The sequence below is a fragment of the Burkholderia sp. IO2 genome (assembly GCF_029522185.1).
GTDB classification, from domain to species: Bacteria; Pseudomonadota; Gammaproteobacteria; order Burkholderiales; family Burkholderiaceae; genus Burkholderia; species Burkholderia cenocepacia.
This window is the reverse complement of record NZ_JAKWFH010000012.1, coordinates 55,834-110,310: the sequence shown is the minus strand read 5'-3', so window position 1 is coordinate 110,310 and position 54,477 is coordinate 55,834. Positions and strand designations below refer to the sequence as shown.

59 protein-coding genes and 1 tRNA gene (2 of these 60 cut by a window edge) are annotated in these 54,477 nt (G+C 67.7%); 22 read left to right on the top strand and 38 right to left on the bottom strand.

Translation table 11 applies throughout. The features are described from left to right. The 15 genes from ureC to hemN all read right to left on the bottom strand — a co-directional run. Positions 1 to 662 carry the start of an urease subunit alpha gene (gene ureC, locus MMB92_RS10390; RefSeq protein ID WP_006491061.1) on the bottom strand. The gene continues 1,045 nt to the left of window position 1, outside the view, so only the first 662 of its 1,707 coding nucleotides appear in the window; its start codon is at positions 660 to 662; the stop codon falls past the left edge of the window. Positions 663 to 691: 29 nt separating this feature from the next. Further along, positions 692 to 997 (bottom strand): urease subunit beta, encoded by a 306-nt coding sequence (locus MMB92_RS10385; RefSeq protein ID WP_006491066.1) that lies wholly within the window; start codon positions 995 to 997, stop codon positions 692 to 694. An 8-nt stretch (positions 998 to 1,005) separates the two neighbouring features. After that, positions 1,006 to 1,308: an urease subunit gamma gene (locus MMB92_RS10380; RefSeq protein ID WP_006491064.1), complete on the bottom strand. Its 303-nt coding sequence runs from the start codon at positions 1,306 to 1,308 to the stop codon at positions 1,006 to 1,008. A gap of 232 nt (positions 1,309 to 1,540) precedes the next feature. Beyond that, positions 1,541 to 2,416, bottom strand: coding sequence for an urease accessory protein UreD (locus MMB92_RS10375; protein WP_059721580.1), 876 nt, complete (start codon positions 2,414 to 2,416; stop codon positions 1,541 to 1,543). A 119-nt stretch (positions 2,417 to 2,535) separates the two neighbouring features. Continuing rightward, positions 2,536 to 3,405 carry a nucleotidyl transferase AbiEii/AbiGii toxin family protein gene (locus tag MMB92_RS10370; RefSeq protein ID WP_048986247.1) on the bottom strand — a complete coding sequence of 290 codons (870 nt, stop codon included), beginning with the start codon at positions 3,403 to 3,405 and terminating at the stop codon, positions 2,536 to 2,538. Then, the gene (locus MMB92_RS10365; protein WP_277562685.1) at positions 3,393 to 4,460 is read right to left on the bottom strand and encodes a hypothetical protein; all 1,068 of its coding nucleotides are present in this window, start codon (positions 4,458 to 4,460) and stop codon (positions 3,393 to 3,395) included. The genes MMB92_RS10370 and MMB92_RS10365 overlap by 13 nt, the downstream gene beginning before the upstream one ends. A gap of 147 nt (positions 4,461 to 4,607) precedes the next feature. Then, entirely contained in the window at positions 4,608 to 5,300 is a 693-nt protein-coding gene (gene urtE, locus MMB92_RS10360; protein WP_277562684.1) for an urea ABC transporter ATP-binding subunit UrtE, read from the bottom strand. A gap of 4 nt (positions 5,301 to 5,304) precedes the next feature. After that, on the bottom strand, positions 5,305 to 6,159 hold the full coding sequence (urtD, locus tag MMB92_RS10355; RefSeq protein ID WP_059721578.1) for an urea ABC transporter ATP-binding protein UrtD: 855 nt from the start codon (positions 6,157 to 6,159) through the stop codon (positions 5,305 to 5,307). After that, positions 6,156 to 7,343 (bottom strand): urea ABC transporter permease subunit UrtC, encoded by a 1,188-nt coding sequence (gene urtC, locus MMB92_RS10350; protein WP_277562683.1) that lies wholly within the window; start codon positions 7,341 to 7,343, stop codon positions 6,156 to 6,158. Before urtC ends, urtD begins: the two co-directional genes overlap by 4 nt. 1 nt (position 7,344) lies before the next feature. Then, positions 7,345 to 8,964, bottom strand: a complete 1,620-nt coding sequence (gene urtB, locus MMB92_RS10345) for an urea ABC transporter permease subunit UrtB (RefSeq protein WP_124633873.1) — start codon at positions 8,962 to 8,964, stop codon at positions 7,345 to 7,347. Positions 8,965 to 9,103: 139 nt separating this feature from the next. After that, positions 9,104 to 10,411 (bottom strand): urea ABC transporter substrate-binding protein, encoded by a 1,308-nt coding sequence (gene urtA / locus MMB92_RS10340; protein WP_277562682.1) that lies wholly within the window; start codon positions 10,409 to 10,411, stop codon positions 9,104 to 9,106. A gap of 345 nt (positions 10,412 to 10,756) precedes the next feature. Then, positions 10,757 to 11,080 carry a rhodanese-like domain-containing protein gene (locus MMB92_RS10335; RefSeq protein WP_006488544.1) on the bottom strand — a complete coding sequence of 108 codons (324 nt, stop codon included), beginning with the start codon at positions 11,078 to 11,080 and terminating at the stop codon, positions 10,757 to 10,759. 14 nt (positions 11,081 to 11,094) lie between these two features. Then, positions 11,095 to 11,751 (bottom strand): protein-L-isoaspartate O-methyltransferase, encoded by a 657-nt coding sequence (locus tag MMB92_RS10330; RefSeq protein ID WP_277562681.1) that lies wholly within the window; start codon positions 11,749 to 11,751, stop codon positions 11,095 to 11,097. A gap of 104 nt (positions 11,752 to 11,855) precedes the next feature. After that, positions 11,856 to 12,113: a hypothetical protein gene (locus MMB92_RS10325; protein ID WP_006488573.1), complete on the bottom strand. Its 258-nt coding sequence runs from the start codon at positions 12,111 to 12,113 to the stop codon at positions 11,856 to 11,858. A gap of 96 nt (positions 12,114 to 12,209) precedes the next feature. After that, positions 12,210 to 13,601 carry an oxygen-independent coproporphyrinogen III oxidase gene (hemN, locus tag MMB92_RS10320; protein WP_277562680.1) on the bottom strand — a complete coding sequence of 464 codons (1,392 nt, stop codon included), beginning with the start codon at positions 13,599 to 13,601 and terminating at the stop codon, positions 12,210 to 12,212. A 173-nt stretch (positions 13,602 to 13,774) separates the two neighbouring features. Between hemN and MMB92_RS10315 the strand changes: the two genes are divergently transcribed. The 3 genes from MMB92_RS10315 to MMB92_RS10305 all read left to right on the top strand — a co-directional run bounded on the left by MMB92_RS10315 (position 13,775) and on the right by MMB92_RS10305 (position 15,580). Further along, on the top strand, positions 13,775 to 14,092 hold the full coding sequence (locus tag MMB92_RS10315) for a YkgJ family cysteine cluster protein (protein ID WP_012492897.1): 318 nt from the start codon (positions 13,775 to 13,777) through the stop codon (positions 14,090 to 14,092). After that, entirely contained in the window at positions 14,089 to 14,670 is a 582-nt protein-coding gene (locus MMB92_RS10310) for a DUF1439 domain-containing protein (RefSeq protein ID WP_006496624.1), read from the top strand. Before MMB92_RS10315 ends, MMB92_RS10310 begins: the two co-directional genes overlap by 4 nt. 79 nt (positions 14,671 to 14,749) lie before the next feature. Beyond that, complete coding sequence (locus tag MMB92_RS10305; protein WP_006488560.1) at positions 14,750 to 15,580, top strand: undecaprenyl-diphosphate phosphatase; 831 nt, start codon at positions 14,750 to 14,752, stop codon at positions 15,578 to 15,580. Between the two features lie 93 nt (positions 15,581 to 15,673). On the opposite strand, the gene trmB is transcribed toward MMB92_RS10305, so the two are convergent. The 3 genes from trmB to MMB92_RS10290 all read right to left on the bottom strand — a co-directional run bounded on the left by trmB (position 15,674) and on the right by MMB92_RS10290 (position 18,409). Then, on the bottom strand, positions 15,674 to 16,450 hold the full coding sequence (gene trmB / locus MMB92_RS10300; RefSeq protein ID WP_062884720.1) for a tRNA (guanosine(46)-N7)-methyltransferase TrmB: 777 nt from the start codon (positions 16,448 to 16,450) through the stop codon (positions 15,674 to 15,676). Between the two features lie 343 nt (positions 16,451 to 16,793). Continuing rightward, on the bottom strand, positions 16,794 to 17,321 hold the full coding sequence (uraD, locus tag MMB92_RS10295; protein ID WP_006488536.1) for a 2-oxo-4-hydroxy-4-carboxy-5-ureidoimidazoline decarboxylase: 528 nt from the start codon (positions 17,319 to 17,321) through the stop codon (positions 16,794 to 16,796). 149 nt (positions 17,322 to 17,470) lie between these two features. Continuing rightward, a complete protein-coding gene (locus tag MMB92_RS10290; RefSeq protein ID WP_062884785.1) occupies positions 17,471 to 18,409 on the bottom strand; it encodes a LysR substrate-binding domain-containing protein in 939 nt (312 codons plus the stop codon). Positions 18,410 to 18,767: 358 nt separating this feature from the next. Between MMB92_RS10290 and MMB92_RS10285 the strand changes: the two genes are divergently transcribed. From MMB92_RS10285 to MMB92_RS10265, 5 genes are all read left to right on the top strand, one after another. Continuing rightward, positions 18,768 to 20,108 carry an MFS transporter gene (locus tag MMB92_RS10285; RefSeq protein ID WP_264832366.1) on the top strand — a complete coding sequence of 447 codons (1,341 nt, stop codon included), beginning with the start codon at positions 18,768 to 18,770 and terminating at the stop codon, positions 20,106 to 20,108. 2 nt (positions 20,109 to 20,110) lie between these two features. Beyond that, positions 20,111 to 20,632: a hydroxyisourate hydrolase gene (uraH, locus tag MMB92_RS10280; protein WP_006496621.1), complete on the top strand. Its 522-nt coding sequence runs from the start codon at positions 20,111 to 20,113 to the stop codon at positions 20,630 to 20,632. 47 nt (positions 20,633 to 20,679) lie between these two features. Then, positions 20,680 to 21,015, top strand: coding sequence for a hydroxyisourate hydrolase (uraH, locus tag MMB92_RS10275; protein WP_006488577.1), 336 nt, complete (start codon positions 20,680 to 20,682; stop codon positions 21,013 to 21,015). A 22-nt stretch (positions 21,016 to 21,037) separates the two neighbouring features. Then, a complete protein-coding gene (locus MMB92_RS10270; RefSeq protein WP_006488558.1) occupies positions 21,038 to 21,505 on the top strand; it encodes a nucleoside deaminase in 468 nt (155 codons plus the stop codon). Between the two features lie 375 nt (positions 21,506 to 21,880). Further along, entirely contained in the window at positions 21,881 to 22,213 is a 333-nt protein-coding gene (locus MMB92_RS10265; protein WP_277562679.1) for a hypothetical protein, read from the top strand. A 194-nt stretch (positions 22,214 to 22,407) separates the two neighbouring features. Here MMB92_RS10265 and MMB92_RS10260 read toward each other — a convergent pair. Then, positions 22,408 to 22,482, bottom strand: a tRNA-Gly gene (locus MMB92_RS10260). A gap of 315 nt (positions 22,483 to 22,797) precedes the next feature. On the opposite strand from MMB92_RS10260, the gene MMB92_RS10255 reads away from it, so the two are divergent. From MMB92_RS10255 to MMB92_RS10245, 3 genes are all read left to right on the top strand, one after another. Beyond that, positions 22,798 to 23,715, top strand: coding sequence for an Imm72 family immunity protein (locus tag MMB92_RS10255; protein ID WP_264832368.1), 918 nt, complete (start codon positions 22,798 to 22,800; stop codon positions 23,713 to 23,715). Between the two features lie 89 nt (positions 23,716 to 23,804). Continuing rightward, complete coding sequence (locus tag MMB92_RS10250; protein WP_006496617.1) at positions 23,805 to 24,149, top strand: cupin domain-containing protein; 345 nt, start codon at positions 23,805 to 23,807, stop codon at positions 24,147 to 24,149. Between the two features lie 327 nt (positions 24,150 to 24,476). After that, positions 24,477 to 25,658, top strand: coding sequence for an enolase C-terminal domain-like protein (locus MMB92_RS10245; RefSeq protein ID WP_212066608.1), 1,182 nt, complete (start codon positions 24,477 to 24,479; stop codon positions 25,656 to 25,658). Here the strand turns inward: MMB92_RS10245 and MMB92_RS10240 are convergent. Continuing rightward, the gene (locus MMB92_RS10240) at positions 25,655 to 26,281 is read right to left on the bottom strand and encodes a LysE family transporter (RefSeq protein ID WP_084750724.1); all 627 of its coding nucleotides are present in this window, start codon (positions 26,279 to 26,281) and stop codon (positions 25,655 to 25,657) included. The two genes, MMB92_RS10245 and MMB92_RS10240, sit on opposite strands and share 4 nt — an antisense overlap. 54 nt (positions 26,282 to 26,335) lie before the next feature. Continuing rightward, entirely contained in the window at positions 26,336 to 27,280 is a 945-nt protein-coding gene (locus MMB92_RS10235) for a LysR substrate-binding domain-containing protein (RefSeq protein ID WP_264832369.1), read from the bottom strand. A 182-nt stretch (positions 27,281 to 27,462) separates the two neighbouring features. Here MMB92_RS10235 and MMB92_RS10230 point away from each other — a divergent pair, with 182 nt between their 5' ends. From MMB92_RS10230 to scpB, 3 genes are read left to right on the top strand one after another with little or no spacing between them, the layout of a single operon-like run. Further along, a complete protein-coding gene (locus MMB92_RS10230; RefSeq protein ID WP_212111120.1) occupies positions 27,463 to 28,785 on the top strand; it encodes an MFS transporter in 1,323 nt (440 codons plus the stop codon). Positions 28,786 to 28,844: 59 nt separating this feature from the next. Continuing rightward, positions 28,845 to 30,068, top strand: coding sequence for a CaiB/BaiF CoA-transferase family protein (locus MMB92_RS10225; protein WP_084750718.1), 1,224 nt, complete (start codon positions 28,845 to 28,847; stop codon positions 30,066 to 30,068). Beyond that, the gene (gene scpB, locus MMB92_RS10220; RefSeq protein WP_006496612.1) at positions 30,065 to 30,874 is read left to right on the top strand and encodes a methylmalonyl-CoA decarboxylase; all 810 of its coding nucleotides are present in this window, start codon (positions 30,065 to 30,067) and stop codon (positions 30,872 to 30,874) included. Before MMB92_RS10225 ends, scpB begins: the two co-directional genes overlap by 4 nt. 168 nt (positions 30,875 to 31,042) lie before the next feature. Here scpB and MMB92_RS10215 read toward each other — a convergent pair whose 3' ends face one another. Beyond that, entirely contained in the window at positions 31,043 to 31,798 is a 756-nt protein-coding gene (locus MMB92_RS10215) for a DeoR/GlpR family DNA-binding transcription regulator (RefSeq protein ID WP_084750715.1), read from the bottom strand. 81 nt (positions 31,799 to 31,879) lie between these two features. Between MMB92_RS10215 and MMB92_RS10210 the strand changes: the two genes are divergently transcribed. The 5 genes from MMB92_RS10210 to MMB92_RS10190 all read left to right on the top strand — a co-directional run bounded on the left by MMB92_RS10210 (position 31,880) and on the right by MMB92_RS10190 (position 34,849). After that, the gene (locus MMB92_RS10210) at positions 31,880 to 32,479 is read left to right on the top strand and encodes an NUDIX domain-containing protein (RefSeq protein WP_006496610.1); all 600 of its coding nucleotides are present in this window, start codon (positions 31,880 to 31,882) and stop codon (positions 32,477 to 32,479) included. Further along, positions 32,476 to 32,856, top strand: coding sequence for an NUDIX hydrolase (locus tag MMB92_RS10205; RefSeq protein ID WP_006496609.1), 381 nt, complete (start codon positions 32,476 to 32,478; stop codon positions 32,854 to 32,856). Before MMB92_RS10210 ends, MMB92_RS10205 begins: the two co-directional genes overlap by 4 nt. Positions 32,857 to 33,039: 183 nt before the next feature. Further along, positions 33,040 to 33,906, top strand: a complete 867-nt coding sequence (locus tag MMB92_RS10200; protein WP_277562678.1) for a Sir2 family NAD-dependent protein deacetylase — start codon at positions 33,040 to 33,042, stop codon at positions 33,904 to 33,906. A 181-nt stretch (positions 33,907 to 34,087) separates the two neighbouring features. Then, a complete protein-coding gene (crcB, locus tag MMB92_RS10195; RefSeq protein WP_006488542.1) occupies positions 34,088 to 34,474 on the top strand; it encodes a fluoride efflux transporter CrcB in 387 nt (128 codons plus the stop codon). A gap of 24 nt (positions 34,475 to 34,498) precedes the next feature. After that, entirely contained in the window at positions 34,499 to 34,849 is a 351-nt protein-coding gene (locus tag MMB92_RS10190; protein ID WP_062910922.1) for a DUF190 domain-containing protein, read from the top strand. A gap of 13 nt (positions 34,850 to 34,862) precedes the next feature. Here MMB92_RS10190 and MMB92_RS10185 read toward each other — a convergent pair whose 3' ends face one another. Further along, complete coding sequence (locus tag MMB92_RS10185) at positions 34,863 to 35,426, bottom strand: YggT family protein (RefSeq protein ID WP_006488584.1); 564 nt, start codon at positions 35,424 to 35,426, stop codon at positions 34,863 to 34,865. A gap of 75 nt (positions 35,427 to 35,501) precedes the next feature. Further along, the gene (locus MMB92_RS10180) at positions 35,502 to 36,431 is read right to left on the bottom strand and encodes a DUF2520 domain-containing protein (protein WP_264832371.1); all 930 of its coding nucleotides are present in this window, start codon (positions 36,429 to 36,431) and stop codon (positions 35,502 to 35,504) included. 515 nt (positions 36,432 to 36,946) lie between these two features. Between MMB92_RS10180 and MMB92_RS10175 the strand changes: the two genes are divergently transcribed. Then, positions 36,947 to 37,243 (top strand): hypothetical protein, encoded by a 297-nt coding sequence (locus tag MMB92_RS10175; RefSeq protein WP_006488565.1) that lies wholly within the window; start codon positions 36,947 to 36,949, stop codon positions 37,241 to 37,243. 118 nt (positions 37,244 to 37,361) lie between these two features. Here the strand turns inward: MMB92_RS10175 and MMB92_RS10170 are convergent, their stop codons facing one another. Together MMB92_RS10170 and MMB92_RS10165 are read right to left on the bottom strand one after the other, a co-directional pair. After that, the gene (locus tag MMB92_RS10170) at positions 37,362 to 38,030 is read right to left on the bottom strand and encodes a LysE family transporter (protein WP_048985380.1); all 669 of its coding nucleotides are present in this window, start codon (positions 38,028 to 38,030) and stop codon (positions 37,362 to 37,364) included. A gap of 58 nt (positions 38,031 to 38,088) precedes the next feature. Next, complete coding sequence (locus MMB92_RS10165) at positions 38,089 to 39,645, bottom strand: UbiD family decarboxylase (RefSeq protein ID WP_058901927.1); 1,557 nt, start codon at positions 39,643 to 39,645, stop codon at positions 38,089 to 38,091. A gap of 597 nt (positions 39,646 to 40,242) precedes the next feature. Between MMB92_RS10165 and MMB92_RS10160 the strand changes: the two genes are divergently transcribed. Then, positions 40,243 to 41,370 (top strand): lytic transglycosylase domain-containing protein, encoded by a 1,128-nt coding sequence (locus tag MMB92_RS10160; RefSeq protein ID WP_277562677.1) that lies wholly within the window; start codon positions 40,243 to 40,245, stop codon positions 41,368 to 41,370. 118 nt (positions 41,371 to 41,488) lie between these two features. Here MMB92_RS10160 and MMB92_RS10155 read toward each other — a convergent pair whose 3' ends face one another. From MMB92_RS10155 to MMB92_RS10115, 9 genes are all read right to left on the bottom strand, one after another. Then, positions 41,489 to 42,685 carry a pyridoxal phosphate-dependent aminotransferase gene (locus MMB92_RS10155; protein WP_258254837.1) on the bottom strand — a complete coding sequence of 399 codons (1,197 nt, stop codon included), beginning with the start codon at positions 42,683 to 42,685 and terminating at the stop codon, positions 41,489 to 41,491. A gap of 70 nt (positions 42,686 to 42,755) precedes the next feature. Beyond that, on the bottom strand, positions 42,756 to 43,193 hold the full coding sequence (gene nusB / locus MMB92_RS10150; RefSeq protein WP_006476662.1) for a transcription antitermination factor NusB: 438 nt from the start codon (positions 43,191 to 43,193) through the stop codon (positions 42,756 to 42,758). Beyond that, positions 43,190 to 43,705, bottom strand: coding sequence for a 6,7-dimethyl-8-ribityllumazine synthase (ribH, locus tag MMB92_RS10145; protein ID WP_006476661.1), 516 nt, complete (start codon positions 43,703 to 43,705; stop codon positions 43,190 to 43,192). Before ribH ends, nusB begins: the two co-directional genes overlap by 4 nt. Before the next feature lie 53 nt (positions 43,706 to 43,758). Further along, positions 43,759 to 44,901 (bottom strand): bifunctional 3,4-dihydroxy-2-butanone-4-phosphate synthase/GTP cyclohydrolase II, encoded by a 1,143-nt coding sequence (gene ribBA / locus MMB92_RS10140; protein ID WP_006496602.1) that lies wholly within the window; start codon positions 44,899 to 44,901, stop codon positions 43,759 to 43,761. 157 nt (positions 44,902 to 45,058) lie between these two features. Beyond that, positions 45,059 to 45,577 carry a DUF1993 domain-containing protein gene (locus tag MMB92_RS10135; RefSeq protein WP_006484244.1) on the bottom strand — a complete coding sequence of 173 codons (519 nt, stop codon included), beginning with the start codon at positions 45,575 to 45,577 and terminating at the stop codon, positions 45,059 to 45,061. Between the two features lie 329 nt (positions 45,578 to 45,906). Next, positions 45,907 to 46,536, bottom strand: a complete 630-nt coding sequence (locus MMB92_RS10130) for a riboflavin synthase (protein ID WP_006484245.1) — start codon at positions 46,534 to 46,536, stop codon at positions 45,907 to 45,909. Between the two features lie 14 nt (positions 46,537 to 46,550). Further along, positions 46,551 to 47,672 (bottom strand): bifunctional diaminohydroxyphosphoribosylaminopyrimidine deaminase/5-amino-6-(5-phosphoribosylamino)uracil reductase RibD, encoded by a 1,122-nt coding sequence (gene ribD, locus MMB92_RS10125; protein WP_006484247.1) that lies wholly within the window; start codon positions 47,670 to 47,672, stop codon positions 46,551 to 46,553. A 15-nt stretch (positions 47,673 to 47,687) separates the two neighbouring features. Further along, positions 47,688 to 48,971: a glutamate-1-semialdehyde 2,1-aminomutase gene (gene hemL / locus MMB92_RS10120; protein WP_034200884.1), complete on the bottom strand. Its 1,284-nt coding sequence runs from the start codon at positions 48,969 to 48,971 to the stop codon at positions 47,688 to 47,690. 182 nt (positions 48,972 to 49,153) lie between these two features. Then, positions 49,154 to 49,606, bottom strand: a complete 453-nt coding sequence (locus MMB92_RS10115) for a hypothetical protein (protein WP_006484248.1) — start codon at positions 49,604 to 49,606, stop codon at positions 49,154 to 49,156. Between the two features lie 249 nt (positions 49,607 to 49,855). Here MMB92_RS10115 and MMB92_RS10110 point away from each other — a divergent pair, with 249 nt between their 5' ends. Continuing rightward, on the top strand, positions 49,856 to 51,073 hold the full coding sequence (locus MMB92_RS10110) for a Bcr/CflA family multidrug efflux MFS transporter (protein ID WP_006484253.1): 1,218 nt from the start codon (positions 49,856 to 49,858) through the stop codon (positions 51,071 to 51,073). A 104-nt stretch (positions 51,074 to 51,177) separates the two neighbouring features. Here the strand turns inward: MMB92_RS10110 and MMB92_RS10105 are convergent, their stop codons facing one another. The 3 genes from MMB92_RS10105 to zwf all read right to left on the bottom strand — a co-directional run. Further along, entirely contained in the window at positions 51,178 to 53,106 is a 1,929-nt protein-coding gene (locus MMB92_RS10105) for a bifunctional transcriptional regulator/glucokinase (protein WP_006484254.1), read from the bottom strand. After that, positions 53,084 to 53,764: a 6-phosphogluconolactonase gene (gene pgl, locus MMB92_RS10100; RefSeq protein ID WP_077190919.1), complete on the bottom strand. Its 681-nt coding sequence runs from the start codon at positions 53,762 to 53,764 to the stop codon at positions 53,084 to 53,086. The genes MMB92_RS10105 and pgl overlap by 23 nt, the downstream gene beginning before the upstream one ends. Positions 53,765 to 53,852: 88 nt before the next feature. Further along, positions 53,853 to 54,477, bottom strand: the final stretch of a protein-coding gene (zwf, locus tag MMB92_RS10095) for a glucose-6-phosphate dehydrogenase (RefSeq protein WP_006491174.1). 845 nt of this gene lie beyond the right edge of the window; 625 of the gene's 1,470 nt are visible here — the last part of the coding sequence; the start codon falls outside the window, past its right edge; its stop codon occupies positions 53,853 to 53,855.

The following is a 54,477-nucleotide window of genomic DNA, read 5'->3' as shown; positions in this document are numbered from 1 at the left end:
TCGTGCAGTTTCAAACCGATCGCGCCGGCCGCGATCTGCTCGACGAGCGGCTGCGGCAGGCTCGCGTTGCCCTTGCCCAGAAAGCCGAGATTGATCGGCCAGCCGTCGGCGGCCTGCAGCATCCGCTCCATGTGCCACGGGCCCGGCGTGCAGGTCGTCGCGTTGGTGCCGGTGGCCGGCCCCGTGCCGCCGCCGAGCATCGTCGTGACGCCCGACGCGAGCGCCTCGTCGATCTGCTGCGGGCTGATGAAGTGGATGTGCGTGTCGATGCCGCCCGCGGTCACGATCAGCCCTTCGCCGGCGATGACTTCGGTCGCGGCGCCGATCGCGATCGTCACGCCCGGCTGGATGTCGGGGTTGCCGGCCTTGCCGATCGCGGCGATGCGGCCGTGCTTGATCGCGATGTCGGCCTTCACGATGCCCCAGTGATCGAGGATCACCGCGTTCGTGATGACGGTGTCGGGCACGTCGGCGGCCACGCGCTGCGACTGGCCCATCCCGTCGCGGATCACTTTTCCGCCGCCGAATTTCACTTCCTCGCCGTACGTGGTGAAGTCGCGTTCGATCTCGATCAGCAGTTCGGTATCGGCGAGCCGGACGCGGTCGCCCGTCGTCGGCCCGAACATTTCCGCGTACGCGCGGCGGCTCAAGCGTAGTGTCATGTTGCTGTTCCTGAAGAGCGGGGCGCGGCTTACAGCGGCCCCATCACCTTGCCCTGAAAACCGTAGACGGCGCGCTCGCCCGCGAGCGCGACGAGCTCGACGGTGCGCGTCTGGCCGGGCTCGAAGCGCACGGCCGTGCCGGCCGCGATGTTGAGCCGGAAGCCGCGCGCGGCCGCGCGGTCGAACGACAGCGCGTCGTTGACTTCGAAGAAGTGATAGTGCGAGCCGACCTGCACCGGGCGATCGCCGGTGTTCGCGACGACGAGCGAGCGCGTCGCACGGCCCGCATTCAGTTCGTGTTCGCCGTCGTCGGTGAGGATTTCGCCGGGGATCATGCGGGGCCTCACGGAATCGGGTGGTGGACGGTCACGAGCTTCGTGCCGTCGGGGAAGGTCGCTTCGACCTGAATGTCGGGAATCATTTCCGGCACGCCGTCCATCACGTCGTCGCGCGTGAGCAGCGTCGTGCCGTAGTGCATCACCTCGGCCACCGTCCTGCCGTCGCGCGCGGCTTCCATCAGCGCCGCGGTGATGAAGGCGACCGCCTCCGGATAGTTGAGCTTCAGGCCGCGCGCACGGCGGCGTTCGGCGAGCAGCGCCGCCGTGAAGATCAGCAGCTTGTCCTTTTCGCGGGGAGTCAGTTTCATGAAGGCAGACGTTCAGGAAAACGTAATTTTTATCGGTGCGCACGCAACGGGCGGGCGCGCGGTTCATCGTAGCACCGCGCTGTTTTGCGTGCGTCGTGTATCGCTTATGTAAGGAGCAAGGTGCGTGCCATGTGCATCGCATGCAGTGCGATGCGCGTTCGTGGTGCGCGATGCATGGAGAGGGTGCGGCGCGTGTCGCGCGCTGCGCCGAAACGGTGCGTGATGCGCGCGTTCAGGTTTGCCAGAGACGCAGCGGCCGCGCATCGACGCCGTGAACGATCGGCCGCAACTGCAGCCAGCAGTCGGCGAAGTGGCGCTGCAGCGCTTCCATCGACGTCGCGAGCGCACGCACGAGCACGACGCCGGGCGTCACGCAGGTGGCGCCCGCGCGCAGTGTGTCGTCGAACGGCATGCGCGCGGCAAGCGCTTCGGCGAGCGTGGCGTCGCACGCGGCGCCGGCGGCCCACAGCGTGCCGTAGACGGGAAAACCGGCGAGGCCCTGCAGCGCGCCGCGCAGCGGGTCGCGCGCGTCGAGCAGCGCGCGCTCGGTCCACAGCGGCCGGCCGTCGGCATCGACGAGCGCCGAGGTCGACGCGATGCGTCCCGCCGACCAGGTTTCGCCGGCCGCCTGCCGGCCGAGCTGCGTCGCGTCCCAGCCGATCGCGCTCGCGCCTGCGCCGAGCGTCACCGTGAAGTCGAGCGCCGCGTGCGCCGCGTCGAAGAACAGGTTGTTCTGCGGTAGCCAGTCGAGCTTCGCATGCGCGCCGACCGCGATGCCGATACGCTGCGTCGCGTCGAGACCGTTCGACTTGTACCACTTGGTCGCACCGGGCGTCGTCAGCACCGCGTGCGTGCCGTCGCCGAGCGCGATGTCGATGTCGAGCTGGTCGCCGCCCGCGACGCCGCCCGGCGGATGCACGATCACCGCGTGGCAGATCGCGTCGCCTTCCGGGTACAGTGGCCGCTGCACGCGCAGCGGGCCGTCGTGTAGCCGGTGCGCGAGCGTCGTGCGCGCACCGTGCCGCTCGAAGCCGAGTTCGAGGCGGCCGCGCCACGACTTGGCGACGGCGGGGCGGGACAGCGGGGCGTGGGAGTCAGGGGCGGACATCTTTGAACGTGGGGGGCTCGAGCAGGGATGCTACAAGAACATTAACCAAGGCGCGCGCTACTGCTGCGCATTCGAATAGCGTTGAGATGGGTCCGTGAGCGGTTGCATGTTGTCTCCGGTTACCGTCGCAACCCGAGCTCATGCAGCAGTGCGTCGACTTGTCCGAACGCATCCTGCTGCCATTGGTCCGGCGTTCGATCTCCGAGTATGCGTGTGTCCTCGACGAAGCGTCGCACTGAAGTAGGGCCGAAGCCATCTGGCGTGTCGAACTTTTCCGCAATGTAGCGGAATCCGGTGGCGCCGCTGTCGAAATCGAGCAACGGACGGCAGGCCTGCGCAAGGCCGTCGATGCCGTTGGTGTAGTTTCGAATGCAGAAATATACGTCGTACGCGTCCTTCTGCTTGAGTCGACCATTCAGTGCATAGCCTTTCATCGCAAGCAGCGCCGGAATCGAGCAAACGGCAACTTCGACCGTATTCATGCCGCCGTTCGGCATTGGCCCCGAGATTGCCGTCATCTGGTAGAAACGAGTCGCGAGATCTGCACCGTCTGCGCGTTGGACCGCGAAGTTGCCGAGCAGCGGTGGAATGCGCTTTTCGATTTCGGCATGTCGAGGCATCAGAAAATCGACGATGACGTCGATCGACGGACCACCGTCAGTTGTTGTCACGTTCCGTACAAGCTGAAAGCGCCGCAGCGTTTCGCGTTGCTCGTAGCCGTTGCCCATCAGCGCGTCGATTAGGGCGACATACGCGGTGTCCGCGAGTGCTTCCGCATCCAGACTCAGATCAATGTCGATCGTGCCCACGTGATGCATTTCATCGTTATCGAGCAGCAGCCAGGGCACGGCTCCGCCAATCACCGCAAATTTCCCTTTGAAACTGCCAAGAATCTGACCGATTTCGATCAGCACGGATTTGACCGCGGCAGTCGTTCGATCATCATAATGCGCCGCAGATTGCGGCTCCTGCGGGGTCATTGCGGCCATGTCATCGTCGCTTCACGTAAATGGTGGGCGGCTTCTTCGCCACGCTCGCCAGTGAGGGTAAGGTCGAGATAGGTCTGAACGGGGCTTGTGCAAATGGCGCCGGTAGCCGGCTCGATCGTGTCAGCAAGCAGCCCTTCATCCTTGACGAGCGTGATGACGACGTTTTCGCCGCGCGGCACGGGCTTTAGTTTCAGCGCGGCCGTCAGCCGGCCGAGGCCGGCCTGCGTTGCATAGAAGTACTGGATGGACGAGCGAGCGTAGGGCGCGATCCAGTTTGCGGCTGAGAACGATGCAAACGCTGCTGCACCAGGTATTTCCTTGTTGACCATACCGAGCGTTTCGCGCGCGTCATTTTCGAGTGCGGCACCATGCAGTGTCGTGTAGAGTGCGTGACGCTCGCCTGCCGGCGCTTCGTAGCTGTCGCGCCATGCATCGATCACGGCATCAGGTCGCGACAGATAGATTCCATCACGCGTCGTCGCAGCCCATTCTCGATTGATCAGGGCCGTGCGCACGTTGCTGACTTGCCCGATGCTCACACCGGTGACATCGGCCAGTTCCACGACTTTCCAGGCACGGTGCGGGTCGCGCAGCATCGCCCGAAGTATCTGTGCCGCCTTTGGCTTGAAAAGGGATTTGAGTTCACGACGTTCGATGACGGGGCGTTCGGTCATCTGACGCTCGATGAACACGCCGCCAAAGGCGATCTGCGCGTTTCCTTCCATGTCCAGGTACCCGACCTGATATTGCTGGCACAGCGCACGCGTACCTGGTGAAAAATAAGGGGCGATGAGGATCGGCACTGCGTCTGGTGCGCCGTATGCCGCATGTTCACGGATTTGCAGCAGTGCGTTGTTGACGTAGCGGGGTTGTCCGTTCGGTAATATTTCACAGAGCAGCTGATAGGGCGTACCGTCCGCCCGGACGTGGGCGACGAGATCGACCGGGCGACTGCTCGTCGGCAGGTCCGAGCGGATGTTGTCGATGACGACGATCGGCACACGCGACAGCACCTGTTCCAGCACGCTGCGCGCCTGGATTTCGATCCTGTTCATTGATTGGATGGATTTCAACATTCGCTGAAGAATAGCATTTCAGTGAAATCGGTCAAGTTTTCACTGGAATCCGAAGCTTCAGCGGTTGTTGAAATGGCCTATTTTAATGAAATCGTTATCGTCTCTCGACATTCGTCTAAGCCTTCACTACACCGCGATCAGCTCCCGCACGCCGTTCGTCTCCATGTCCTGTGCCTCCCCGCCCGCGACGATCTCGCCACGGCTCATCACCCAGTAGCGATCGGCGATCGATTGCGCGAAATCGTAATACTGTTCGACGAGCAGCACGGTCATCCGCGATTCGTCGACGAGCTGGCGCAGCGTGCGGCCGATGTCCTGGATGATCGACGGCTGGATGCCTTCGGTCGGCTCGTCGAGGATCAGCAACTGCGGCTCGCTCATCAGCGCGCGGCCGATCGCGAGCTGCTGCTGCTGACCGCCCGACAGGTCGCCGCCGCGCCGTGCGCGCATGTCCTTGAGCACCGGGAACAGGTCGTAGATGCGATCGGGCACTTTCGACGGCGCCTTGCGGCTCGCCGCGCCGACGAGCAGGTTTTCCTCGACGGTGAGCCGCGGAAAGATGTCGCGGCCCTGCGGCACGTACGCGAGCCCCGCCGCGACGCGCGCATACGGCGGCAGTGCGCCGAGCGCGGTGCCGCACCACGACACGCTGCCGCTTTTCGCGGCGACGACGCCCATCAGGCAGCGCAGCAGCGTGCTCTTGCCGACGCCGTTGCGGCCGAGCAGCACGGTGAGCTTGCCGTCGTCGGCGACGAGGTTCACGTTGCGCAGGATATGGCTGCCGCCGTAGTACTGGTTCAGCGCTTCGATTTTCAGCATCGCATCATCGTCCGAGGTAAGACTCGATCACCGCGTCGTCGCGCTTGACTTGGTCGAGCGTGCCGTGCGCGAGCACCGCGCCTTCGGCCATCACCGTCACGCGTCCCGTGTCGCCCGCGAGCGCCGCGACGAATTCCATGTCGTGCTCGACGACCATCATCGAGCAGGTGCCGTGCAGCGTGTTCAGCAGCTCGGCGAGTTCCATCGTCTCGTGGTCGGTCATCCCGGCCGCCGGTTCGTCGAGCAGCAGCAGCGCGGGGCGCTGCATCAGCAGCATGCCGATTTCGAGCCGCTGCTTCTGGCCGTGCGACAGTTCGCCGGCCGCGCGATACGCATGGCTTTCGAGGCCGATCAGTGCGAGCGTCTCCTCGATCTTCGCCTGCGCGGTGCGGTCGAGCCGCGCGCGCAGCGACGCGAGCCAGCCCTTGTCGGTCTGCATTGCGAGTTCGAGGTTTTCCCATACCGGATGCTGTTCGAACACGGTCGGCTTCTGGAACTTGCGGCCGATGCCCGCCCGCGCGATCTCGGGTTCGTTCATCCGCGCGAGGTCGATCGTCTGGCCCAGAAACACCTTGCCCGCATCGGGCCGCGTCTTGCCGGTGATGACGTCCATCATCGTCGTCTTGCCCGCGCCGTTCGGGCCGATCACGCAGCGCAGCTCGCCCGCGTCGATCGACAGCGACAGCTTCTTCAGCGCGCGAAACCCGTCGAAGCTCACCTCGATGTCCTCGAGATAGAGAATCGTGCCGTGCGACGTATCGATGCCGGGCGGCACGACGCGCCCCATCGACGCGCTGCCGCTGACGGTCAGCTCGTCCTCGGGGGGCGGCGTGAACTGGTAGAGCGCCGTTCCATTCATGCGCGTTTCCCCTTCGCGAGCACGGTTTCGACGAGGCCCATGATCCCGCGCGGCAGCAAGAGCGGCACGAGCACGAAGATCAGACCGAGGAAGAACAGCCAGTATTCGGCGAAGTACGCGGTGAAGACGCTCTTCGCGCCGTTTACCGCGAACGCGCCGACGATCGGCCCGATCAGCGTGCCGCGTCCGCCCACCGCGACCCAGATCGCCATTTCGATCGAGTTGCTGGGCGACATCTCGCCGGGATTGATGATGCCGACCTGCGGCACGTACAGCGCGCCGGCGATGCCGCACAGCACGGCCGACACGGTCCACACGAACAGCTTGTACGCGAGCGGGCTGTAGCCGAGGAACATCAGCCGCGTCTCGCCGTCGCGCACCGCGGTCACCACGCGCCCGAGCTTGCTCGTGACGATCGCGCGCGCGGCGATGAACGCGAGCACGAGGGTCGCGAACGTCAGCAGCAACAGCACCGTGCGCGTGCCCGGCGACGTGATCGCGAAGCCGGCGATGCGCTTGAAGTCGGTGAAGCCGTTGTTGCCGCCGAAGCCCGTCTCGTTGCGATAGAACAGCAGCATCGCGGCGAACGTCAGCGCCTGCGTGATGATCGACAGGTACACGCCCTTCACGCGCGAGCGGAACGTGAAGAAGCCGAACACCCACGCGAGCACGGCCGGCACGAGCACGACCAGCGCGAGCGCCCACGCGAGATGCTGCGTGCCGCTCCAGTACCACGGCAACTGGTGCCAGTCGAGGAACACCATGAAGTCGGGGAGGTCGCTGCCGTACTTGCCGTCGCGGCCGATCTCGCGCATCAGGTACATGCCGATCGCATAGCCGCCGAGCGCGAAGAACAGGCCGTGGCCGAGGCTCAGGATGCCGCAGTAGCCCCACACGAGGTCGAGCGCGAGCGCGGCGATCGCGTAGCACATCAGCTTGCCCGCGAGCGTCATCGCGTACGCGGACAGGTGGAACGCGCTGGCTTCGGGCGCGACGAGTGCGGCGAGCGGCACGCCGATGCCGATCGCCACGCACAGCGCGACGAGCGCGAGCCATGCGCGGCGCGACAGCAGCGCGGGGCGGGGCGGCAGGCCGAGCGCGAAGTCGTCCGCCGCGCGTCCGGCGGCAGCGGGCTTCGACGTGCCGGCGACCGGGTTCGATATCGAATCGGTGAATGAAGTCACGTCAAGCCTCCGCGCTGCGGCCCTTCGGGGCGAACATGCCCTGCGGGCGTTTCTGGATGAACAGCACGATCATCACGAGCACCGCGATCTTCGCGAGCACGGCACCCCAGAACGGTTCGATCGCCTTGCTCGCGAGGCCGAGCCCGAAGCCGCCGAGCACGGTGCCGGCGATCTGCCCGACACCGCCGAGCACGACGGCCATGAACGAGTCGATGATGTAGTTCTGGCCGAGATCGGGGCCCACGTTGCCGATCTGCGACAGCGCGCAGCCGCCGAGGCCGGCGATGCCCGCGCCGAACGCGAACGCATACGCGTCGACCCGCGCGGTCTTCACGCCGACGCAGGCGGCCATCCGGCGGTTCTGCGTGACCGCGCGCACGAACAGGCCGAGCCGCGTCTTCGTCAGCACGGCCCACGCGACGACCACCACCGCGAGCGCGAACGCGAGGATCGCGAGCCGGTTGTACGGCAGGATCAGGTTCTGCATCACCGTCACGCCGCCACTCATCCACGACGGGTTCACGACCTGCACGTTCTGCGCGCCGAACAGCATGCGCGTCGCCTGGATCAGGATCAGGCTCACGCCGAAGGTCGCGAGCAGCGTTTCGAGCGGGCGGCCGTACAGGTGCCGCAGCACGAGCCGTTCGAGCACGATGCCGACGAGCGCGGCCACAGCGAACGACACCGGCACGGCGACGAGCGGATACCAGTCGAATGCGCCGGGCGCGTAGCGCTGGACCAGCGTCTGCACGACATAGGTTGCGTACGCACCGATCATCAGGAATTCGCCGTGCGCCATGTTGATCACGCCGATCAGCCCGTACGTGATCGCGAGGCCGAGCGCGGCGAGCAGCAGCACGCTGCCGAGCGACAGGCCGGCGAACACCGTGCCGACGATTTCACCGCGGCGCTGCAGCGCGTGCAACGTATCGAGCCCGTGTTGCGCGGCGTCGCGCACGCGCGCGTCGGGCTCCGCGTAGCTGCCGTCCGCGTTTTTCGCGACGAGCGGGCGCAGTTGTTCGATCATGTCGAGATCGCTGCGCGCGGCCACCACCTGCACGGCTTCGAGGCGCTTCGCCGGATCGGGATCGTGCAGCGCGGCGATCGCCCACAGCGCATCGAGGCGGCGTTTCAGCGCCGGATCGGTTTCCTTTGCGCGGGCGCGATCGATCATCGGCTTGAGCGCCGGGTCGGGCGACTTCAGCAGCGCGTCGATCGCGTCGCGGCGCGCGGCCACGTCCGGCGACGCGAGCGCGAGACCCGACAGCGCGCCGGCGATCTTCGTGCGCAGCAGGTTGTTCAGCATCACCGGCTGCGCGTCGCCGGACGGCGTCGCGGCCTGCGTGAGCGCGTCGTGCGCGGAGTCACCGGCCTGGATCAGCAGGCGGCCGTCGCCGGTCGCGAGCGCATCGCCGCTCGACAGCGCATTGAGCACCGCAACGGCGCGCGGATCGGGGTCGGCGGCGAGCCGTTCGATCGCGGCCGTCTTCGCGTCGAAGTCGTCGCCGGCGAGCGCGGCGGTATCGGCCGCCGTCAGCGCGAACGCGGCGTGCGGCAGCAGGCCCGCGAGGGCGGCGCATGCCGCGATCGCGCGGGCGGCTCGGCGAAAGCGTGTTGGCATCGGGAAATCCTGTCGGGCGTGGGAAGCGGAGTGGGGCGGCGCTGCGCCGTTGCCGACGGTCCGTCACGGCAAGCGTGGCCGGCGCATCGGCAGCGGGCGGGCGGCACGTCGCACACGAAGCGCGACGCGCCGCTCGACGTCAGGCCAGCGCGGCGCGCTGCCGGCGCAGGAACGCCGGAATCGAGCTGACGACGTCCGGCTTGCCCTGGTTGCCCGCGATGAACGGGCTCCACGGTTGCGCGCGCACGGCCGTCTTCGTCTTCCACACGACGTTGAACTGCCCGTCGCCACGGATCTCGCCAATCATCACCGGCTTGTGCAGGTGATGGTTGCCGTCCATCGCGAGCGTGAAGCCCGACGGCGCGGCGACCGTCTGGCCGATCATCGCGACGCGCACCTTGTCGACGTTGGTGCTCTTCGCCTTCTCGACGGCCTGCTTCCACATGTGGATGCCGACGTAGGTCGCTTCCATCGGATCGTTGGTCACGCGCTTCGCGCCGCCCGGCAGGTTGTTTGCCTTGACCCACGCGGCGAACTGGTCCTTGAATTTCGTGTTGGTCGGGTTCTTCACCGACATGAAGTAGTTCCACGCGGCGAGGTGGCCGACCAGCGGCTTCGTATCGATCCCGCGCAGCTCTTCCTCGCCGACCGAGAACGCGACCACCGGCACGTCGGTCGCCTTGATCCCCTGGTTGCCGAGTTCCTTGTAGAACGGCACGTTCGAGTCGCCGTTGATCGTCGAGACCACGGTCGTCTTGCCGCCCTGCGCGAAGGTCTTGATGTTCGCGACGATGGTCTGGTAATCGCTGTGGCCGAACGGCGTGTAGACCTCCTGAATGTCGGCGTCCTTCACGCCCTTCGATTTCAGGAACGCACGCAGGATCTTGTTGGTCGTGCGCGGATACACGTAGTCGGTGCCGAGCAGGAAGAAGCGCTTCGCGCCGCCGCCTTCCGCGCTCATCAGGTACTCGACGGCGGGAATCGCCTGCTGGTTCGGCGCGGCGCCCGTGTAGAACACGTTGCGCGACATTTCCTCGCCTTCATACTGCACCGGGTAGTAGAGCAGCCCGTTCAGCTCCTCGAATACCGGCAGCACCGACTTGCGCGACACCGACGTCCAGCAGCCGAACACGCACGCGACCTTGTCCTGCGTGAGCAGCTGGCGCGCCTTTTCGGCGAACAGCGGCCAGTTCGACGCCGGGTCGACCACCACCGGTTCGAGCTTGCGGCCCATCACGCCGCCGCTCTTGTTGATGTCGGCGATCGTCATCAGCGCGGTGTCCTTCAGCGACGTCTCCGAGATCGCCATCGTGCCCGACAGCGAATGCAGGATGCCGACCTTGATCGGGCCGGTGCCCGCATCGGCCGCGTGCGCGAACGGGCTCTTGCCCGCCAGCGCGAGCGCGCCGGCCATCGAACCGAACTTCAACAGACTGCGACGTTTCATCGGGATCCCCTTGTCGTGTTGGATGTGCGTGCGCCGTGGCGGCGCTGGCCATCGTGTAACGCAAGGCATGTGCCAGTCGCGCGGATGCACGTCCGGCGTGCCTGCGCGGGGCATCGGCGGGCATCGGGGCGGTGCGGATGACGCGTGGTGCAGCATGCGCGGTCCGTTGCGGTGCAGACGCGCGGGCGCAAATGGTGCACGGCGGTGCCGCGGCGCGGGAAACGACGGAACGGCGCGCGGAAAAGAGAAACGGGCGCGCAATGCGCGCCCGTTCGGCGGATCGGTGCGGCCGGCGGCGGGGGCCGGGCGGCGCGGCGGCGCGTGATGCGCGGCCGGAAGGATCGGTCAGTAGCGCGGCACGGACGGATCGACGTCGCGCGACCACGCGTCGATCCCGCCTTGCAGGTTGTACAGCTTGGTGAAGCCGCGCGATTCGAGGAACATCGCGACTTGCGCGCTGCGCATCCCGTGATGGCACACGCAGACGATTTCCGCTTCGTCGTCGAGCTCTTCGCTGCGCGCGGGAATCTGCTGCATCGGAATCGACACGCTGCCGGCGATCTGCGCGGTCGCGATTTCCCACGGCTCGCGCACGTCGAGCACGACCGGCGCGGGGCGCGCCGTGTCGCCGAGCCATTCCGCGAGCATCGCGGGCGTCAGGATCTGCATGGAGGCTCCGCCGCTCAGAACTTGAAGCGCGACGGCTCGATCGCGTTGACGAGATGGTCGATGTACGTTTCGAACACGTCGGCCACGCGGTACTGCTTGTCGTCGATGCGCGTGATGATCTGCGCCTTCATCACCGGACGGCCGCCGACGAACGCCGACAGGCGGCCGCCGACCTTGAGCTGTTCGAGCATTTCCTGCGGCACGACGGGCAGGCCGCCCGCGACGCAGATCACGTCGTACGGCGCCTTCGCGGCCCAGCCGCGCGAACCGTCGCCGAGCACGACTTCGGCGTTGGTCACGCCGTCGTTGCGCAGGTTGTCTTCCGCGAATTTCGCGATCGCCGGATCGATCTCGACGGCCGTCACGTGCTGCGCGCGATGCGCGAACAGCGCGACGAGGTAACCCGAGCCCGCGCCGATCACCAGCACGTTCTCGTGCTTCTTGACGCCCAGCTCCTGCAGCACGCGCGCTTCGACGCGCGGGAACAGCATCTTGCTGGCGCCGCCGGGCAGCGGCAGTTCGAGATCGGCGAATGCGAGATCGCGGTATTGGGCCGGAACGTAGTTTTCACGCTTGACGATCGACAGCAGGCCCAGGACATCCAGATCCAGCACGTCCCACGGACGGATCTGCTGTTCGATCATGTTGAAACGCGCGTTTTCGATATTCATGGTGTGGTCACGCAGCCAGGTCGGCCATCAGCGGGGATAGAGAAACTTCGTGATTGTACCAAAGGGCACGGCCGCGAAGCCTTCAGGCGGCCTGCAACAGACCTTTACCCCTTGCTCTTCTTGATCTGCGCCTCGAACGCGAGGTCGAGCTTGCTCGCCTTGCGCGGTTTTTTGGGGCCGAATTCGTCGACGAACTTGACGAATTCGTCGAGCGGCAGCGGCTCGCAGCGCTTCTCGGCGGTGCCGCCCGAGCGGTCGACGAGATAGAACAGGCCGCCCGCCATCGCGACGGCCGCGAATTGCGGGTTGCCGGAGCGGGTCTTCAGGCGTTCGACCGCGTGGGTCGCTTTGGTGGTGCGCATCTTGGGGGCTGGCGAAGCGGGTGTAAGCCTCACACTGTATCAAACCGGCCGCCTGCTTGCGGCCGGCGGCCCGCCCGTGGCCGGCGCGAACCGGCCCTAAACCGTGCGCGAGTAGCGCTGCCGCGGCGTCTGGCCGAGGTATGCATCGAACGCCATCGCGATGTTGCGTACGACCATCCGGCCGGCCGGGTGGATCGTCAGGCGGTCGCACGCGATCGTCAGCAGCCCGTCGCGCTCGAACGGGCGCAGCGCGTCGAGCTCGCGTGCGAAATGATCGGCGAAGCGGATACCGTGCGCGGCTTCCACATGCGAGAACGGCAGTTCCAGGTTGCACATCAGTTGCGTGATCACGTCGCGGCGCAGCCGGTCGTCCGGCGTGAGCCGCACGCCGCGCGCGATCGGCAGCCGGCCCGCGTCGAGCGCGGCGCCGTACGCGGGCAGGTCCTTCGCGTTCTGCGCGTAGACGTCGCCGACCTTGCCGATCGACGACACGCCGAAGCCGATCAGGTCGGTATCCGCACGCGTGCTGTAGCCCTGAAAATTGCGCTGCAGCGTGCCGTTGCGCTGCGCGCGCACCAGCTCGTCGGACGGCCGCGCGAAGTGGTCCATCCCGATGTATACGTAGCCGGCCGACGTCAGCATGTCGATCGCGAGGCCGAGCAGCGCGATGCGTGTTTCGGGCGGCGGCAGCGTCGCATCGTCGATCTGCCGCTGCATCTTGAACAGGTGCGGCATGTGCGCGTAGCCGAACACCGACAGGCGATCGGGCGCGCGTTCGATGATCGTCTCGAGCGTGCGCGCGAACACCGCGACCGTCTGGTGCGGCAGCCCGTAGATCAGGTCGACGCTGACCGAATGAAAGCCCGTCGCGCGCGCGGCGCCGAGCAGGTCGGCGGTCATCGCGAGCGGCTGGATGCGGTTGATCGCCTGCTGCACGACCGGGTCGAAATCCTGCACGCCGAGGCTCAACCGGTTGAAGCCGATCGTGCGCAGGTGCACGAGCGTGGCCGGCGTGACCGTGCGCGGGTCGATCTCGATCGAGAACTCGGCGTCGGTATCCGGCGCGAGCGAGAAATGCTCGCGCGTGGCCGCCATCAGCTCGGCCGTTTCGTCGTCGGACAGGAAGGTCGGCGTGCCGCCGCCCCAGTGCAGTTGCGTGACGGGGCGGGACGGATCGAACAGCGCGGCCTGCAGCGCCATTTCGCGCTTGAGCTGGTCGAGATACGGGCGCGCGCGGCGGCGGTTGTTGGTCGCGATCTTGTTGCAGCCGCAGTAGAAGCACGCGGTGTTGCAGAACGGGATGTGGAAGTACAGCGACAGGTCGCTCGACGATGCGCCGGGGTCGCGCGCCGCGCGACCGTAGTCGGCCGGGTCGAAATCGTCGCGGAACTGCAGCGCGGTGGGGTACGACGTATAGCGCGGCCCGTTCGCGCCGTATTTCGCGAGTAAATCGGGACGGAACATCGTGTCGGCAGAACCAGAACGCATGGCGGTCTCGCGCTTTTTGGGATGCTTCCGAGTATATGAACGCGCGATCGGGCTGCATTGTGTAATAACGTCGCAGCGGGCGATGGCACAATGCGGGGTGGGGCTGCCGGACGCCGCGTCCGGTTGCCGCACCGTTTTTCGTTGTTCGTCGAGAGAGCCGAGTGTCCGTCGAAATGCCTGTCCGTCCGGCACCCGCCGAAGTTCCGCCGCCGCATGCGTGCCGCGAGGGCTGCGGCGCGTGCTGCATCGCGCCGTCGATTTCCAGCCCGATTCCGGGCATGCCCGACGGCAAGCCGGCCGGCGTGCGCTGCGTGCAGCTCGGCGACGACCTGCGCTGCATGATCTTCGGCCGGCCCGAGCGCCCCGCGTGCTGTTCCGGGCTGCAGCCGTCCGCCGACATGTGCGGCGCGTCGCGCGACGACGCGCTCGCGTGGCTCACGCGCCTCGAGGCCGCGACGCGGCCGGCGCATCCAGGAGAGGGTTCAGCATGACCGTTGCTCGCGCGCCCGGCCGGCGCCGTTTTCTCGCTGCCGCCATCGGCGCCGTCGGCGTGTGCGTATCGCTTGCCGCCTGCGCGTCGACGTTCCCGTTCATTCCCGATCACTACACGTTCTCGCGCGGCGACGTGCAGAAGGCCGTCGCGCGCAAGTTTCCTTACCAGAAGACGGTCGCGCAGGTGGTCGACGTGTCGCTCGCGAACCCGGCCGTCAACCTGCTGCCCGACCAGAACCGCGTCGCCGTGCAGCTCGACGCCCATTTCGCGAGCCCGTTCCTGCGCGGGCCCGTGAGCGGCAAGTTCACCGTGTCGGGCCAGCTCGCGTACGACGCGCCGAGCCGCTCGGTCGTGCTGAAGGCGCCGGCCGTCGACAGCCTCGTGCTCGACGGCGATGCGCAGATGTACGCGCAGCAGGTCGGCGCGGCCGCCGGCCTGCTGGCGACGCAGCTGCTGACCAACTATCCGATCTACACGTTCAAGCCCGAACAGCTGCAATTTGCCGGGGTGAACTACGAACCCGGTACAATTACGATTCTTACAAACGGCATACGCGTGGCGATCGTCGAAAAGTGACGACGGCGCGCGCACGGCCGGGCGGGCCGCGCGCGCAAGAGTGGCCTTTTCTTTCGACCATTTCGGAGTTGGGCCACGGATGGACTGGATCCTGATCTGCAAGGCATTGATCCTCGGCGTCGTCGAGGGGCTGACGGAATTCCTGCCGGTGTCGAGCACCGGTCACCTGATCGTCGCGGGCAGCTTCCTGAATTTCAACGATTCGCACGCGAAGACGTTCGACGTCGTGATCCAGTTCGGCGCGATCCTCGCGGTCTGCTGGGAATACCGGCAGCGGATCGTATCCGTCGTGTCGGGGCTGCCGAGCCGGCCGGATGCGCAGCGCTTCACGCTGAACGTCGTGATCGCGACGATTCCCGCGATCGCCCTCGGCCTCCTGTTCGAGAAGAAGATCAAGGCCGTGCTGTTCTCGCCGGTGCCCGTCGCGTTCGCGCTCGTCGTGGGCGGTGCGATCATCCTGTGGGCCGAGGCGCGGCAGCGCGAACGCAGCGAGCCACCGCGCGTGCTGTCGGTCGATGCGCTGACGCCGCTCGACGCGTTCAAGGTCGGGATCGCGCAGTGCTTCGCGCTGGTGCCCGGCATGTCGCGCTCGGGCTCGACGATCATCGGCGGGATGCTGTTCGGTCTCGACCGCCGGGTGGCCACCGAATTCTCGTTCTTCCTCGCGATCCCGATCATCTTCGGGGCGACGCTGTACGAAACCGTCAAGGACTGGCAGGCGTTCACCGTCGATTCGCTCGGGCTGTTCGCGCTCGGGCTCGTCGCCGCGTTCGTCAGCGCGTTCGTGTGCGTGCGCTGGCTGCTGCGCTACGTCGCGACGCACGACTTCACGGTATTTGCGTGGTACCGGATCGCGTTCGGGCTGTTCGTGCTGCTGGTGGGTTACAGCGGGTGGTTGAACTGGGCGTGATGCCGAGCATGGGCCGATGCGCGGGCCCATGAAAAAGCCCGACCGGCGAGAGATGCCGGTCGGGCTTTTTCATTTTGCGTGGGGCGAACCCGCTCAGCCTGCGCGCTTGCGGAACACCAAGTCCCACACGCCGTGGCCGAGCCGCAGCCCGCGCCGTTCGAATTTCGTCACCGGGCGGTAGTCGGGGCGCGGTGCGTAATCGGCGGCGGTGTTTTCGAGCGTCGGTTCCGCGCCGAGCACGTCGAGCATCTGCTCCGCGTAATTCTGCCAGTCGGTCGCGCAGTGCAGGTAAGCGCCGGGTTTCAGGCGCGATGCGAGATGCGCGACGAGCGGCGGCTGGATCAGCCGGCGCTTGTGGTGACGCGCCTTGTGCCACGGATCGGGGAAGAAGATGTGCACGCCGTCGAGGCTTTCCGGCGCGAGCATGTGCTCGAGCACCTCGACCGCGTCGTGCTGGATGATGCGGATGTTCGACAGATCCTGCTCGCCGATCAGCTTCAGCAGCGCGCCGACGCCCGGCTCGTGCACCTCGACGCCGAGGAAGTCGTCGCCCGGGCGGTGCGCGGCGATTTCCGCGGTCGACGCGCCCATCCCGAAACCGATCTCGAGGATACGCGGTGCGCTGCGGCCGAAGATCGCGTCCCAGTCGGGCAGCTCCGGCGCATACGGGACCACGAAGCGCGGGCCGAATTCGTCGAGCGCACGGCGCTGGCCGGTCGACACGCGGCCGGCGCGCGTCACGAAGCTGCGGATGCGGCGGCGGTGCAGCGGGTTGACTTCGTCGGCGCCTTCGGCGGCTTGGTCGGCTTCGTCGGGAATGGCGTCGTCGTGCGGCGGCAGGCCGGCTTCGTTCGGATCGTCGTGCATCATCGGTACAGAGAAAGGCTCGGTTCGGGCGAGGGCATCGGGCGCGCGGGAAGCGCCGGCGCGGTACAAAAAAGCCGCCTTCGACGAGGCGGCTGGCGCGCGGTTGCGGAACGTGGCGACGGGAGCGGCGATACGCCGTCAAGCCGTTGATCCTTAAGGATTTCCCGTTCGGCCAACCGGAAAGAGCCGGATTATGGACTGGTTTGATCGGGCTGGCAAGGTTGTGCGGGTCGCCGCCGGCGCGCCGCTCGCCCGGCCGGGCGCGCTCCGGGCCGGGGTCAAATGGCCCGAGGGCCGACGCGCATGCTGCTTCGGCCCTCGTTTCCGCGACCGGGCACGGCGTGCGTCACGCGACGCGCTGATCGAGCCGGCGGCGCGTGATCGCCTTGATCTGGTTCAGCGCGTAGTCGAGTTCGAAGGCGGTGTCGCGCGCCACCCGGCTTTCCAGTTCGAAGAAGATGCCGGCCTTCGTGTAGTGGCGCACGCAGATGATGAACGGGAAACCGTGTTGCTCGCGATACGCGCGGTTCATCCGCTGCAGGCGGATTTCCTCGTCGTCGGTCAGCGCGTCGAGACCGGCGCTCGTCTGTTCGCTGACCGATGCGTGCGTCAGCCCGCCGCCGCGGACCGCCTGTGCCGACAGCTCCGGATGGCGATCGAAGAATGCCTTTCTCGCGTCGATGCTGCGCGCGCGGATGCTGGCCATCATCGCGTCGTGCAGCGCGTCGACCGACGCGAACGGGCGCGCTGCCCATGCGGCTTCGGCGACGTCCGGCGAGTGCTCGAAGATGTCGCCGAGGGCTTGAACGAACTGGTCCTTCGTCATCGCGTTGAGCGCGGCGAGGTGGGTGGTGTCGAGTGGAGTCGATGACATCGTCTGCAGGAACCTTCGAGCGGGAATGGAGGTTCCGAGTATAGGAATCGCGCCGGTCCGACCAGAAGTGGGCAAGACCTATTGGCCGTATACCAGTCGACGCATCGACCCCGCATGCCGGCCGTTGCAGGCCTGCCGCGTGGTGCGCGTCACGCGGTGCCGGCGATCGACGTCAGCCGCTCGCCGCTGTCCGACAGCAGGCCGCGCAGCCACGCGTGCGCGTTCGAGCGATGCTTGTTCGGATGCCACAGCACGTAGAAGCGCATCAGCGGAAAGTTGAACGGCGCGGGGCGGATCAGCAGCGGCAGGCGGCGCGTGTAGTAGGCCGCGAAATGCCGCGCGGTGGTCAGGATCAGGTCGGACTCGCTGACGAGGTACGGCGCGAGACTGAAGTACGGGCACGACATCTGCCGGCCGCGGCTCAGGCGCAACGTCGCGAGCGAACTTTCCACGACGCCGCGCTGCGAGCTCGAATAGGGCAGCGGCACCAGGTGCGACGCGTCGATATAGCTTTCGGCGGTCAGCCTGCCGGGCTTTGCGAGCGGATTGTCCTTCGACATCAGGCAGACGATTTCGTCCTCCAGCAGCACGTTCATGTGCAGATGCTCGGGCGGCGTCGGCCAGTTGCCGATCACCACGTCGACCTGTCCTTCCGCGAGCGCTTTCTCGTAGTCGTAGTCGGTCCCCATCGGCAGCGTCACGAGCTTCGCGTTCGGCGCGTGCTGGCGGAACCGCCGCGCCAGGTCCGCGAAGAACGGCGGTGCGAGGTAGTCGGGCATCGCGATCGTGAACGTGCGGTCGGTGCGCTGCGGATCGAAGGCGTCGTCGGCGCTGAACATCTTGTCGAGCGCGTTGAGCGCGACCCGCGCGTCCTGCGCGAGCTGCAGCGCGCGCTCGGTGGGCACCATCTCGTTCTTTTCGCGCGTGAGCAGCGGATCGTCGAACAGCTTGCGCAAGCGTTTCAGCGCGCTGCTGAGCGCGGGTTGCGACTGATTCATCCGGATCGCCGTGCGCGACACGCTGCGTTCCTCGACCAGCGTACAGAGCACGCGAAGCAGGTAGGTGTCGAGCGGGTCGTCGTGGCGCATGGTGATTTCGGGTTCGTTGAGCGGCTCCACTTTGCCGTCGAGTGCCGAACGGCGTCAACGGGGCGTGCGGCAATGGCGAGATGGCAGGGAGCGGCGCCGAGCCGGGCGAAACGATCGCCGCGCATGACGGGTGACGCCCCGCGAAGCGGTACGGGGCGGCCAGCAGCGCGGTTTGCTATGGGGCCTATAACAACCCGCGCCTGTCTGCTGCGGGAGCCCTGCGATATGGTCGGGCTTCACAACAAGATCACGGCCTTGCAAGCCGCCGATGCTCGACCCGATCCGCCGCATGGCATGGCCGCGGGACGGGCGCTCGCGTCGCCGGTGCAGCGCGGCCGCGTCATTTCAGGAGACACCTGTGTCGGTCACGGAACAGCATTCGTCAGTCTATTCGGCGGTCGAGCCGACGCTCGAGGAGCACGTCTACCGCAAGGTGTCGTGGCGCCTTCTGCCGTTTCTCTGCGCTTTGTGGGTGCTCGCGTGGCTGGACCGCGTGAACATCGGCTTCGCGAAGCTGCAGATGCTCGATACGCTCAAATTCAGCGAGGCCGTCTACGGGCTCGGCGCCGGCATCTTCTTTCTCGGCTACTTCTTCTTCGAAGTGCCATCGAACGCGTTGCTGCAGAAGATCGGCGCGAAGAAGACCATCATGCGCATCACGATCGGCTGGGGGATCATCTGCATCCTGCAGTCGTTCATCAAGACGCCGACGCAGTTCTACATCCTGCGCTTTCTGCTCGGCGCATTCGAAGCCGGCTTCTACCCGGGCATCATCCTGTACCTCACCTACTGGTATCCGAGTTCGCGGCGTGCGAAGGCATTCGGCACCTTCATGTCGGCGTCGGCGATCGCCGGCGTGCTCGGCGGCCCGCTGGCCGGCAGCATCATGACGTCGCTCGACGGTGCGCACGGCTTCCACGGCTGGCAATGGCTGTTCGTCATCGAGGGCATCCCGTCGGTGCTGGCGGGCGTCGTCGCGTACTTCTACATGACCGACCGGCCCGAGCAGGCGACGTGGCTGTCCGTTGCCGAGCAGCAGGTCGTGCGCAACGCGCTGGATGCGGACAAACGCGAGCTCGGCGAGCGCGGCCACGACTGGCGCACGCTGTTCCGTAATCCGAAGGTGTGGCTGCTGATCGCGATCTTCTTCTGCCTGCTGTGCGCGAACTCCGCGCTGACGTTCTGGATTCCGACGATCATTCGCGACTCGGGCTTCGGTGCGGCGGTGGTGATCGGCTGGATCGCCGCGCTGGCTTACGTGTTCGGCGCGGCGGGGATGATCCTGAACGGCGCGCGTTCCGACCGGAACCAGGAAGTGCGCTGGCATTTCGCGGTGCCCGCCGGATGCGGCGCACTGGCGATGGCGGCGATGGCTGTGCTGCTCGGGATGCCCGGTGTCGCGCCTGCGTTCACGATCGCCGCGATGATCATCGCGCTGGCCGGCACGATGAGCGCGATTCCGGTGTTCTGGCAATTGCCGAACCTGTATCTGGCGGGCAGTGCGGCGGCGATCGGCGTCGCGCTGATCAATTCGGTATCGAACCTCGCCGGCTTCGGTGCGCCGTACGTGCTCGGGCTCGTCAAGAGCGCGACCGGCAGTCTCGCGCCGGGCCTCTACCTCGTCGCGGCGATCGAGCTGATGGCCGCCGTCCTGGTCGTGACCGCCATCGTGCAGGCCCGAAAGTCGAAGGAGTCCTGATCATGAGCGACATCATCAAGCGTGAGCGCCGGCAGTTCGTGATGGCGTCGATGGCCGCGGCCGGCGGCGTGCTGCTGGCCGGCCGTGTACAGGCCGCGACGCTGCCGGCGGGGCAGGGCGATGCCTTGCAACCCGCGCAGGCTGCCGATCCGATTTCGCAGCATGGCGCGAGCCCGCGGCTGACCATCCACCTGCTCGATACCTACCATGGTGCGCCGGCAGCCGGCATGCACGTCGAGTTTTCGCGGATCGAGAAGGGCGAATCCGTGTCGATCCGCACCGCAGTCCTCAACCGGAGCGGACGGACCGACGCACCGTTGCTGATCGGCGATACGTACGTGGCCGGCGACTACGAGCTGCTGATGCGTGTCGACGATTACTTCCGGACGAAGGGCGTGCGGTTGCCGTCGCCGGCGTTCCTGTCCGAGGTGCCGATCCGCTTCCGCATCACCGATGCATCGGTGCGGCTGCATTTGCCCGTGCAGTTCGGGCCGTGGAACTACACGTACTACCGCGGCAGCTGAGCGGCAGGTTCTTTGCGGATTCCCCCGACCCGAATTGGAGCAAGCGAATGGCTGGCATCAGCACCCATGTTCTCGACCTGACGACCGGCAAGCCGATCGGCGGCGTGCCGATCGAGCTCTACGACCTGAGCGTGACGCCGCCGCGTCTGCTGAAGCGGACGGTCAGCAACGCCGACGGGCGCACCGACGCGCCGATGTTGAGCAGCGAAGCAGCCCGGGCCGGGCAGTTCGAACTGCGTTTCTCGATCGGCACGCATTTCAACGACGCGAGCGCGCTGTCCGACGTCGTGCCGATCCGTTTCACCGTATTCGATCCGGCACAGCACTATCACGTGCCGCTGCTCTGCTCGCCGTGGTCGTTCTCGACGTACCGCGGCAGTTGACCTCACCTGAATGGAGAAGCCGATGTCTCATACCGAAACCTACCTCGTCGATTCGATCCGTCTCGCGATGGAGAACGTGCGCGAACGCAAGACCTGGCCGTTCGGCGCCGTGCTCGTGCGCGACGGCAAGGTGCTCGCGCGTTCGGTCAACGAAGTGGAGGCGACGTGCGACCCGAGCGCGCATGCCGAGATGCAGGCCGTGCGTGCCGCCAGCAAGGCGCTCGGCAGCACCGATTTGAGCGGCGCGGTGATGTACGCGAGCGGGTATCCGTGTTCGATGTGCCTGTCGGCGATGTATCTGGCGGGCGTCAGCGAGGTGTATTACGCGTATTCGAACGAGGACGGCGAGCCATACGACCTGTCGGCCGCGCGCGGGTATGTGGAGATTGCGCGGCCGCTGCACGAGCGCGAGATGAAGCTGGTTTATCACCGTGCGCGTGATGACGGGCCCGATCTGTACGAGGCCTGGCAAGTGGCGCAGGGTAGCTGAGTGATCGGCTCGCGCGACGCAAGGTTGACCGGTGCCGGCGCTGACGGCGCACTCCCTGGCACTGGTTTTAGGACACGCTTTCCCGGTGACGGAGGGCGTGTCCTTTTTTCTTGGTGCGGACCGTGGTTGCACGGCCATGTCTCGCTGCGGGGCGATTGAGTAGAATCGCTGACGCAGCCGGCATGGCTGGACGTGTCGGACGCGCGCGCAGCATGATGACAATGAACCGTGCGCGTTTTCAGTTCAACTGGAACGACAAGAAGCGGTAACGGCCGACATGGCGCTTCATGTTCTTCCGGTGGTTGCTTTCGCAACGGTCGTGAGAAATGATGCGTCGGCTTGAACCGCGATCAATGGCGTTTGGAGAGAAAAGCCATGAGTGAAACGATTTCCGTGCGCCGCAAGGTCGGCAGCAGCCCGGCCATGCTCGCGATGGCCGAGTGCGTGATCGCCGGTATCGCCGGCATGTCGATCGTGAATGATTCGGGGAGCTTTGCCGGTTCGTCGGGATTCGGCGCGATCGGCGCGGCGCTGGCGGTCGTGGCCCTGTGCGGCGTCGTTTCGCTCGGTGGGCTCGTTTGGGCGATAGGTGCGTTGCTCCACGCGAACGGCGATGCCCGAGCGGATGCAAGGCCGGCGTATTGCGCGATCGTGCTTCACGGTTTGCTGTGTCTGCCCATTCTCGTCGTGATTCTCGCTGCAAGGTAGAGGCGGCGTGCGCGAGGCGGCTGGAGCAGGCGCCGGATTTTTCGTCACGAACGAGCGATTGGGTGATCTTGCGACGGACGAGCGACGGAAATGCTTCGCCACACACATTCAGGGGCGGGTATCGCTGGAAGGGGGGAGATTCGGCTGCTGCCGTAAACCCTGTGAGCTTTGCGCGGCAAGGGTTTGAGAAGGACTGGAGCGGGCGATGGGAATCGAACCCACGTCATCAGCTTGGGAAGCTGAGGTAATGGCCATTATACGACGCCCGCAGAACGCGTAATTCTACAAGGATTCGAGTCGATATGGCAAGCGGGGAGTTTCGGCTGACGGTATCGAATCGAGTCCGGATCCGGGGCGGAGCGGTGGCATCGCTGGCCACCTCCATTGGTGCCGATCGGTCGAGGCTGAAGGCCTATTCCGTTGCGGCGTGTAGTATCGACGTCGGATTTCATGGCCGAGTCGCCAGCATAGGCCCGGGCATTCTTCCCGGCAGAGCGCGAACGATCGGCCAAGATCAGGCGACAGGCCGACGTGCGGCGAGCGGTGGCTCATGCCGGCAAATAGGCCACGGGCGGACAGGTTCCATGATGTTGAATGCATTGACGATCACTCCCGGGCAGGAACACGAAGCGCGGGCGAAGGCGTTCTATCTGCTCAAGCAATGGACGAGCTTCACGTTCCTCGAGTACGCCGTTGGTCTGTATCGGGATTTCCTCGGCGCCTACGCCAAACAATTGAACACACCGAGCCCAAATCAGGCAGAGCTGGAGGCCGCGTATACGCACGATTTCCTGGCGGCACTCGCGCAAATGGAGCGGGGCATTGACGCATTACGCCGAGGTCTCGACAAACGAGCGGCATACGACGCGCTGCTTGCAGGAAGTCAGCAAGGCGGCGACCTGTTGTTTGGACGGAGCGCACTTGAAATCGGCCGGAAATACGATCCGTTTTTCCATTCGCTGGGACTGAAGGACACCAGCTTCGCGGATCCCGTGTATGCCACCGGGTTCGCGGAGGGCGTATGGATCGAGAGATTGATTTGCTACGCGCTCAAGTGCACGGTCGGATCCGGTTTTACCGGGATGCTTGTATACGGAACGCGTGCGGATGGCGGAACCCATGTTTTCGAGCACTGGACCTATGAATCCATGTTCGCGGACGCGCCCCTTCCTGCGTGGCGCTATTGGCCTCCCGGTCGTGCATATCCGGCATCGCTTCCTCCGTGTCCGCCCAGGAACGAATCCGCAAGCGGCGAGATTTGCAGCGATCGGGAGATCCCTGTCGACGGTATCTGGGAGCCATGGTTTCCGGGCGGCAAGGTCGGTTGTCCGAGCTACTTCCTCGAGGGCAGCGTGGCTCACAAGTACCTGCTGGAAGGTACCAACGACGAATATGCGGTGCGCTGGCGGCTGCTGTGGGAAGACACGCGTTACCGGGATGGCAGCATTCCGACAGAGGAGGAAACCTGCCTTCCTTTGCACGCAAGCCCATGTCGAAAATAGACGAGTCGGTGTCGGAAGCATACAAGTCGCGACAACGCTTTCGAACTAACGTGACAAGCCTCTTACACGATCGTCAGTCTGGAGCCGACATGTCCGATTTCATCACCGTTCTGCGCAAAACCTGCCCGACGCCTGTCCTCGATGCGACCAAGTGGAAGCGCATTGGCGGCGATCCGCATACCGTCAACCTCAACGCGTACGTCTCGAAGGACGGCAGCAAGATCATGGGCACCTGGATCTGCACGCCGGGCAAGTTCGAGGTGAACTACGAAAAATGGGAGTACTGCCACTTCCTCGATGGTTACTGCATCATCACGCCGGAAGGCGAGGAGCCGCAGCACCTGAAAGCCGGCGACGTGTTCGTCATCGAACCCGGCATGAAAGGGACGTGGGAAGTGGTGGAGACGGTGCGCAAGTACTTCGTCTTCGCCTGAGCGGGCTGGTCGATCCAAGCATACCGTCGTCGCTCGACATCCTTCCGGTTCACGGAGCCGGGAGGGCAAGCGGCGGATGCCGGTTCAATCGGACTCGATCCGGTTCGAAAAATGGCGCGCCGAGCATGGTCACCCGCTCGGCGGCTCTCGCTATCCGACCGTACCCGGTGCTGAATTCAACGCGCGGTTGTCCGGCGGCGACACGATGACGCTCGCCGGTCGTGCACGCGGTCGCGCAAACCCCTAAGATGCAGCGATCCGTCCATCGCTTCCGCTGCAGCGCACGAATCTCCCGCCTGCGCCGGACGCCCCACCGGAACCCCGACCATGCGCATCACCGCCGTCCACGAACGCGCGATTCCCGTATCCCGCTATGCCGATCCGGCGATCCCGTCCGGCGGCCTGACCACGAGCGTCGTCGCGGTCGTCACCGACGTCGTGCGCGGCGGGCGCCCGGTGACGGGCTACGGCTACGCGTCGATCGGCCGCTTCGCGCAGGGCGGCCTGATCCGCGAACGCTTCGCGCCGCGTCTGCTCGCCGCCGCCGATACGCTCGCCGACGAAGCCGGCACGAACCTCGACCCGTTCCGCGCGTGGCGCGCGATGATGGCCGGCGAGAAGCCGGGCGGGCACGGCGAACGCTGCGTTGCGGTCGGCACGCTCGACATGGCGATCTGGGACGCCGCCGCGAAGATCGCCGATCTGCCGCTGCATCGCTTTCTCGCCGATCGTCTCCAACGCGCGGCAGCACCACGCGTGCGCGTCTACGCGGGCGGCGGCTACCGCTATCCGCATGACGATCTCGCGCGCCTGTCGGACGAGATACGACGGATCGTCGATCTCGGCTACACGCACGCGAAGATCAAGATCGGCGGGGCGAATTTCGATCAGGACCGGCGCCGCATCGACGCCGCGGCCGCGCAGTTGGCAGGCCCTTCGCATCTCGCAGTCGACGCGATGAACACGTACGACGCGACGACCGCCCACGAGGCGGCCGACATGCTCGCGCCGTTCGGCCTCTGGTGGTTCGAGGACATCTGCGACCCGCTCGACCTGCCGCTCCAGGCAGACGTCGCCACGCGATACGCACCGCCGATCGCAGCAGGCGAAGCGCTGTTTTCGCTCGCGGAAGCGAAGCTGCTCGACCGCTACGGCGGCCTGCGTGCCGACCGCGACGTGCTGGTGTTCGATCCCGTGCACAGCTACGGGCTGCCGGGCTATCTGCAGATCGTCGATCACTTCGTGTCGCGCGGCTGGCGGCGCGACGCGTTCTGGCCGCATGGGGGCCATCTGTTCTCGTTGCACGTCGTCGCGGCGCTCGGGCTTGGCGGCGCGGAAGTCAGCCCGTTCGCGTTCCAGCCGTTCAGCGGACTGGCCGATGGCGAAATCGTCGACGCGGGATACGCGCGCGTGCCGCAGGCGCCGGGTATCGGGTTCGAGCTGCATGCCCACGCGCACGACGCGTTCCGCGCGATATCGCTATCGGGCTATCGGGCCGCTGACACCTAAAGCGCGTCGATCGCGAAACGCACCGCGAAGCCGAGCATCATCACCGCGACGAAGCCATCGAGCACGCGCCACGCGAGCGTACGGGCGAACCACGCACGGCACGCGCGTGCGCCATAGACGAGCATCAGGAACCACGCCAGCGACGCAGTCATCGCGCCGATCGCAAACGGTGCGCGGGCAGACGGCGCGTGGCTCACGATCACGGTCCCGAGCAGCAGCACCGTATCGATCCACGCATACGGATTGAGCAGCGAAACCGCGGCGGTTGCGAGCAGCGTGCGCGACCGCGTGGGTTCGCTAGCGACGCGTGAGCCATCTACATGCTCAGGCTCCCGTCCGACGATCGCCGAGCGCAGCGCGAGCAGGCCGTAGCCGGCGAGATACGCGATACCGGCCCACAGCGCGGCCGCCACCACGGCGGTATGGCGCGACAGCAATGCCGACAGCCCGTGCGCGCCGAGCACGATCAGCAATGCGTCGCTGCCTGCGCAGACGAGGGCGATGGAGAGCAGGTGAGGGCTCGAAAGCGAGCGCTTGATGACGAAGGCGTCCTTGGGACCGACCGACGTGAACAGGCCTGCGCCAAGCAGCAGGCCTTCGAGGAAGGCAGAGGTGTCGAGCACGAGCGGGCCGACAACCTCTTAAGCTGAACCGGTGATGGTTACGATGGAGCCACGTTAAGGGGCGCCGGGGGGCGTTGTCAATGCCCGGCTGGCCGCCCATTCCGGCCGCTGCCCGAGCGTGTCGAACAGCCGGACGATTTCACCCTTCACCTTCTGCACCGCGTTGCTGACGAGCGCCGTGTCGTGCCAGCACAGCGACAGGTCGCGCGCGAACAGCCGGTGCGCGACCGTCGACAGCTTCAGCTTGCGCTCCTCGATCTCGACGTGCGCGGCCGTCCACGGCAGGATCGTCACGCCGAGCTGCGCCATCACGGCCGCGAACAGCAGCCCGGTCGAACTTGCCTCGAAGCTGATCTCATACGACAGGCCGGCCTCGCGCATCGCCCAGTCGACGCGGTTGCGGATCGTGTTCGGCGCGCTCGGCAGCACGAGCGGCATCCGCGCGATCGCGTCGAGCGGCACGGGGTCGTCCGGCACCGTGAATTCGGGCCACGTGATCAGGTACAGCGTTTCCGTCAGCAGCCGGTGGATCGCGATCCCGCGCGTACCGACCGCATCGACGACGATCGCGAGATCGAGCCGCGCGCGCTCGAGCAACGTGTCGAGATCGGCGCTCGGCGCTTCGATCAGCTCCAGCATGATGCCGGGAAAGCGGTCGCGCACCGCGCGGGCGAGCGGAATGGCCAGCACGCGCGCGGTGCTCGACGGCATGCCGACGGTCACGCGGCCCTGCGGCGTATCGGCGTCGCGGCGCAGCAGCTCGCGCGTGCCGTCGGCCTGGCGCAGCAGTTCGAGCGCGTGCTGGTACAGCGTGCGGCCGGCGGCGGTCGGGGCGACGCCGCGCACGCTCCGTTCGAGCAGCTGCATCCCGAGATCCTGCTCGAGATTGCGCATCTGCTGGCTCACCGCCGGCTGCGCGACGTGCAGCGCCTCGCTCGCATGCGTGACGTTGCCGCATTCGACGACCTTCACGAAATAGCGCAACTGTCTCAAGTCCATCGCCGCCGTCTCCCCGATTCACGCGCGTTTCGAGCCATAAGCCAATTCGATCGAACAAGATGAATATCATATTTTTCAGCGATCGATGGCGTTTCTATACTCGTCTCACAAAAGAGCCCGACTGCCGGCCATCCCGGACCGGACGCGGCGACGGAGCCGGCCCCGCCGGCAAGGAGACGAAGATGTTCAAGGCGATCGACGCGCCGGCGGCCGGCGCGAAGCCGCGGCGCACGCCGCTCACGCGCGAGCAGGTCAAGGGCTTCTGGGCCGTGTACGCGGGCTGGGTGCTCGACGGCGTGGATTCGGTGATCTACGCGCTCGTGCTGATTCCCGCGCTGACCGAATTGCTGCCGGCCTCCGGCATCGCGGCGACGCCCGCGAACCTCGGGATGTACGGCTCGATCCTGTTCGCGCTATTCCTGATCGGCTGGGGGCTGTCGTTCATCTGGGGGCCGCTCGCCGACCGCTTCGGCCGCGTGCGCACGCTCGCCGCGAGCATCCTGATCTATTCGGTGTTCACCGGCGCGGCCGCGTTCGTGCACGACGTGTGGGCGCTGGCCGCGTGCCGCTTGATCGCCGGGATCGGCGTCGGCGGCGAATGGGCGCTCGCCGGCACCTACGTCGCCGAGAGCTGGCCGGAAGACCGCCGCAAGATGGGCGCCGGCTACCTGCAGACGGGCTACTACTTCGGCTTCTTCATCGCGGCCTGCCTGAACTACACGATCGGCGCGACCTACGGCTGGCGCGCGATGTTCCTGTGCGGGCTGGCGCCCGCGCTGCTCGCGGTGTTCACGGTGATGCGCGTGAAAGAGCCGGGGCAGTGGCGCCGGCACGATGCGCGCGACGGCGACGTGGCCGACGCGCGGCGCGCGCATCCGCTGCGCGAGATCTTCGCGCCGGCGTTCCTGCGCCGCACGCTCACGAGCGCGAGCCTCGTCGGCGTCGCGATTGTCGGGCTGTGGGCCGGCTCCGTCTACGAGGCGAGCGCGGTCACCACGCTGGCGGCGCGCGCGGGCATCGATCACGTCGGCGCATTGCGGCTTGCGTCGATCGGCGCGGCGATCCTGTCGTGCGCGACGATCGCCGGCTGCCTGGCGGCGCCGTGGCTGTCGGAACGGCTCGGCCGGCGTACCGCGCTCGGCGTGTATTTCGCGGGGATGGCCGGCTCGATCGTGTTCGCGTTCGGCTGGGCGTTCTACCAGCCGAACGGGCTCGCGGCCTTCATGGTGTCGCTCGCGTTCCTCGGCTTCTTCGGCGGCAACTTCGCGATCTTCTCGCTGTGGCTGCCCGAGCAATATCCGACGCGCGTGCGGGCCACCGCGTTCGCGTTCAACGCGTCGGTCGGCCGCTTCATCGGCGCGGGCGTGAACTTCCTGCTCGGCGCGGCGATACACGGTTACGGATCGCTCGGCGTGCCGGTCGCGTGGACCGCGGCCGTGTTCGGGCTCGGCATCCTGATCCTGCCGTTCGCGGTCGAAACGCGGCATCAGACGCTGCCCGAATGAACGGCGCGGCAGTCGTTCGCAAACAACACACATCTCGTCATCCCTATCAGGAGTCCGGAATGCAGGCATTAACAGGAATCAGGGTCGTCGATCTGAGTCGCGCGCTGTCGGGGCCGTTCTGCTCGATGGTGCTCGCCGATCTCGGCGCCGACGTGATCAAGGTCGAGTCGGGGCCGCACGGCGACATGAGCCGCGCGTGGGGGCCGTTCGATCGCGGCGTGAGCACGTACTACCTGTCCTGCAACCGCAACAAGCGCGGCATCTGCGTGGACTTCCGGCAGCCGGCCGGCCTCGACGTCGTGCGGCGGCTGATCGCGCAGGCCGACGTCGTGATCGAGAATTTCAAGGCCGGCACGATGGACGCGATGGGGCTCGGCTACGAAGCGCTGAGCGCGCGCGACCCGCGGCTCGTGATGGGCAGCGTCACCGCGTTCGGCCCGCGCGGCCCGCTGCGCGACTGGCCGGGCTTCGACCAGATCGCGCAGGGCTATGCGGGGCTGATGAGCGTCACCGGCTTCCCGGACGGCGAGCCGACCCGCACGGGCACCGCGATCGGCGATCTCAGCTCGGGGATGTGGGTCGCGACCGGCGTGATGGCCGCGCTGTTCGAGCGCGAGCGTACCGGGCGCGGCCAGCATGTCGGCACGTCGCTGCTCGAAAGCCTCGTTGCGTTGCTGAGCGTGCACGGACAACGCTACCTGAGCCTCGGCGACGTGCCGCGCCGCACCGGCAATGCGCATGCGGTGATCGCGCCGTACGGCGTGTTCGAGACGGCCGACGGCCCGCTCAATCTCGCGCCGATCACGACCGACATGTGGTTGCGGCTGTGCCAGTTGCTGGATCTGCCCGAGCTGCCGAACGATCCGCGCTTCGCGACCAACGACGCGCGCGTCGCGCATCGCGATGAACTCAAGGCGCTGCTCGAAAGCCGGCTGCGCACGCGCGGCAAGCGCGACTGGACGCAGCGGTTCGTCGAGGCCGGGCTGCCTGCCGGGCCGATCCATACGCTCGACGAAGTGTTCGACGATCCGCAGCTCGCGCATTGCGGGCTGGTCGAGCCGGTCGCGCATCCGACGCTCGGTACGCTGCGCCAGGTCGTCACGCCGCTCGGCGGGATGGGCGACGCCGTGCCGGCGCCGCGCACGCGCCATGCGCCGCCGCTGCTCGGCGAGCATACGGTCGACGTGCTGCGCGAAGCCGGCTACGGCGACGAGGCGATCGACGCACTGCTGGCCGCGCGCACGATCTTCCAGGCGGATGCGGTGGCGGAGGCCGTGCAATGACCGACATGACGAAACACGACGCGGCGTCGACCGTGACGGTGGACCTGATCGGCGAGCGGATCGCGCGCGTGCGGTTCGCGAATCCGGCGCGACGGCATGCGCTCGACGCACCGTTGCTCGATGCGCTCGTCGCGCACCTCGATGCGCTGGCCGCACGCCGTCCGCCGCCCGTCGTGATCCTGTCGAACGACGGCAGCGGCGACGTGTGGAGCGCGGGGCACGACCTGCGCGAGCTGGCCGACGACCGCGATCCGCTCGCGTACGGCAAGCCGCTCGAACGCGCGCTGCGGCGCGTGCGGACCTATCCCGGCGCGGTGATCGCGGCGGTGGCGGGGTCGGCATGGGGCGGGGCGGTCGATCTGGTGATGAGCTGCGATCTCGTCGTGGCGGCGCGCGACGCACGCTTCGCGATGACGCCGGCGAACATCGGCCTGCCGTATTCGACGAGCGGCCTGCTGCGCTTCTACGACAACCTGCCGATCCATGTGCTGAAGGAAATGTTCTTCTGCGCGCAGCCGCTCGATGCGGAACGCGCCGCGCATCACGGGCTCGTGAACCGGCTGGCAGACGCCGGCGGGGTCGACGACGCGGCACTCGACGTCGCGCGCACGATCGCCGCGAAGGCGCCGCTCGCGGTGCACGCGGTGAAGGAGCAGTTGCGCGTGCTGCAGGATGCGCGGCCGTTGCCGGCCGATGCGTTCGAACGGATCGCCGAGTTGCGCCGGCACGCGTGCGAAGGCGCGGATTTCGACGAAGGGCTGCGTGCGTTCGCGGAACGCCGCGCGCCGGCGTTTCGCGGGATTTAGGTGGACCGGCGGGGTTTCGGTGTGACGATGGCGGCACGCGTTATGCGCCGCCGAGTATGCGCACGCCGGGGGCGATCAGCGGTCGCGCCTGAACGCGCGCGTATCGATCACGCACCGCGTCGACGCATTCGCAGTTCGATTGCGCGGGCGGCCCGCCTGTACCGCGCGCTACGCGCGCACCACCGTCACGCCCGCGGCCTCGATCGGCTTCGTCAGTGCAGCGTCGGTTTCCTGTTCGACGACGACCGTCTGCGCGAGCGTGATGTCACCGATCACGAACTGCGACGCCGCACGCAGTTTCGACTGCGACGCGAGCACCACCGTCTCGGCCGCGCGTTCGGCCAGCGCGCGCTTGATCGCCGCTTCCTCGAAATCGCCGGTGCTCAGGCCGGCGACCGGATGCACGCCCGTGACGCCCATGAAGTACAGGTCCGCATGGATGCGCGCGATGCCTTCCATCGCCGCCGCGCCGACCGCGACGATCGAGTGCTTGTAGAGCCGCCCGCCGATCAGGATCACGTCGATCGACGGATGTGCGGCCAGCGCAACCGCGACGCTCGGGCTGTGCGTGACGATCGTCGCGCGCAGGTCGGCCGGCAGTTGGCTGACGAGCAGCGCGGAGGTCGTGCCACCGTCGACGATCGCCACCTGCCCGGGCGCGATCATCTGCGCGGCCCGCCGTGCGATGCGCCGCTTCTCCTTGGCTTCGAGCGCCTCGCGCTGCGCGAACGGCGCGATGGCCGGCGACGCCGGCAGCGCGCCGCCATGCACGCGCTGCAGCAGTCCTTCGGCCGCGAGTTCGCGCAGGTCGCGGCGCACCGTGTCTTCGGATACACCGAATTGCACGCTCAGCTCGGCGGCCAGTACCTGGCCGTCGCGCGCGAGCGCATCGAGGATCGCTTTCTTGCGTTGCGTCGTCAGCATCGTGATTGCACGAAAATTCTTGAAATTGCACGAATATGCACGTTACCATGGGCGCCGTCCTTTGTCGAACCGGAGGCTGCAATGGCTGCAACGCGGGAGCGGGTGCGCATCGTCGATACGACGGTGCTGTCCGACGACTGGTATGTGCTGCGGAAGGTGACGTTCGATTTCCTGCGCCGCGACGGAACGTGGCAGCGCCTGAGCCGCGAGACCTACGATCGCGGCAACGGCGCGACGATCCTGCTGCGTCATGCCGAGACGGGCGACGTGCTGCTGACACGGCAGTTCCGGATGCCGGCGTTCGTGAGCGGGCACGACGGCATGCTGCTCGAAGCGGCCGCCGGGCTGCTCGACGACGCCACGCCCGAAGCGCGCATCCGCGCGGAAGCCGAGGAAGAGACCGGCTACCGCGTGCGCGGCGTGCGCAAGGTGTTCGAGGCATTCATGAGCCCGGGTTCCGTGACGGAGAAGCTGCATTTCTTCGTCGGCGAATACGATGCGTCGCTGCGCACCGGCGCGGGCGGCGGCGTCGCGGCAGAGGGCGAGGATCTGGAGGTCGTCGAGATGCCGCTGCAGGCGGCGCTGGACGCGGTCGAGCGCGGCGAGATCGTCGATGCGAAGACGATCATGCTGCTCCAGTACGTCGCGCTGCGGGAAACCGCTGGCGCACGCGCCGCATGACGCCGCAACTCGTGCTGGTCGCCGGCCCTTATCGCAGCGGCACGGACGGCGACCCCGCGCGCATCGCCGCGAACCTGCACCGGCTGGAAGCGGCAGCGCTCGCCGTGTATCGCCGCGGGCACGTGCCGATGATCGGCGAATGGCTGTCGTTGCCGCTCGCGGCCGCGGCCGGGTCGACGCAGGTCGGCGACGCGATCGGCGAAACGTTCCTGTATCCGGCCGCGCACCGATTGCTGCGCCGCTGCGATGCGGTGCTGCGCATCGACGGCGCGTCGCGCGGCGCGGATGCGGACGTGGCGCTGGCGCGGCAACTCGGCAAGCCGGTCTATTTCTCGGTCGACGAGATGCCGGTCGCGCAGGACGGTGCGGCTGACTGAGCAAGCGTGGGCGCCGGGTCGCGGCATCGCCGGTGCGGTGCTTGCGGACAGCCGGCGGTCGCATTGCCGGTAGCCGTACGCGCGCGGCGTCACGCGATTGCTGGGTCGATGCTGCGCGACGCCCGAACCGGCGTATGATCGCGACGCCACTCGCGCAACGTTCGACGCCACCGCTTCTCCATCATGTCGTTTTCCGATCCCGCCGATTCCGACGCCGCCGCCGCGTCGCTTCCCGCCGCTCTCGTCGCGTCCGCCGTCGACGCGCTCGCGCGCGCCGACGCCTTGCTCGTCACGGCCGGCGCGGGCATCGGCGTCGATTCCGGGCTGCCCGATTTTCGCGGTACGGACGGTTTCTGGCGTGCGTATCCGGCGCTGCGCCACGAGCGTTTCGAGTTCCACGAGATCGCGTCGCCGCACGCGTTTCGTGCGCGTGCGCCGCTCGCATGGGGGTTCTACGGGCACCGTCTCGCGCTCTACCGCGCGACGGTGCCGCACGCGGGCTTCGCGATCCTGCGTCGCTGGATCGACGCGATGCCGAACGGCGGCTTCGTGCTGACGAGCAACGTCGACGGCCAGTTCCAGAAAGCCGGCTTCGATCCGGCGCGCATCGTCGAGATCCACGGTTCGATTCATGCGATGCAGTGCCTGCGACCGTGCACGGACGACACGTGGAGCGCGGCGCCGTTCGTGCCGGTGGTCGACGAAGCGACGTGCCGCCTGGTGGGCGACATGCCGCGCTGCCCGCACTGCGGCGGGCTCGCGCGGCCGAACATCCTGATGTTCGGCGACACCGGCTGGCTCGGTGCGCACTACGACGCGCAGGAGCGCGCGCTGGAAGACTGGATCGCGCAGGCGGGGCGTGTCGCCGTGGTCGAGATCGGCGCGGGCACCGCGATTCCGACTGTGCGCCTGCTGAGCGAACGGCTCGGTGCCGACGTGATCCGCATCAACGCGCGCGAAGCGCATGCGCGCCGCGCGGACGTGATCGGGCTGAAGGGCGGTGCGCTGGCGACGCTGAACGCGCTCGATCGCGCGTGGCGCGGCGGCTGAGCACCGCGCCTCGTATCGATCGGCCGACGTCGCGCGATTGCGGCCGCGCGACGAGCGCCTGCACGAGCGCCGGCGCGCTGCCTGCCGGTTCGGGCCGCCGGCATTGCCGGTGCGGCGCGATTCCGCATACAGTTCAGCGTAGGCCGCGTCCGCCGCGCGGCGCCGTCAGTGAGGAGTGCCCTTGTTCTATTCGATCGTCGCGATCTTCGTCGGCGCCGGGCTCGGCGCGTTGCTGCGCTGGTGCCTGAGCCTCACGCTCAACGCGTTCTTTCCCGCGGTGCCGCTCGGCACGCTCGCGGCGAACCTGCTCGGCGGCTACGTGATCGGCGTGGCTGCGGTCGTATTCACGGTTCGCGTCGGGTTGCCGCCGGAGTGGCGGCTGTTCGTGATCACGGGCTTTCTCGGCGGTCTCACGACGTTCTCGACCTATTCGGTCGAAGTGATGACGCACGCGCTCGAGGGCGAATTCGGATGGGCGTTGGCGGTGGCTGCCCTACACTTGACTGGATCGTTCGCGCTGACGGCGCTCGGCATGTGGACCGCGCGCGCGTGGCTGGCTGCGGCCTGAGCGGGGCCGCCATCGGAGGGAGCGATGGACAGGGTCTTGTTGCGCTTCTATGTGCACGAGCAGCACCGGCTGCACTGGAAGCCGCTGTGGGAATGGCTGCTGGAAGAGGCGAACCGGATGGGCGTCGCGGGCGGTTCCGCGTTTCGCGCGATGGCCGGTTTCGGCCAGCATCGCGTGCTGCACGAGGATCGCTTCTTCGAGCTGCAGGGTTCGCTGGCGGTCGAGGTGGAATTCATCGTCACCGAGGACGAAGCGCAGCAGCTGCTCGAGCGGCTGTCGCGCGAGAAAGTGCGGGTGTGCTACGCGATGATGCCCGCGCAGTTCGGCGTGATCGACACGCTCGGCGCACCGCCGGCGCAGGGGCCGGCGGCGTAGGGCGTCGCGCCGATCAGATGCCGAACATCGTCAGCGACACGGCGGCGCGCGTGACGATCATCAGCAGCACCTGCACGATCACGAACAGCAGGATCGGCGACAGGTCGATGCCGCCGAGATTCGGGATCACGCGGCGCAGCGGGTTCAGGAACGGCGCGGTGAGCTGGTAGAGGATCGGCATCGCCGGCGAGCGCGGGTTGAGCCACGACAGCAGCGCCATCAGGATCGTCATCCAGATCACGAGGTTGAGCGCCCACTTCACGACGGTGAGCAGCGCGACCACGACGAGCGTCGCGATCACGGCGGCCGGATCGAAGCCGGCCATCACGACCATCAGCACGACGTAGACGAGCGCGGTGAGCAGCGCGGCGACGACGCTGGCCCAGTCGATGCCGCGTACGCCCGCGATCACGCGGCGCAGCGGCAGCACGAGCCAGTTGGTCGCCTGCAGCACGGCTTGCGTGACGGGGTTGTACGGCGGCACGCGGACGGCCTGCATCCAGACGCGCAGGATCAGCGCGGCGCCGAATAGCGTGAAGACGGTATTGAGCAGAAAACGGGCGATCTCGCCGAACATCGTTGGCATCCTTTTTATACAGTCAGTAGCGTGCGGCCGCCAACGCCGGTTGGCGGCGCATCGGCCGACACCTTATCACGCCTCGTCGCGCGACGGGGAGGGGCGCGCGGCCGCCCGTGCGAGCGAGGTTTCGACGGCTTCGGCCAGCGCCGGCAACGACGCCGGCGGCGTCGCGCGCTTCGCCGCGAGCGCGACCGCGCGGCGCGTCAGCAGCGCATACAGCGCCGCGTGATCGCCGCCGCGCGCCTCGAGCAGCGCGAGCTGGCGCTCGACGATGCCCGTGTCGCCGCGCGACACCGGGCCCGACAGCGCATTCGCGAGCCCCTTGTCGCGCGCGGTCTCGATCGTGCCGGCGAGCATCGGCAACAGCGCACGCAGCGCGGCGTCCTCGTCGAACCCGAGGCCGCGCCACAGCTCGACCGCTTCCGACAGCCCGCACAGCGCGAAGCTCGCCGCGTAGTGCGCGGCCGCGTGATACAGCATCCGGCCGCCGGCCGGGATCGACAGCGGATGGCAGCCGAGTGCGGCGGCAAGTCGCATCAGCGCCGCGTGCAGCGCGCCGTCCGCTTCGATCGTGACCGAGCAGCCGTCGATGCGCGCGAGGTCGGCGTCGGTGCCGCCGAACAGATAGAGCGGATGAAAGCCGCCGGTGGCCGCGCCTTGCTGCTTCGCCGGATCGAGCAGCGCGACCGCCGACGCGCCGCTGCAATGGACGAGCGCCTGACTGGCGGCGCGCGATGCGTCGAAGCGCAGTGCGGCGGCGCTCGACGCGAGATGATCGTCGGGCGTCGTCAGGAAGATTAGGTCGGCGGCGTCGACCACCTGCTGCGCGGTGTCGACCGCGCGGCAGCCGTCGATGCGCGCGGCGAGGCCGGCGGCCGACGCGGGCGTGCGGCTCGCGATCGCGACGACCGGGAAGCCGGCCTGCGCGAAGCGCTGCGCGACACAGCGCGCGAGGCGGCCGGCGCCGATGAAGCCGAGGCGGGGTGGGTCCGGAAGGGGCATGGCAGCTGATGTAAGCAAAAACGAAGCAACCGCCAGTATCGCAGGAATGACGGCGGTGTCGTGGAAGGCCGGTTGCGGAGCGGTCGCATGTATGAATTACCGGTAGGCGCGGCGATCTCTACGCAGGCCGACGGCCGATATCGCAGCGGCATCAGGATCATGGAATCCGACCCCGAAATGCCGAGCGCCTGCCTCCCGCTTGAAACGTCGGCATCTTGTCTCGAATTTGTAATCGTTCATTACGCATGCCGGCCGGTTGCACGCGCCGGATCCGGTAAGACTGACCGGCCGTCGTGTTGCGACCCGACTCCTCGGACGGAATCGCGCGACCCGCAAGGGTCATCGCCCGCACCGGGCGCCGCGCCGCGCGGCGGCTCCGGCCGCGTGCAATTGCAATTTGCAACAAATGCACGATACGCGCGGGGCGGGTTTTCGCTACATTGCTTGCATGCGACGTGCATGCCCGCCGTTGCCGACAGGAGCGCCTAAAATACCGCTCCAGCAGGAGAATCGAAGTGAAAAAGCTCATTCCGTTCATCGCCGCCGCCGCGCTGGGCCTGGGTGCCGCAAGCGCCGCGCAGGCTCACGTGTCGATCGGGGTCGGCATCGGTATCCCGGTCGCACCCGCGTATCCCGTCTATGCACCGCCGCCGCCCGTGTACTACGCGCCGCCGCCTCCGCCCGTGTACTACGCGCCCGCGCCGGCCTACTATGCGCCGCCGCCCGCCGTGGTCGTCGGCGGTTACTACGGTCGCCCGTACTGGCGCCATGGTTATGGCGGCTGGGGCCATCACGGCTACTGGCGTCGCTGATTCGTCCCGCGCGGCCTGACCGCGCGTGGCAAAACGGCGCAACGTCCCGCGAGGGGCGCTGCGCCGTTTTTCTTTGGGGGCGGCGATACCGTGCCCGGCTCGCGCAGGGCGGCCGCGATTACACCGCGTGCACGATCAGGTCGCGGTAGCCGCCGACGATCACGCTGTACGAGAAGTACGCGAACAGCAGCGCGGACGCGATGTGGCAGGCCCGCATCAGCCCGGCGCCCGCGCGCTTGCGGCCCTGGCTCGCGAGCGTGCACATGAACAGCGTCCATGCGAGGCCGCCGAGGAAGAAGCCCGACAGGAACACCGACGCGGTCGCCGGGGTGGTCGCACCGGCTTTCGCGATCAGCGCGCCGCCGACCGCCGCGAACCACAGGATCGCGCTCGGCGACGACATCGCGAGCAGCATCCCGCGCAGAAAGCTGCGCCGCGCGCTCGCCCGCGGCTGGGGGGCGTCGTCTGCTTCGTCGCCAGCCGCCTTGACCGGCGTCAGCGCTTCACGCGCCATCTTCCACGTGAGGAACAGCAGCACCGCGCCGCCGCCGATCCACACGATCCAGCGCACGGGTTCGAACTGCAGCAGCACGGCCATTCCCGCGAGCGCGAGCGCCGCATAGACGAGATCGCCGACGCACGACCCGAGGCCGAGCCAGAAGCCCGGCCGGAAGCCGTGCGATAGCGTGAGCGACAGCATCGCGACGTTCACGAGGCCGATGTCGAGACACAACGATAGCGACAGAAAGAATCCGTCGGACAGCATGGAGGCGGGCGGAAAGCTCATCTTCTGGGTGCTTGCGGCGATTGCGATGCGCGAGTCGGCGGGCGCCGGCCGCCTGGCGTCAGAGGCCGATCTCCTGCCACAGCCGGTCGACACGCGCCTTCACGGCCGCGTCCATCTCGATCGGGCGGCCCCATTCGCGGCTGGTTTCGCCCGGCCACTTGTTGGTCGCGTCGAGCCCCATCTTCGAGCCGAGTCCGGCCACCGGCGACGCGAAGTCGAGATAATCGATCGGCGTGCTGTCGACCATCACCGTGTCGCGCACGGGGTCGACGCGCGTCGTGATCGCCCAGATCACTTCCTTCCAGTCGCGGATGTTCACGTCCTCGTCGACGACCACGATGAACTTCGTATACATGAACTGCCGCAGGAAGCTCCACACGCCGAACATCACGCGCTTGGCATGGCCCGCGTAGCTCTTCTTCATCTGGACGATGGCCATCCGGTAGCTGCAGCCTTCGGGCGGCAGGTAGAAGTCGGTGATTTCCGTGAACTGCTTCTGCAGCAGCGGCACGAACACCTCGTTGAGCGCGACGCCGAGCACCGCGGGTTCGTCGGGCGGCTTGCCCGTGTAGGTCGAATGGTAGATCGCGTCGCGGCGCATCGTGATGCGCTCGACGGTGAACACCGGAAACCACTCCTGCTCGTTGTAATAGCCGGTGTGGTCGCCGTACGGCCCTTCGAGCGCGTGCTCGTACGCGGCCGCCGCGTTGCCGGCCGGGCGCGGCGGCGCGCCGGCCGGAGCGGGGGCAGGGGCGCCGTCCTGCGGATGAATGAAGCCTTCGAGCACGATCTCCGCGCGCGCGGGCACCTGCAGCGTGTCGACGCCGGGCGTCAGGCACTTCGCGAGCTCCGTGCGACTGCCGCGCAGCAGGCCGGCGAACTGATACTCGGACAGCGAATCGGGCACCGGCGTCACCGCGCCGAGCGTGGTGGCCGGATCGGCGCCGAGCACGACCGCGACCGGATACGGCTTGCCCGGATTTTGCAGCGCGAACTCGCGGAAATCGAGCGCGCCGCCGCGGTGCGCGAGCCAGCGCATGATCAGCTTGTTGCGGCCGATCAACTGCTGGCGGTAGATGCCGAGGTTCTGGCGCGACTTGTTCGGCCCGCGCGTGACCGTCAGGCCCCACGTGACGAGCGGCCCCGCATCGCCGGGCCAGCAGGTCTGGATCGGCAGCTTGTTCAGGTCGACGTCCGCGCCTTCCCAGACGATCTCCTGGCACGGCGGCGACGACACCGACTTCGGCGCCATGTCCCACACGGCCTTCGCGAGCGACAGCAGCTTGCCGGCATCCTTCAGGCTCTTCGGCGGATCAGGCTCCTTCAGCGCGGACAGCAGGCGCCCGAGGTCGCGCAGCGAGCCGAGCGCGGCATCGTCGCCCGCATCGACGCCCATCCCGAGCGCGACGCGGCGCGGCGTGCCGAACAGGTTGCCGAGCACCGGGAATGCATTGCCGGGCGGCGCGTTGAACAGCAGCGCGGGGCCGCCGGCGCGCAGCACGCGGTCGCACAGCTCGGTCATTTCGAGCACGGGCGACACGGGTTGCGTGACGCGCCGCAGTTCGCCGAGCGCCTCGAGGCGCTGAATGAAATCGCGTAAGTCTTTGTATTTCATGAAGAAGGTCCGGGCCGCCCGTATGCACGGGCAGCGATGGGCGGGCGCAGCGGCCGGCTGCGACCCCGAATCGACCGACGATTTTACCCGGGCAGCCGCACGACCGCCCGGCGGAGAAAAAAGTCGACCGCGCGCAAACCCCCTACGGCACGGGGCTTGCGTTCTGAAGAGTGGTTTTAAATTACTTTTTGTTATAATTTCGAGGTTTTATAGTGTTGACGATCTATAAAACCCTGCTAGAATCCGCTCACATTGGTTGCAGGGTAAAAGGCTTCGAGCCGCCAATCACCGATCTTTGACGCAGCGCGTCACCGTCCGCCGAATCCTGCACGGCGTCTTCGACGGCCTTTGTCGTAGTCCCAGCCAGCGCCACCAGACGCTGGTTTTTTGCGTGGGTGCCACCGCGTATGCCCGCCTCGCCCAGTGTGCGAAGGCGCCGGCCCTCTTACACCGTGGCCTCGAACGGTACTTATACCGTTTCCCCGATGCTTGCGCGTCCCAACCAAGGCGTGCGGCGTCGTGATTCCGCGGCGCGTTTTCTGTCTCGCCATCGAGCTGAGCGAGCCGCACGAGTCATGTTCATGGGAGATGATCTGAATGAACGCTTGGTTATCGTGGCGTCCCACTGAGCAGCATGCGCAAATCGTGCGCAACTTGCTGCGTCGCGGGACGCGTGTCAGTCACCATCTATTCAGCGTTGTCGGCTGTTTCGCTGTCGCGGTTGCGCTTGCACTGTGGCTGCTGCCAACCGTCCGCGGCACGCTCGCCGCGAAGCTGATGCCGGTCGTATCCGCGGCCGTGCAGGCTGGTCCGGCCCGTCTGCTGTCCGGCCATCCGCTGCCGAACTTCGCGCCTGCCGGTGCGCAGCCGCAGCAGGACGATGCGCCCGAAACGGATGCGCTTGCGGTCGGCCTCGATGTCGCACCGGAAGCCACCGCGCAAGGCGTCCAGGGTGATGCGTCCGATCCGGCCCGCAACGGTCCGTCGCCGGTCGCACTGGCCAAGCTGATTCCGATCCAGCGCGTGGCGGCCGATGCCCGCGACGATCGCGCGCTCGCGTCGAACCGGGAACAGGCGCTCGTCGCCACGTATTTGTCGCGCCGTTACCGCGTCGCCCAGGAGCCGCTCGGCCAGCTCGTCAAGGCGGCGTTCCAGACCGGTCGTGACGTCGGCCTCGATCCGCTGCTGCTGCTGTCCGTGATGGCGATCGAATCGGGCTTCAACCCGTACGCCGAAAGCGGCGTCGGCGCGAAGGGCCTGATGCAGGTGATGTCGAAGGTCCATTCCGACAAGTTCGAGTATTTCGGCGGCACCGACACCGCACTGCAACCGCTCGCGAACCTGCAGGTCGGCGCACTCGTGCTGAAGGACTGCATCGCGCGCGGCGGCTCGCTCGCGAACGGCCTGCGCCTGTACAACGGCTCGACGAATCCCGACGACAACGGCTACGGTTCGAAGGTGATGGCCGAGCGCGGCCGCCTGCGCGACGTCGCGCGTGGCCGCAGCGTGCCGATCAACGCACCGCAGGCGCCCGCGCAACCCGCGAAGCCGATCGTCACCGCCGCAGCCGTGACGGCCGCGGCAGGCGGCGCGAAGCGCGTGCATGCGACGCTCGACGGCGCGACGACGGTCAAGGCAGCGCCGAAGGAAGCGGCCCCGCAGGACGACGCGAGCGTCGATACCGCGAAGCAGTCGCACGGCGATCATTCGGAGCTCGGCGCGTAACGTCGCGTTCCGTGCGGCTCCGGCTGGCGCAGATGAAGCGCAGATGAAGAAAAGGCACCCGATTCGGGTGCCTTTTTCTTTTGCGGTGCGGGAAGCGGCCGGCGTGCTCGCCGCGGCGTCAATGCTCGCCGAACAGCGTCGCGAGCCGGTCGACGGCCTCTTCGAGCCGCGAGTAGGCCGTCGCATAGGACAGGCGGATATAGTCGCGCGGGGCATGGACGCCGAAGTCCATGCCCGGCACCAGCACCACGCCTGCGTCGTGCAGCATCGCCTGCGTGAGCGCGGCGCTGTCGCCGGCCGCCGGGTGGGCGACGCCGCCGCAATGCGCATACACATAGAACGCGCCGTCCGGCATCACCGGCACCGTGAAGCCGAGCCGCTCGAGCGCCGGTGCGATGAAATCGCGGCGGCGCTTGAATTCGAGCCGGCGCGTTTCGTAGATGTCGAGCGTGGCCGGTTCGAAGCAGGCGAGCGCCGCGTGTTGCGCGAGGGCGGACGGGCAGATGAACAGGTTCTGCGACAGCTTCTCGAACGTGCCGACGAGGGCGGGCGGCACGACGAGCCACCCGAGCCGCCAGCCGGTCATGCTGAAATACTTCGAGAAGCTGTTCACGGTGATCACGTCGTCGCCGAACGACAGCGCCGACACGGGGGCGGCGTCGTAGCTGAGCCCCTGGTAGATCTCGTCGACGATCGTGAAGCCGCCGCGTGCGCGCACTGCTTCGACGATCCGCTTCAGTTCGTCCGGTTCGAGCGACGTGCCGGTCGGGTTCGACGGCGACGCGAGCAGCACGCCGCGCGTGCGCTCGTTCCAGTGCGTGCGGACGTCGTGCTCGGTGAGCTGGAAGCGCGCGTCCGGGCCGCTCGGCACGAGCACCGGACGGCCTTCGGCCGCCGCGACGAAGTGCCGGTTGCACGGGTATGACGGGTCGGGCATCAGCACTTCGTCGTCGCGGCCGACCAGCGCGAGGCACGCGAGCAGCAGCGCGGCCGATGCGCCGGCCGTCACGACGATCCGCTCGGGGCTGATCGTGAGGCCGTACGCGTGTGCATAGTGCGCGGCGATTGCCTCGCGCAGCGGCGCAATCCCGAGCGCGCTCGTGTATTGCGTGACGCCGCGGCGCAGCGCGGCCGCCGCGGCCTCGACCACCGGCTCCGGCGCGGTGAAATCGGGCTCGCCGATGCCCATGTGGATAACATCGCGCCCCAAGGACTCGAGCCGCTGTGCCTCCTTCATCAGTTCCATCACATGAAAGGGCTGGATCGCGTCGACGCGTGCGGCGAGCGTGACGAGCGAATCGGCGGTGGTATTCATCGGCGGGCAGGGCGGAGGGAGAAAGGAATGAAAAACGGGCGCTTGCGCGCCCGTGGACCAACCAACGGTATCAGCCGTTGCGACGCGCCTGCGTTTCGGCGGGGCGCAGCTTCGCGGCCAGCTTGTCGAGCACGCCGTTCACGTACTTGTAGCCGTCGGAGCCGCCGAACGTCTTCGCGAGTTCGACGGCTTCGTTGATGATCACGCGGTACGGCGTTTCGACGTGGTGCGTGAGCTCGAACGTCGCGATCAGCAGCACCGCGCGTTCGACCGGCGACAGCTGATCGATCGGACGGTCCAGCGACGGCGCCAGCGCTTCGACGAGCGTCGCATGCTCGCGGATCACGCCGTGCAGGATCGCTTCGAGCAGTTCCTTGTCAGCCTTGTCGTAACCGAGCGCGCCGCGCAGTTGCGCGTCGATCTCGCCGGAGGGCGCGTTCGACAGCAGCCACTGATACAGGCCCTGCGTCGCCAGCTCGCGCGATTGTCGGCGGGCGCTCTTCTTCATGCGCGCTCCTCTTCGTCGTCTTCGTCTTCCTCTTCGTCCTCGTCGTCGCCGAGCTGGTCGAGCGCCATCGTCAGGTTGGCCATCTCGACGGCCACGCGTGCGGCGTCACGACCCTTTTCGGTCATGCGCGCGACGGCCTGCTCGTCGTTTTCGGTGGTCAGGACCGCGTTCGCGATCGGCAGGTTGAAGTCGAGGCCGATGCGGGTGATGCCCGCGCCGCTCTCGTTCGACACGAGTTCGAAGTGGTAGGTCTCGCCGCGGATCACCGCGCCGAGCGCGATCAGCGCGTCGAACTGGCCGCTTTCGGCGAGCTTTTGCAGCGCGAGCGGGATTTCCAGCGCGCCGGGCACCGACACGAGCAGCACGTCTTCACCGGTGACGCCGAGGCGCTCCAGTTCTTCGACGCACGCGTCGGCGAGGCCGTTGCACACGGGTTCGTTGAAGCGCGATTGCACGATGCCGATACGCAGGCCGTCGCCTTCGAGATTCGGTTGGTATTGTCCGATTTCCATGATCTGGTCCGTGGTGTGGATGAACGGTTATAGGGCGAAAGCGCCGTGGCGGGTTACGCGTGGGACGCCGGGCAGGACTTGGCTTCGCCGCCGGGCATCGGAATGAAGCCCGTGACTTCGAGGCCGTAGCCGGACATGCTGCCCAGCTTGCGCGGATTCGACAGCACCTGCATCTTGCCGACGCCGACATCGCGCAGGATCTGCGCGCCGATGCCGAACGTCTTGAAATCGACCGGCCGGCGTTTGAGCGCAGCGGCCTTTTCTTCCTCGTCGAACGCCTTGAAGACGTCGATCAGGTGTTCCTTCGTATCGCCGCAATTGAGCAGCACGATCACGCCGAGGTCGCGCTCCGCGATGTCGCGCATCGCGGCGTCGAGCGTCCACGAGTGGGTCGACACGCCCGTTTCGAGCAGGTCGAGCACCGACAGCGGCTCGTGCACGCGCACCGGCGTATCGACGTCGGGCGACGGGGCGCCGCGCACCAGCGCGATGTGCGGCGAGCCGCTCGGCTGGTCGCGGTACAGCACCGCGCGGAACGTGCCGTGCGCGGTCTGCATCGTGCGCTCGGCGATCCGCTCGATGATCGATTCGGTGCGGCTGCGGTACTGGATCAGGTCGGCGATCGTGCCGATCTTCAGGTTGTGTTCCTTCGCGAATTCGATCAGGTCCGGCAGGCGCGCCATCGTGCCGTCGTCCTTGATGATCTCGCAGATCACCGCGGCCGGCGTGAGGCCCGCGAGCGCGGTGAAGTCGCAGCCGGCCTCGGTGTGGCCGGCGCGCACGAGCACGCCGCCCGGCTGCGCCATGATCGGGAACACGTGGCCCGGCTGCACGATGTGCTCGGGGCGCACGTCGTGCGCGACCGCCGTGGCGATCGTGTGCGCCCGGTCGGCGGCCGAGATGCCGGTCGTCACGCCTTCGGCCGCTTCGATGCTGACCGTGAACGCGGTGCCGTACTGCGTGCCGTTGCGGTAGGTCATCAGCGGCAGGTGAAGCTGCTTGCAGCGTTCCTGCGTCAACGTCAGACAAACCAGGCCGCGGCCGTACTTGGCCATGAAGTTGATCGCTTCCGGTGTGACGAATTCGGCGGCGATCACGAGGTCGCCCTCGTTTTCGCGGTCTTCTTCGTCGACCAGGATCACCATCCGGCCGGCTTTCAGCTCGGCGATGATGTCGAGCGTGGAGGCGAGCGTCATAAGGGGGCGAGAAAGAGGAAAGTGCGTATTTTACGCCAGCCGGACGGCGTTTCGGCTGGCGCGGGCCGCGCGGGGCCCGCGCGTGCTCCGGAAAGCGCTGCGGCCGGCCTGCGCGCGGGCGCGGACGGTTGCGGGCCGGGCGTTGCCCGGCCGCGCGTCACGCTTGCTCGTTGCGCCCGCCGAGGTAGTCCAGCTTGCCGAGCTCGACGCCGCTGTGGCGCAGGATGTCGTACGCGGTCGTCACGTGGAAGAAGAAGTTGGGCAGCACGAAGTTCAGCAGGTACGACTGGCCGGTGAACTCGATCGGGCCGACGCGCATCTTCAGCACGATCTGGCGCGTCTCGCTGCCGTCGATCTGTGCGGCGTCGAAGCTTTTCAGGTAGTCGATCGTCTTCTGGATGCGCGCGTGCAGCTCGTCGAAGCTCTGCTCGACGTCCGGGTAGCTCGGGATCTCGGCGCCGGCGAGCCGCGCGGCGCAGCCCTTCGCCGTGTCGGTCGCGATGTAGACCTGACGGACGAGCGGCAGCATGTCCGGGTAGAGGCGTGCGCCGATGAATACCGACGGGTCGATCTGCTTTTCGGCCGCATGCGCCTGCGCCTTGCCGAGGATGTGCTGCAGGTTGGTGAGGCCGCGGATCAGGACGGGCAGCGAAGCCTGGTACATCGAGATGGACATGGGGACGAACTCCTGTGGGAAGAGGCGCGGCCGCGATGCGGCGCGTCGTGCGTGGCGGCGTGGAAACCGCTGTCGACGCATCTTAGCGCGACGGCATGACCCGTGCGCGTCGTTGGCTGTTCGGCCAGGTGTCGGCTGGCCCGACGGCCATCGACCGAACGCGATTCCGATGCAAGCGTGTCGGATGGCCGGCGACGGAGTGGCACGGCACGAAGTAGGGCGGGATCCCTGCTCGGCGCGGCCTGCTCGGCCGACGCCGACGATTGATGCGGCGGCCGGCCGCACCGTCGGCCGTCATTCCCTGTACAGGACGCGGCGGCGCTGCCCGGTCAGTCCTGATGCACGCCCTGCGACGCCGACAGCATCCGCTCCACATAGCGCGCGATCATGTCGACTTCGAGGTTGACCTTGTCGCCGGCCTTCACATGGCGCAGCGTCGTGACGTCGACCGTATGCGGAATCAGGTTGATCGAGAATTCGCAGCCGTCCGCGCGATCGTCGACCGCATTCACGGTCAGGCTCACGCCGTTCACCGTGATCGAGCCCTTGTACGCGAGATAGCGGCCGAGTTCGCGCGGCGCGACGATTCGCAGTTCGTGCGACTCGCCGACGGGCGCGAAGCGCGACACGGTACCGAGTCCGTCCACATGGCCCGATACGATATGCCCGCCAAGGCGGTCGTGCGCGCGCAGCGCCTTCTCGAGGTTCACCTCGCCGGGTTGCGCGAGGCCGACCGTCCGGTTCAGGCTTTCGCGCGACACATCGACGTCGAACGTGGTGTCGGTCTTCTCGATCACCGTCATGCATGCGCCCTGGATCGCGATGCTGTCGCCGAGCGCGACATCGGCCAGATCCAGCCCGCCGGCCTGCACGGTCAGGCGCACACCGGCGTCGGCCGACGTGCCGAGCGGGGCGATCGATTCGATGCGGCCGACGGCCGCGACAATTCCGGTAAACATCGTGACGATTCCGTTCAGTGAGAGGCGTCGGGCGGCGCGATACGCGCGAGGATCCGCAGATCGTCGCCGATCCGCTCGATACCGTGGAACGACAACCGGGTACGCGCATCGAGGCTGGCCGGCGCGGCGAGATCGAACATGCCGGCCGCGTCGGCGCCCAGCAGGCTCGGCGCCAGATACACCAGCAATTCGTCGACGCACCGTTCGCGCAGCAGCGAACCGTTCAGCTTGTGGCCGGCCTCGACGTGCAGCTCGTTGACGCCGCGCGCGCCGAGCGCCGCCAGCATCGCGGGCAGGTCGACCTTGCCGTGCGCATTCGCGAGCGGCACGATTTCCGCGCCGCGCGACTTCAGCACGTTCGCGCGTACCTCGCCTGCGGCGTCGAGCCGGCCGCAGAAGATCAGCAGCGGCGCGCCTTCGAGCAGCCGCGCGTCGAGCGGCAGGTCGAGGCGGCTGTCCACCAGGATGCGTTGCGGCTGACGCGGCGTGTCGATACCGCGCACGGTCAGCAGCGGATTGTCCTCGCGCACGGTGCCGATACCGGTGAGGATCGCGCACGCGCGGGCGCGCCACGCGTGGCCGTCGAGGCGCGCGGCCTCGCCGGTGATCCACTGGCTTTCGCCGGACGGCAGCGCAGTGCGGCCGTCGAGCGACGCGGCGGTCTTCATCCGCACCCACGGGCGGCCGCGCGTCATCCGCGACACGAAGCCGATGTTCAGTTCGCCGGCCTCATGCGCGAGCAGCCCGCAGCGCACGTCGATGCCGGCGTCGCGCAGCATTCCGAGGCCGCGCCCCGACACCTGCGGGTTCGGGTCTTCCATCGCCGCGACCACCTTCGCGACGCGCGCGTCGATCAGCGCGTTCGCGCACGGCGGCGTGCGGCCGAAATGGCTGCACGGTTCGAGCGTCACGTAGACGGTCGAGCCCGCGACGTCGTAGCCGCGCGAGCGCGCGTCCTTCAGCGCCTGGACTTCCGCGTGGTCCTGGCCGGCCGGCTGCGTGAAGCCTTCGCCGATCACGTCGCCGTCCTTGACGATCACGCAGCCGACGCGCGGATTCGGCGCGGTCGTGTACATGCCGCGCGCGGCGAGCGCGAGCGCGCGCTGCATGTGGGCGAAATCGGTATCCGAGAACATGCGCGCGGCCCCGGGTCAGGCGGCGAGGGCCGCGAACGCGCGGCGCGCGGCCGCGAGCGTCGCGTCGATCACCGCGTCGTCGTGCGTGCTCGACACGAAGCCGGCTTCGTACGCGGACGGCGCGAAGTACACGCCCTCGTCGAGCATCAGGTGGAAGAAGCGGTTGAAGCGCGCGACGTCGCTCTTCGTGACTTCCGCGAAGCTGGTCGGCACGCGCTCGGCGAAGTACAGGCCGAACATCGCGCCGATCGAGTCGGCCGCGAACGGCACGCCGGCCGCGCGCGCTTCCGCCGCGAGGCCGTCGGCGAGCCGTTTCGTCTGCGCGGTGAGCGCATCGTAGAAGCCGGGCGCCTGGATCAGTCGCAGCGTCTTCAGGCCCGCGGCGACCGCGATCGGGTTGCCCGACAGCGTGCCGGCCTGGTAGACGCCGCCGAGCGGCGCGAGGTGGGCCATGATGTCGCGGCGGCCGCCGAACGCGGCGGCCGGCATCCCGCCGCCGATCACCTTGCCGAGGCAGGTGAGGTCGGCCGCGATGCCGTAGTACGCCTGCGCGCCGCCGAGCGCGACGCGGAATCCGCACATCACCTCGTCGAAGATCAGCACGGCGCCGTGCTTCGTGCACAGCGCGCGCAGTGCGTTCAGGAATTCGGGCGTGCCGCGCACGAGGTTCATGTTGCCGGCGACCGGCTCGACGATCACCGCGGCGATCTCGTCGCCGAACGCGCCGAAGGCTTCTTCCAGCGCGGCGACGTTGTTGTATTCGAGGACGGTCGTGTGTTTCGCGATGTCGGCGGGCACGCCGGCCGACGTCGGGTTGCCGAACGTCAGCAGGCCCGAGCCGGCCTTGACCAGCAGGCTGTCCGCGTGGCCGTGGTAGCAGCCTTCGAACTTGACGATGCGGCTGCGGCCCGTGAAGCCGCGCGCGAGACGCAGCGCGCTCATCGTCGCCTCGGTGCCGCTCGACACCATCCGCACCTGCTCGATCGACGGCACGAGCTTGCAGATTTCCTCCGCGATCTCGATCTCGGCTTCGGTCGGCGCGCCGAACGAGAAGCCGTCGGCGAGCACGTTCTGCACGGCCGACAGCACTTCCGGATGGACGTGGCCGACGATCATCGGGCCCCACGAGCCGATGTAGTCGATGTACTGCTTGCCGTCGGCGTCCCAGAAATACGGGCCTTGCGCGCGCGCGACGAAGCGCGGCGTGCCGCCGACCGAGCGGAAGGCGCGCACCGGCGAGTTGACGCCGCCGGGAATGGTCTTCTGGGCGCGTTCGAAGAGGATCTGATTGTTGGACATGGGCGAAACCTGCGAGAGAAGGGCGCGGAGGCCTGTGCACGGGCCGCGGCGCCTGGGCGGAACGATCGTCCGATTGTACCGGAGACACGCGCGGCAGGCCCGCGGGCCGGTCTGCGGCCTTTCGGCGCGCGGGGGAGTCGGCCGCGCGAAAAAAGGCGCGCGGGATTCGACCCGGTTTTCGGCTATCGCGGCGGCTTGCGCTTGCCGGTCAACTCGGCCCAGCGCTTTTCGAGCGGACCTTCGACCATCGGCTTGATCGACGTGCCGGACGTCTGTGCATCCCAGGTCTGTACCGAATACGGGTGAACGCGCAGCGCGTCGCGCGCGATCACGACGTCCTGGTGCGCATCGACCAGCCAGTCGTACACGAAGTCGATGCACAGCCGGTAGCCGCGCTTCGTCGACGGATCGGGCACCTCGTACGGCGCGCGCGTCACGTAGCCGGAGCCGAATACCCCCTTGGGCTCCTTCGCGACGCGGTGCAGGAACACGCGGTCGCCCGGCAGGATGCCGCGCGCGAAGCCGCAACCCCACACGTCATGCACGGCCTCGCCGGCCTTCACGCGCGCGGCGACGTCGGGCAACTCGGGCCACGGCCATTTCTTGGGGCTCCAGATCAGCAGGAAAGCGGTCATCGGTTCGGTCGTACGTCGAATGGGTCAGACAAGAGAAACAAGCAGCAGCAAGCTTAATCGAATCCGCCCGCGCGTTCGTCCGGCAAACGGCAGGCGCGGACGTCGCCGCGCCCGCCGCCGGACGCGGCCCGAGGCAGGCAAAAAAGTTGCGCGTACAATCATGGGCCTGAACGCGCCGCTTGCGGCGCGGCTTCCCGTCTTCACCGCCACGCGCGCCCCGATGCGCGCGGGCTCCCATTCCGGATACCCATGTCCCACGTCGTCCGGCGCCGGCCCGATGCCCGGCTGATCCTGTTGCTCGGCGCGCTCGCGGCCTGCGGGCCGATCGCCACCGACATGTACCTGCCGAGCCTGCCGTCGATCGCCGACAGCTTCTCCGTGAGCCCCGGCGCCGCGCAGCGCACGCTGACCAGCTTCATGGCGGGCTTCTCGATCGGCATGCTGCTGTACGGCCCGCTGTCCGACACGTGGGGCCGCCGTCCCGTGCTGCTCGGCGGGATCGCGCTGTTCACGCTCGCGAGCATCGGCTGCTTCGTGTCGGGTTCGATCGACATGCTGATCGTCGTGCGCTTTCTGCAGGCGCTCGGCGCCGGTGCCGCGTCGGTGCTCGCGCGGGCGATCGCGCGTGACGCGCACGAGCCGAGCGACGCGGCGAAGGTGTTGTCGATGGTCGCGATCGTCACCGCGGTCGGGCCGCTGCTCGCGCCGCTGATCGGCGGCCAGATCCTGCGCTTCTCCGGCTGGCGCGGCGTGTTCGTCGTGCTGGCCGTGTTCGGCGCGATCTGCGCGACGACCGCGTACTTGCGCGTGCCCGAAACTTGGCCGAAGGAGCGGCGCAAGAGCGCGGCCGTGCTCGCGTCGTTCGCGTCGTACGGGCGCATCCTGTCCGACCCCGTCGCATGGGGGCACATGCTGTGCGGCGGGATGGCGTTCGCGTCGATGTTCTCGTACATCACCGCGACGCCGTTCGTGTACATCGAGTATTTCCACGTGTCGCCGCAGCACTACGGGCTGCTGTTCGGCCTGAACGTCGTCGGGATCATGATCGGCAACTTCGCGAATACGCGCCTCGTCGGCCGCATCGGTTCGCTGCGCATCATCGCGGCCGCGTCGCTCGTGAGCTGCATAGCGTCGCTCGCGGTCGCGCTCGTCGCGCTGACGGGGTGGGGCGGGCTGTGGTCGATCGTCGTGTGCCTGTTCTTCGTCGTCGGCGTGGTCGGGATCCTGTCCGCGAACTGCACGACCGACCTGATGCACCGCTATCCGCACAACGCGGGCGCGTCGGCGGCCGTGTTCGGCGCGATGCAGCTCGCGCTCGGCGCGCTGGCGAGCGTCGCGATCGGCGCGCTCGCGGACGGCACGCCGTTCGCGATGGGCGTGACGATCGGCGTTTGCGGCGTGCTGTGCTTCGCCGGGCGCTATCTCGTGCTGCGCTGGCACGGCCGGCCGGTGAAAGCGGGCGCCTGAGCCGCATCGCCCGGCGGGCCGCACGATGAAAAACGCCACCGCGCGCGATGCGCCGGTGGCGTTGTTCGTCGGGACGCGTGAAGCGGCGGACGCCGCGCGATGCGTCAGTCCCGCGCGACGTCCTTCGCCGCCGGCGACGCGCCGTGGCTCAGCCAGTCGAGCACGTCGGCCGTTTCGTCGTCGCTGGCGCGCGCCTTCGCCTGGGCAACGGCCTCGGGCAGCTCGCCGTTCGTCGACGCGCGACGGATCGCGACGCCGACCGCGAGGATGTCGATCATCAGCAGATGCAGGATCCGCGAGATCATCGACAACTGCGACTCGCGCATCTCGATGTGGTCGGTCTCGAGCGCGACGGTCGCGCGCTTCGCGAGCGGCGTGTTGCTCGACGTGATCGCGATCACCTTCGCGCCGGCCTGCATCGCGACGTCGAGCACGCGCAGCAGCTCGGGCGCGCGGCCCGACTTCGACACCGCGACGATCACGTCGCCCTTGCCGAGCAGCGCGGCCGACGCGGCCTGCATGTACAGGTCGCCGTACGCGATCGTCGGAATCCCGAAGCGGAAGAACTTGTAGTGCGCGTCCTGCGCGACGATGTTCGAGTTGCCGAGCCCGTAGAACTCGATGCGCCGCGCGCCGTTCAGGATCTCGATCGCGTTCTCGACGTGCTCGAAATTCAGGTGCTCGCGCAGTTGCAGGATCGCGGACACCGTGTTGTCGAGCACCTTCGCGCCGAAGTCGGTGGCCGTGTCGCCGAGATGCACCTGGCTGTGGCTCATCGGGATCGTGCCGGTGAGCCCGGTGGCGAGCTTCAGCTTGAAGTCCGACAGCCCCTGGCAGCCGAGCGAGCGGCAGAAGCGGATCACGGTCGGCTGGCTCACGTCGGCCTTGCGCGCGATGTCGACGATCGGATCGTTGATGATCGAGCGCGGATGGTTCAGCGCGAGATCGGCCACGCGGCGCTCGGCCGGCGTCAGCGCGTCGCGCATCTGGCGGATCCGCTCGAACACGGCCGACGACGCGCCGCCGGAGCGGTTCGACAACTGCTCCGCGAGAATCGCCGACACGCCGAGGAACGCCGGGTATTCGGCGGTGATCAGGTAGGTCGGGATGTTCTCGAGATAGTGCGTGAAGCGGCCCTTCGCCTCGAAGCGCGCGCGGAACGACGAGCGCGTGAACAGCTCGCCCAGCTTCAGCGCGACGCCGCCGCCGATGTACACGCCGCCGAGCGCGCCGAGCGTCAGCGCGACGCTGCCCGCGAACGCGCCGAGAATTCCGCAGAAGCATTCGACCGTCTCGAGCGCGAGCGCGTCGCCCGCATGCGCGCGCTCGACGATCTCGACCGTGTCGACGGTCGCGGCGACACGTTTCTTGTCGCGCGCGGCGAGCGCGCGATAGATGATCTCCATGCCGGGGCCCGCGCACACGCGTTCGAACGACACGTGCGGAAACTTCTTGCGCGCGTACTGCAGCACCAGATCCTCGCGCTCGTCCTGCGGCGCGAACGATGCGTGGCCGCCTTCGCTGCCGAGCGCGATCCAGCGGTCGTCGGCCGGAATCAGCCCCGACACGCCGAGCCCCGTGCCCGGCCCGAGCAGGCCGATCACGCTGTTCTGGCGCCGCGTGCCGCCGCCGATCTGCACGCGCTGCGCGTCGGTCAGGCCCGGCAGCGCCATCGCGAGCGCGGTGAAGTCGTTGACGACCAGCAGCGTGTCGAAGCCGAGCGCGCGGCGCGTCGCCTCGATCGAGAAGCTCCAGTCGTGGTTGGTCATCGTGACCTGGTCGCCGTCGACCGGATTGGCGATCGCGATCGCCGCGTGGTTCACGCGGCTGATCTTCACGTCCTTCAGGTATTTGCGGATCGCGTCGGTGAGCGTCGGATAGTCGGCGCCGGGATAGACGCGGATCTGCGTGATCTCGCCGGGGCCGGTTTCCAGCGCGAAGCGCGCGTTGGTGCCGCCGACGTCCGCGAGCAGGCGCGGGCCGTCGGCATGCTGACCCGCGACGACCGCCTTACTTTGCGCACCAGTAGACATCGAGCTGGGTCCCCTTGTCGTTGGCCAGTTGGGAAATCGCGTTCTTCTGCAGCGACGCGGCCGCGGCGTCGAGCACGTCGCGTTTGCGGGCGCCCGCGATCAGCAGGAACAGCCGGTCGACGCGCTTGAGCGTATCGAGCGAAAAGCTCACGCGGGCATGCGGCGCCGCGCCCGGATGCACGGCGACGAAGCGCTCGGGCGTCGTGATCGCGTGGTCCCATTCGGGTGCGTCGGCGAAGATCGACGCGGTGTGGCCGTCCTCGCCCATGCCGAGCACGGCGACGGTCGGCACGCGGTAGTCGGGGTTGGCGTTCAACGCGGCGACGTGCGCGTCGAGCGTGCTGCGCGTGTCGACGAGCGGCAGGAAGCGGGCAGGGGCCGCCGCGTGCTGCAGCAGCGTGTCGCGCACGAGTTGCGCATTGCTGGCCGCGTCGTCGTCCGGCACCCAGCGGTCGTCGACCAGCGTGACGTCGACGCCGGCCCAGTCGAGCGCCGCATGCGACAGCGTGTGCAGGAACGGGCGCGGGCTGGTGCCGCCGGACACCGCGAGCGTCGGGCGCGCGGGGCCGGCGAGCGCCGCGCGCAGCGCGTCGCCGACGGCGCGCGCGAGCGCTTCGCTTTGCGCTTCCTGGGTGTCGAAAGCGTGGATCTCGATCACATCTCCTCCGGACTGCTTTGTCTGTTCAAATCGTACGAATCGTGGGGCACGTTGCCGCGTACGGTGGCGTACGCGGCAACGGTCTGCATCAGTTTTCTTCTTCGAGCCAGCAGGTGTCGTGCTGCGCGAGCATCGCGCTCGACGCGGCCGGCCCCCACGTGCCCGCCGCGTAGGGCTTCGGCGGCTTCAGCGTGCGCGCCCATTCGTTCAGGATCGGCTCGACCCACTGCCATGCGGCCTCCTGTTCGTCGCGCCGCACGAACAGGGCGAGCCGGCCGTTGATCACGTCGAGCAGCAGGCGCTGGTACGCCTCCATCTGCCCTTCCTTGAAGAACTGGTCGAACGCGAGGTCGAGGTGCACGCTCGCGAGGTTCATCCCTTCGCCCGGCTGCTTCGCGAGGCAGTACAGGCGGATCGTTTCGTTCGGCTGCAGCCGGATCACGAGACGGTTCGAACCGGGGCGCAGCGCGGTCGGGCCGAGCGCCGAATGCGGCACCGGGCGGAAGTTGACGACGATCTCCGCGACGCGGTCGGCCAGACGCTTGCCGGTGCGCAGGAAGAACGGCACGCCGGCCCAGCGCCAGTTCTCGATCTCGACCTTCAGCGCGACGAACGTTTCGGTCTGGCTGTCGGGCTTCACGCCCGGCTCGGTCGCGTAGGCCGGCACCTGCGCGCCCTTGATCACGCCCGCATGATACTGGCCGCGCACCGCG

Coding starts and splice junctions, on each gene's coding strand:
- urtE (WP_277562684.1), bottom strand. CDS start 5,300: ATGCTGAAAATCGAAGCGCTGAACCAGTACTACGGCGGCAGCCATATC.
- MMB92_RS10325 (WP_006488573.1), bottom strand. CDS start 12,113: ATGCGCACCACCAAAGCGACCCACGCGGTCGAACGCCTGAAGACCCGC.
- MMB92_RS10380 (WP_006491064.1), bottom strand. CDS start 1,308: ATGAAACTGACTCCCCGCGAAAAGGACAAGCTGCTGATCTTCACGGCG.
- MMB92_RS10290 (WP_062884785.1), bottom strand. CDS start 18,409: ATGCGCCACGACGACCCGCTCGACACCTACCTGCTTCGCGTGCTCTGT.
- MMB92_RS10155 (WP_258254837.1), bottom strand. CDS start 42,685: ATGAATACCACCGCCGATTCGCTCGTCACGCTCGCCGCACGCGTCGAC.
- urtB (WP_124633873.1), bottom strand. CDS start 8,964: ATGCCAACACGCTTTCGCCGAGCCGCCCGCGCGATCGCGGCATGCGCC.
- uraH (WP_006488577.1), top strand. CDS start 20,680: ATGGCTGGCATCAGCACCCATGTTCTCGACCTGACGACCGGCAAGCCG.
- MMB92_RS10365 (WP_277562685.1), bottom strand. CDS start 4,460: ATGAACAGGATCGAAATCCAGGCGCGCAGCGTGCTGGAACAGGTGCTG.
- MMB92_RS10180 (WP_264832371.1), bottom strand. CDS start 36,431: ATGCCCCTTCCGGACCCACCCCGCCTCGGCTTCATCGGCGCCGGCCGC.
- MMB92_RS10265 (WP_277562679.1), top strand. CDS start 21,881: ATGAGTGAAACGATTTCCGTGCGCCGCAAGGTCGGCAGCAGCCCGGCC.
- ribH (WP_006476661.1), bottom strand. CDS start 43,705: ATGGAAATCGGACAATACCAACCGAATCTCGAAGGCGACGGCCTGCGT.
- MMB92_RS10215 (WP_084750715.1), bottom strand. CDS start 31,798: ATGCTGACGACGCAACGCAAGAAAGCGATCCTCGATGCGCTCGCGCGC.
- MMB92_RS10105 (WP_006484254.1), bottom strand. CDS start 53,106: ATGTCTACTGGTGCGCAAAGTAAGGCGGTCGTCGCGGGTCAGCATGCC.
- MMB92_RS10165 (WP_058901927.1), bottom strand. CDS start 39,645: ATGAAATACAAAGACTTACGCGATTTCATTCAGCGCCTCGAGGCGCTC.
- MMB92_RS10160 (WP_277562677.1), top strand. CDS start 40,243: ATGAACGCTTGGTTATCGTGGCGTCCCACTGAGCAGCATGCGCAAATC.
- hemL (WP_034200884.1), bottom strand. CDS start 48,971: ATGTCCAACAATCAGATCCTCTTCGAACGCGCCCAGAAGACCATTCCC.
- MMB92_RS10205 (WP_006496609.1), top strand. CDS start 32,476: ATGACGCCGCAACTCGTGCTGGTCGCCGGCCCTTATCGCAGCGGCACG.
- urtD (WP_059721578.1), bottom strand. CDS start 6,159: ATGAATGGAACGGCGCTCTACCAGTTCACGCCGCCCCCCGAGGACGAG.
- MMB92_RS10335 (WP_006488544.1), bottom strand. CDS start 11,080: ATGCAGATCCTGACGCCCGCGATGCTCGCGGAATGGCTCGGCGACACG.
- MMB92_RS10245 (WP_212066608.1), top strand. CDS start 24,477: ATGCGCATCACCGCCGTCCACGAACGCGCGATTCCCGTATCCCGCTAT.
- MMB92_RS10370 (WP_048986247.1), bottom strand. CDS start 3,405: ATGGCCGCAATGACCCCGCAGGAGCCGCAATCTGCGGCGCATTATGAT.
- MMB92_RS10170 (WP_048985380.1), bottom strand. CDS start 38,030: ATGAGCTTTCCGCCCGCCTCCATGCTGTCCGACGGATTCTTTCTGTCG.
- trmB (WP_062884720.1), bottom strand. CDS start 16,450: ATGATGCACGACGATCCGAACGAAGCCGGCCTGCCGCCGCACGACGAC.
- MMB92_RS10130 (WP_006484245.1), bottom strand. CDS start 46,536: ATGTTTACCGGAATTGTCGCGGCCGTCGGCCGCATCGAATCGATCGCC.
- MMB92_RS10305 (WP_006488560.1), top strand. CDS start 14,750: ATGGACTGGATCCTGATCTGCAAGGCATTGATCCTCGGCGTCGTCGAG.
- MMB92_RS10115 (WP_006484248.1), bottom strand. CDS start 49,606: ATGACCGCTTTCCTGCTGATCTGGAGCCCCAAGAAATGGCCGTGGCCC.
- ribBA (WP_006496602.1), bottom strand. CDS start 44,901: ATGACGCTCGCCTCCACGCTCGACATCATCGCCGAGCTGAAAGCCGGC.
- MMB92_RS10270 (WP_006488558.1), top strand. CDS start 21,038: ATGTCTCATACCGAAACCTACCTCGTCGATTCGATCCGTCTCGCGATG.
- hemN (WP_277562680.1), bottom strand. CDS start 13,601: ATGCGTTCTGGTTCTGCCGACACGATGTTCCGTCCCGATTTACTCGCG.
- MMB92_RS10230 (WP_212111120.1), top strand. CDS start 27,463: ATGTTCAAGGCGATCGACGCGCCGGCGGCCGGCGCGAAGCCGCGGCGC.
- MMB92_RS10110 (WP_006484253.1), top strand. CDS start 49,856: ATGTCCCACGTCGTCCGGCGCCGGCCCGATGCCCGGCTGATCCTGTTG.
- MMB92_RS10135 (WP_006484244.1), bottom strand. CDS start 45,577: ATGTCCATCTCGATGTACCAGGCTTCGCTGCCCGTCCTGATCCGCGGC.
- urtA (WP_277562682.1), bottom strand. CDS start 10,411: ATGAAACGTCGCAGTCTGTTGAAGTTCGGTTCGATGGCCGGCGCGCTC.
- uraD (WP_006488536.1), bottom strand. CDS start 17,321: ATGTCATCGACTCCACTCGACACCACCCACCTCGCCGCGCTCAACGCG.
- MMB92_RS10255 (WP_264832368.1), top strand. CDS start 22,798: ATGATGTTGAATGCATTGACGATCACTCCCGGGCAGGAACACGAAGCG.
- MMB92_RS10315 (WP_012492897.1), top strand. CDS start 13,775: ATGCCTGTCCGTCCGGCACCCGCCGAAGTTCCGCCGCCGCATGCGTGC.
- MMB92_RS10190 (WP_062910922.1), top strand. CDS start 34,499: ATGGACAGGGTCTTGTTGCGCTTCTATGTGCACGAGCAGCACCGGCTG.
- ribD (WP_006484247.1), bottom strand. CDS start 47,672: ATGTTCTCGGATACCGATTTCGCCCACATGCAGCGCGCGCTCGCGCTC.
- MMB92_RS10375 (WP_059721580.1), bottom strand. CDS start 2,416: ATGTCCGCCCCTGACTCCCACGCCCCGCTGTCCCGCCCCGCCGTCGCC.
- MMB92_RS10310 (WP_006496624.1), top strand. CDS start 14,089: ATGACCGTTGCTCGCGCGCCCGGCCGGCGCCGTTTTCTCGCTGCCGCC.
- MMB92_RS10210 (WP_006496610.1), top strand. CDS start 31,880: ATGGCTGCAACGCGGGAGCGGGTGCGCATCGTCGATACGACGGTGCTG.
- MMB92_RS10235 (WP_264832369.1), bottom strand. CDS start 27,280: ATGGACTTGAGACAGTTGCGCTATTTCGTGAAGGTCGTCGAATGCGGC.
- nusB (WP_006476662.1), bottom strand. CDS start 43,193: ATGAAGAAGAGCGCCCGCCGACAATCGCGCGAGCTGGCGACGCAGGGC.
- scpB (WP_006496612.1), top strand. CDS start 30,065: ATGACCGACATGACGAAACACGACGCGGCGTCGACCGTGACGGTGGAC.
- MMB92_RS10225 (WP_084750718.1), top strand. CDS start 28,845: ATGCAGGCATTAACAGGAATCAGGGTCGTCGATCTGAGTCGCGCGCTG.
- MMB92_RS10185 (WP_006488584.1), bottom strand. CDS start 35,426: ATGTTCGGCGAGATCGCCCGTTTTCTGCTCAATACCGTCTTCACGCTA.
- uraH (WP_006496621.1), top strand. CDS start 20,111: ATGAGCGACATCATCAAGCGTGAGCGCCGGCAGTTCGTGATGGCGTCG.
- MMB92_RS10385 (WP_006491066.1), bottom strand. CDS start 997: ATGATCCCCGGCGAAATCCTCACCGACGACGGCGAACACGAACTGAAT.
- MMB92_RS10200 (WP_277562678.1), top strand. CDS start 33,040: ATGTCGTTTTCCGATCCCGCCGATTCCGACGCCGCCGCCGCGTCGCTT.
- MMB92_RS10330 (WP_277562681.1), bottom strand. CDS start 11,751: ATGAATATCGAAAACGCGCGTTTCAACATGATCGAACAGCAGATCCGT.
- MMB92_RS10250 (WP_006496617.1), top strand. CDS start 23,805: ATGTCCGATTTCATCACCGTTCTGCGCAAAACCTGCCCGACGCCTGTC.